Origin of the sequence: Chlamydia sp. 12-01 (genome assembly GCF_042234205.1) — a bacterium.
In the GTDB taxonomy this organism is placed as follows: Bacteria; Chlamydiota; Chlamydiia; order Chlamydiales; family Chlamydiaceae; genus Chlamydia.
Genome location: NZ_CP114174.1, coordinates 173,015 through 230,258, shown reverse-complemented (window position 1 = coordinate 230,258; position 57,244 = coordinate 173,015). Strand labels below are relative to the sequence as shown.

Below are 57,244 nucleotides of genomic sequence, written 5' to 3'. Positions count from 1 at the left end.
TCTGATTTGGCTGCTTGCAGTGGTCAAAGATCTGTGACATTGGCTGATTTATTACAAGAAGGCGGGTTTGAATCTGTTAACCCTAATCATGTAATTTTTACTGTAACACAGCCTATGCAGATTGAAATTGCTTTAAGAGTGGCTTTTGGAAGAGGGTATTCTACATCTGAGAGAATTGTTCTCGAGGACAAAGGTGTGAATGAGATCATTTTAGATGCTGCTTTCTCACCTGTAGTTTTAGTTAATTACTTTGTAGAAGATACTCGTGTTGGTCAAGATACAGATTTCGATCGCTTGATTTTACATGTAGAAACAGATGGTAGAGTATCTCCTAAAGAAGCTTTAGCTTTCTCTACACAAATTTTAACTAAGCACTTCTCTATTTTTGAAAGAATGGATGAGAAGAAGATAGTCTTTGAAGAAGCTATTTCCATTGAGAAAGAGAACAAAGACGATATTCTTCATAAGTTAGTTCTAGGTATTAATGAGATCGAGTTGTCTGTAAGATCTACAAATTGTTTGTCTAATGCAAATATTGAAACCATCGGTGAGTTGGTGATTATGCCAGAACCTCGCCTGCTACAGTTCAGAAACTTTGGGAAGAAATCTCTTTGTGAGATTAAAAATAAGTTAAAAGAAATGAAGCTTGAATTGGGAATGGATCTCAGTCAGTTCGGCGTTGGCTTAGACAACGTAAAAGAAAAAATGAAGAGCTATGCCGAAAAGATTCGGTCTAAAAACGTCAAGGGATAATTAAGTATATGCAACACGCTAGAAAGAAATTTAGAGTTGGTCGTACTTCTGCGCATAATCGTTGTATGTTAGCTAACATGTTAAAATCTCTAATCCACCAAGAAAGAATAGAGACTACTTTGCCTAAAGCAAAAGAGTTACGTCGCTGTGCGGATAAGATGATTACATTGGCTAAGAAAAATACATTGGCTGCAAGACGTTTAGCTGTTGCTAGGCTAATGGTTAGATACAATAAGTTGACAAGCAAAGAAGCCCGTCAAGCTAAAGCTGGAGATTTATCAGCCTATAATGTAGATCGTACGGTAATAAATAAACTATTCGATGAATTAGGTGCTCGTTTTGTCTCTAGAAATGGCGGATACACGCGTATTTTGAAACTACAAAATAGAGTTGGTGATAATGCACGAAAGTGTATTATAGAATTTTTAGCCAATTAGGCTATTTTTTTTTGCGAATACTGACTACCAGGGAATAGCGATGAAAGTTGTAATTAACGGTTTTGGACGGATTGGAAGATTAGTTTTAAGACAAATTTTAAAAAGAAATTCTCCTATCGAAGTCGTGGCTGTTAATGATCTTGTCCCTGGGGAGGCTTTGACGTATCTATTTAAATACGATTCTACTCACGGGCGTTTCCCTGCAGAAGTATCTTATGATAATGGTGATCTCGTTGTTGATAATCGTAGGATTCAATTATTAGATCAACGTGATGTTCAAAAACTTCCGTGGAAAGATCTGGGTGTAGATATTGTTATTGAAAGTACAGGTTTATTTACCAAGAAAGAAGACGCTGCTAAGCATCTTGATTCTGGTGCTAAACGTGTACTTATTACTGCTCCTGCAAAAGGAGATGTCCCAACATTTGTAATGGGAGTAAATGAGAATAAATTTGATCCTGAGAAGGATACTATTATTTCCAATGCTTCTTGTACTACAAATTGCCTCGCTCCCCTAGCTAAGGTTTTATTAGATAATTTTGGTATTGAAGAAGGGTTAATGACCACGGTTCATGCTGCTACAGCAACTCAGAGTGTTGTAGACGGTCCATCTAAGAAAGATTGGAGAGGTGGTAGAGGAGCTTTTCAAAATATTGTCCCCGCTTCTACTGGAGCTGCTAAAGCTGTTGCTCTATGTTTGCCAGAGCTGAAGAATAAGTTAACTGGAATGGCTTTTAGAGTTCCTGTTGCTGATGTTTCTGTAGTTGATCTCACTGTAAGATTGAAAAAATCAACAACATATGAAGAAATATGTAAAGTTATTAAAAATGCTTCAGAAACTAATTTGCGTGGAATCTTAGGTTATACGGATCAAGAAGTAGTTTCTTCTGATTTTATAGGATGTGAATATTCTTCGATATTTGATGCCGGTGCAGGGATAGCGTTGACTGATCGCTTTTTCAAGCTAGTTGCTTGGTATGATAATGAGATAGGATATGCAACCCGCATAGTTGATTTATTAGAGTATGTAGCAAAGAACTCTAAATAGAAGGTTAAATTCGTGTATTTTACAAGAGATCCAGTTATAGAAACTGTAATTACGTCGAGAGAAGGATACAAGTTATCAGTTCGTAATACTAAGCACCTTTCTCAAGATCCTTTTGTTGTTGAAGCAGTTGAAGTGATTTCTTTGGGGAATACTTGTTTTTTCCGTAACTGTGATCATAGTAAGCCATTTATTGTCCCCGCAGGCGATTATGAAGTGATGGAAATCCGAGATACTAAGATCAATCTTAAAGCTGTAGGTTTAGATCGTGGTATTAAAATTGCCGGAGGCCGAGAAGCTTTAATTAAGTTGCCTAAAGCCGCTCCTGTAACTGTTGTTGAGGAAAGCTCTTCCGAAGCTATTGTAGTTGAAACTTCATCAGAAACTCCTACTGCATCCACACCTCATTCTACGACTAGGAAAGAGAAGAAGGAGCGAAAGGGAGATAAGTGGAAAGAGAAGAAAAAGCAAGGGCGTAAAAAAACTAATAAAGAAGTATCAGAAGTAGCAGGGTCTTCTCAAGAGATTATTGATACTGTTACTGAAGAGCTTTGGGAAGAATCACAGGAAGATAACTTAGGTGAGCAGAAGAAGTTTTCTCTATTACCTCCTCCTGCAAAATTAATTTCTGAGATTATCTCGCAAGCTGTTTCTGATCCTACAGTGACTTCAGCTGATTTAGATGAATCTTTACAGGCATTAGTTACTGAAAGTTCTGAAGTGATAAGTGCTTTATTATCTGGCGATCAAACAATTATTTTCCCTGATGAAGAAATGGAAGTCTCTTCAGCTTGCGAACAGCCTTTACCTTCTTCTTTCCCAATAGAAGACGAGTAATAATTCATTAAAGATTTTTACCTGTCTTCTCTTTGAAAACCATTGATCTAGAAAGTGTCATCTGGTAAGATTCTGAGTTATATTTTTGGTATTTCTCTTAAAGTAGATATCTCCAAAAACTATAATTCGAATCGCTTCAGTTATTAGATTTATAATTGACAGGATTCTTCATTATTGCTCAGATGGTGGAATGGTAGACACTAGGGACTTAAAATCCCTTGGGCGCAAGCCCGTGCAAGTTCGAGTCTTGTTCTGAGCAGTTTTCTTCCCTTTTTTGTTTAGATCTTAACCCAATGATCCGTGTTCATTATTGAACGTGATGAGAGTTGTTTATTTTTTTATTTTCACTTAATTTTTTATGAAATTCTAAAATTCTATATCCACACTAGTAAACATCAACTTAGATTTCCTAGGTTTTTCGAATGTCTTTTTCTTAGTTGTGAATTTGAGACAAGAACTCCTTCCTGTGCTATAAACCAGAAAAATCTAATTAATATCTTAGAGGTATCCTTTGCGGCGGCTCTTATCGGCAATTAAGCTGCATCTAACTTCTATATGGTCTAGCAACTCCAATTGTTCTTCTTCAAATCATTACGATATATACTCGAGATCTATGCTTCTGTTGCTTTGTCGATGGAAAGATGCAGATATTATGGAATGGCAATATGCATGTAATGCCTTAGCAGATGTTTGTAGTAAAATGAGTGGTCAACTTGTTTCCAATAAATCTGAAGTATTACAAGTAGATCTTTCTCATGAACAAGATGTTCATTTAGAATGGAAACATCGATTTTTAGCTTTAGAGAGAGAGTTTTCATCTCGTGATGAGATTAGAAATTCTGAAATCGAAAAACTAAAAAATGAAAATAGTTGGCTACAACATCGTCTTTCTGAGAAGTTACAGCAAACACGTCATCAAAATGACGTTATCGATGAATTGAAACGAGATTTGATAGAAAGTGTTCAGCAAACAGAAATTAGTGAAGGAAGACGGCTCTGTTATGAACATAAAATCAAGATCCTCGAGGAACAGTTAGATAAACTAACGCTGTCTCGTATCCCTGAAACTGATATGTTTGAACAGGGATCAAAGGAAAGTCTGTTAAAACAGCAGGAGATAGTTAGTTTAAATGAAGCTATGATGATTTTGCATCAAAAAAAGGCAGATCAGGATAAGAAATATCAAGAAGAAATCTCAAGATTAAGCCTAGAATTACAGCATTACAGGCAGTCTGAATACACAAATATAGAATCACAAAAAATTCTACAGATTCAAGATGAGCTAGTTCAAAAGAAGAAAGAGGTTGCTCTATTACAAGATCTGGTTGAAGAGCAGTATTGTCAGATACAGACTCTTAATAAGAAATTTGGGTGTGAAGATGTTTTAAATGTATCTCATCTAAAACGGCTGTTAGGTAGGGATGTAGACTGTAGTAGCACTGAATGTATCCAGGAATCAAAATATAGTGGATTTATAGAGTAGATCTTACACTGAGATTTTCAATTGTAATTATATATGGCTAACATAGAATAAACGCTACATATTCCGTTCAGGGAACTTTTCTTAATCCTGCATAAGGACTTGATTATGACGCAATTGATTATGGGAATTGATCCTGGGACATTAGTTTCTGGATATGCAATTATCCTTGTTGAACAGCGTTATAAGATACGAGCTCATAGTTATGGAGCTATTCGTTTATCTTCCAAAGACTCATTAACACAGCGTTATAAACAGCTTTTTCAAACACTATCTGGAGTATTAGATGATGTTACTCCTGATGCTGTGGTTCTTGAAACTCAATATGTTCATAAGAATCCTCAAAGCACTATAAAATTAGGCATGGCGCGAGGTGTACTCGTACTTGCTGCTGCTTTAAGAGATATTCCTGTTTTTGAATATGCTCCAAATGTAGCTAAGAGAGCTGTTGTAGGGAAAGGAAATGCGAGTAAACAGCAGGTACAACTTATGGTTAGTAAGATTTTGAATGTTCCTGATGTCTTAAATTCTAATTGTGAGGATATTGCAGATGCATTTGCATTAGCAATATGCCATGCACATACTTCTGCTTATACTTGTTTAGGGGTTCGATAATGTACGATTATATTCGTGGAATTCTTACTTATATTAGTTCGGGAACTATTGTGATCGAATGTCAAGGATTAGGGTTTAGTATTTTTTCTCCTGATCGATGGTTGATTGAGTTGTCGAGTCAATTACATCGTGAAGTTATTGTTTATACATATACGGTTGTTCGTGAAACTGAACATGTCCTTTACGGATTTAATTCTCGAGGAGAGCGTGAATGTTTCCGTATGTTAATTTCATTTTCTGGAGTAGGTCCTAAGACAGGCCTAGCAATATTGAATACATTTTCCCTTAACAAACTCTGTTCTATAGCACGTGCTGAGGATGTAAAAGCCATAGCTTCTGTTCCTGGTATAGGGAAAAAAACAGCAGAAAAACTTATGGTAGATCTCAAACAAAAGCTTCCAGATTTACTCCCCCTAGATTCTCAAGCAATTGCTTCTTGGGAACCTGCAAAACCCTCATGTATGGATGAAGGAATACAGGCATTAGCCGCATTAGGCTATCCTAAATCTTCGGCAGAAAGGATGATTGCTGAAGCTATGAGTGAACTTCCTGATGACGCATCATTAGCAGAGATTTTGCCTATTGCTTTAAAAAAGAACTTACAAGGATTGAACAAGAGCTAGACTTTCCTAAAGATAGTGGTATAATTTCTCTCACATTCACTTCATTTTGTTTAAGGAGATTGTATATACATGGAACAAACGCTATCAATTATCAAACCTGATTCTGTTGGCAAGGCTCATATTGGTGAGATCGTTACGATCTTTGAAAAATCAGGATTTCGTATAGCTGCTATGAAAATGTTACATTTATCAGTGAAAGAAGCTGAAGGCTTTTACGCTGTTCATAAATCTCGTCCATTTTTCCAAGAGCTCGTAGATTTCATGATTTCAGGCCCAGTTGTTGTTATGGTTCTCGAAGGTGATAATGCTGTAGTTCGCAATCGAGAAATTATGGGAGCTACAAATCCTCAAGAAGCTGCTCAGGGTACTATCCGTGCTCAGTTCGGTGAATCTATAGGAATTAATGCGGTACATGGATCTGATAGTTTAGAAAATGCGGCTATAGAAATTAGCTATTTCTTCAGCAAAATCGAAATAGTTAATGCTGCCGAGTGATTAAAAAGTATTGCTACAATAACGTAGTAGATTTTCGGTGGGGCTTTTCCAGAATACCTTTCAGTTCATCTTCTGAAAGAGTCTCCCAAAGAAAAATATTCCCCGCAGATGCTTTTAATCTATCAAAAAAGCTTTCTTTGGTGGGGAACCATGGGCGAATAGTTGTTAGGAAATCTTGATGTGAACGTTGTTTCCTGTATGATGGTTGTTTTTGGGGTATTGGTAGATAACGTGTAAGCTTATCTATATCCATATCCCATAGAAATGTTGAGTGGTGTACCCAACGAGATTTTTGGATATATTGAGCATTTCCTGCGATTTTCTTCTTTTCTAAAGTATAATCATTTTCATTAACAGAAAATGTCTTTGGAAAGATAGGTGCGTAGATATCATAAGACCACCGCATCAAATCCTGAGAACTGGCCATGGGTTCGGAAGAATTCATAATCCATGTTACGAATAAACTATTTCTATCGATAAATACTGTTCCGCCACCACTATAACGTTTAATTATAGGAACATTGTCGGATCGCAATTCAGAAATGCGAAGATCTTCGTTTGGGCGTCTTGAAATACCGAGAACCACCGCTTCCGGTGCGTTAGAATTAATGATACAAACATTCTCCTTACAGTTGCGAAGAAGAGCTTCTTCTATTTGCAACTGCTCAAAGATAGTTATCCCAGATAGATTTAAGAAAATACACTTATCGGTGAGCATGTTTTTTTACAGCAACCATCAATACTTGAATATCAGCGCAGGCAATACCTGATATCCTTGAAGCAGACCCTATAGTTCTTGGGGTAAATTTAGCTAGTTTTTCTCTAGCCTCTAAACTTAATGAGGAAATATTTTGATAATCTATGTCCTCAGGAATAATCATGTTCTCTGATTTTGATAGACTATGAATCAAAGATTTCTGACGATCTATATACCCTGCATACTTAATTTCCATTTCTAATGAAGCATTAAGTGTTGAACCAAGGTCACGTACATCATCAGGGAATGTTTCCTTCAGAGTGTCATAAGATACTTCTGGACGACATAAAGCTTTCGCTAAGGAAACTACAGAGTTTCCATACTTTTTGAATGTCTTACTTAGACGGAGTTTTTCTTTTTCTATAACTTGCTTTTGATTTTCAAAGATTTCATAGCGTTCTTGACTTAGGAGTCCCAAATCACGACCATAGTGAGACAAGCGTAAGCAGGCGTTATCCTGTCTTAGGAGTAGACGATGTTCTGCTCGTCCTGTAAACATACGGTAAGGCTCATCTAATACCTGAGTCGTAAGATCATCTAACATTACACCAATATAAGATTCTTGTCGTGATGGGATAAATGCGGGTCTTCTAAGTACTTTATTTACTGCATTGATACCTGCGATAAGACCTTGAGCAGCGGCTTCTTCATATCCTGTCGTTCCATTGATCTGGCCGCATAGAAATAAACCTTCTGTAATCTTACTTTCTAAAGTAGGATAGATAACATTTCCATGAACGTAATCATATTCAATAGCGTAAGCAGGCCGGGTAATAATTGCATTTTCTAATCCGTGAACTGAACGAATCATATCATATTGCACATCAAAAGGCATGGATGTGGATAGACCGTTGACATAGACTTCCTGAGTATAAATTCCTTCAGGTTCTATGAAAATATGGTGACGTTCTTTATCTGCGAATTTAACAATTTTATCTTCAATAGATGGACAATATCGAGGTCCTATACCTTCAATACGCCCTCCATACAGAGCTGAACGGCTAATATTTGCTGCAATGACATCTTTAGTTTTCTGAGTGGTATGGGTAATATAACACGATACCTGAGGTAAAGGAGGAACGAATAGTTCATTTCTATGAACAAATCCTACACCAGGATCCCCAGGTTGTTCTTCTGTTACGGAAAAATCTATAGAAGAAGCAAGTAGACGAGGAGGCGTGCCCGTTTTTAGTCTACTAATTGGGAAACCACGCTCTTTCAAAGCTGCTGACAACCCTGTTGCTGCAGGGTCTCCAAGACGTCCACCAGGGAAATTAAGGTCGCCGATATGAATTAAGCCACGCATAAATGTCCCAGAAGACAAAATGACTGTTTTTCCTAAATAGGTGATACCCTCTTTCGTTGTAACACCCTGGATAACATTTTCATTGTCTAGTAAAGACTCAACCGTACCCTGCATAATATGTAAGCCGGGAGTACTCTCTAATAAGCGTTTCATATGAATATGATACATTTGCTTATCAACTTGAGCTCTTGGAGCACGGACAGCAGGACCTTTGGTCTGATTTAAGATACGAAATTGTATCCCAGACTGATCAGTAACCTCTGCCATGATACCGCCTAGGGCGTCGATTTCGCGAACAATATGCCCTTTACCAATACCACCAACGGCAGGATTACAACTTAACTTAGCAATAGTATCTAAGTTTGAAGTTAAGATTAGTACGGAGGCCCCCATTTTTGCAGAGCAAAATGCAGCCTCGCAACCCGCGTGCCCAGCACCAACTACAATAACATCGTAATTAATTGGGTGAGTCCACATAAACTAGCAATTATTTATTTTTATGACGGTCTCTTCGGCGTCTTTTATTACGCTTATGCTTAGCGATTTTAAGTCTTCGTTTTTTCTTAACAGATGACATAGTCTTTTTTGTTGTTAGCGTATGAATATGTGTGTGATTCGATCTTTTCTCAATGAAAGAGATCGCCAAATGGAATAGCTAAATCTAAATTAGAACCATTCCTTGGATACCTAAAATTAATTAGGCACACCGTGCTTCTCTGTTTCGCTTTATTCCGCAGTCTCAACACACTAAGTAAACTTAGGATTGCGGTATTCGTTTTTCTCACAGGAAACAACAAGAGAAATGTTACTACAAAGATATTTTGTGGTCCACTAACGATTTTAGTCGAGGCTATCTAGAGAAATAGAATAGATTTTTTTGATAACATCCAATTCGGATTTTTTATAAAAAATTTCGTTTATCCATTGAATTCAAAGGCTGCATAATTTCTAAACCGCGCAAGCTCTTTTTCAAAAACTAGAGGAACAGAACCTATAGACCCGTGACGGTTTTTAGCAACTATAAGTTCCGCTGTTCCGGGCTTGTCATTTGGGTCATAATATTCTCTACGTAATAGAAACATAACTAAGTCAGAGTCCTGTTCTATACTTCCACTTTCTCTGAGATCACTCATCATAGGTCTGTGGTTAGCTCTATCTTCTACTTTCCTAGATAATTGTGATAAACAGAGAATAGGAATATTTAATTCTCTGGCTAAAGTTTTCAGCATTCTTGAAATTTCTGAAATTTCTGTTTGGCGACTTTCTGCAGAGCGTAGAGTTCCTGAGCCAGAAAGAAGTTGTAAGTAATCAATAATCAGAAATTGAATATCATAACTTTCTTTCATTCTTCGAGCACGAGCCCTAAGATCGGTGACTTTCAATCCGGGTTGATCATCTATAAGTAGAGTATGCTGTTGCATTTCATTCACAACAGAAACAATGCGTTGGAAGTCTTGACCGGATAAATCTCCTACATTAATTTTCCTAGATTCTACTTCAGATCGAGAACATATGATTCTGTGAATTAGCTGATCTACAGTCATTTCTAAAGAAAAAATTCCTATAGGAAGTTGACTTTGAAAACACATATTTTCTGCGATATTTAAAGCAAGAGCTGTTTTCCCCATAGCAGGTCGAGCTGCAAGAATCATTAAATTGGATTGGGAAAAACCATTGATCATTTTATCTAGATCAATGAAATGCGTGGGAATACCCGAAATAGGTAAGGCATCACCACTTTGTGCGTGTTGTTGGAAGAATTCTTGTTTTTCTTGTAATTGTATTAGAAAGGGTTTCTCTTGAGCAGAAGCAAAACCCTGAAGTTTGTCGGCAACAAGAACATATTGCGTGAGAGATGTTGTTTGACTAATTTTAAATAAAGCGTTTTGAGCTTCATCTAGAGCAACAGCAACATCTTTAGGTTCTTCAGTAGCTTTTTTCTCTATTTCCTTAGCTGTTTGGATCATTTTTCTTAAAATCGATTTAGAAAGAATGATCTGAATATATTCTTCAATATACGCTGCAGTTCCTGCAAAATCTGCTAAGGTGATTAAATAGCTGGGACCCCCGATTACCGTAAGGTGATTTCTTCTCTTAAGTTCTTCCCCCGCAAGATGCACGTCTATTGGTTTGTCATGTTTAAAAGCGTCTTGGAGAACTCGGAAAATGATTTTATGTTCAAGGTAGTAAAAATCATCTTCGTTGAGTTGGTTAGCTGCTAAATTAAGATAATTGACTCCTGTTAGCATACAGCCTAGGACAATCATTTCCGATTCTTTAGAATTGGGAGGACTAGGTAGTGTAGGAGTAGAAGTTTTTTCTATTTGAGTCGACATAGTTTTTATGATGCGATCTAAGTGCAGGCGTCATTAGAGATCAGGTTAGGATATCGAAAATATATGCTCAAGTCATAAAGGTTGGGGAAGTCAATAAAGTTTCTATAATAAATATTCAGAAAAAATTTGGAGAATTAGAGATAGAAATTACTAGATCACTAATATTGACTTACAATAGAATCGGTTTCTTCCTTTGAAGGATAGGATGCAAGTTTGTCTCACTCTCTTTTAAGCGACTTAAAAGATCGAATGATCTGAAGAATAGGGTCCTAAAAGTTAACTTGCTTTCATTGAAGATAGGAATTACTCTACTTTATTGAATAAGAAGGTGGTGAAAGTTTTTCTGGGGTGACCTAGATACACCTTTACTAAGGAAAGATGACTGAGTGGTCGAAAGTACGTCCCTGCTAAGGACGCGTACCTCTAAAGGGTACCGAGGGTTCGAATCCCTCTCTTTCCGAATTTTTCTAATAGAGACCATAATAAAGTTAATTAGTTGCTCTTTTTCTTTAAAATTTTTCTAAAATATCAAATAGGTATCAATATAAGATAATCTAAGAAACGGTTGTTGGAGAGGAGAACTCTCTTCTTGCCTGTAGAGTTGGCATATCCTATAATAAGCTCTTTTAGATTATATTAAGATTCCTTAAAAAGATCACGTTAGCCAAAACCATGAGACAATTTTGTAACTTACTTTCTCTATCACGTATATGGCTAGCCCTATTCTTTTACCAAGAAAAGATTCATCTACGCTTACTAGTTATTTTAGGTGCAATGGCTAGCGATGTTTTAGACGGTTATCTCGCTCGTCGTTATAAGGCTACTAGCCGTTTCGGTTCTATGTTGGACCCCCTTACTGATAAATTCTTTGTTTTTGTTTGCGTTGCTATCCTTTACTGGGAAAGGTCCTTGTCTCCCGAACACCTCCTCCTTATTTTTGCTAGAGATATTTTTTTAGTGCTATTTGCGATCTATCTCTCTGTTGTTAGGGGGTGGAAGGGCTATGATTACCGAGCTCTTTTCTTTGGAAAGATTTTTACAGTGGTTCAATTTATTATTTTACTCGGGGTCACTGCAGGTGTGCGAATCCCTGTAATTGGGCTGATGCCATTAATTATTCTCGGATTTCTTTACTTCCTAGAGAGAGTAATAGATTACAAAAAGCAGTGTCTCGACTGAAAGGTTTAGTAAGTTTTTTATTTAAAAAAAGAGTGGGAGGATCTCGTAGGAACAACTTGTATTTTAGGCAGTGTTTCGCTACAATGGTCCTTTACATTTGTCATAGTCTTTTAAAATATGCCTTGCCGTTTGCTCAGCAACAAGTATTATAAGAACTGTACGGGTTCAAAGTCTTTTAGGCATGATTTATTATCTGTTTACAAATCTTTATGCTCTATAATTTTGGGAAGGAGTTTATGCAGTCATCAGAGATGAAACCCTTTTCAAGACTGCGGGCGTACTTTTGCCCCATATATCGATCAGAATTCCCCAAATTTATTCCTCTTTTCTGGCTAGCTTTTTTCGTGGGATTTAACTATAGCCTCCTAAAAAGTATGAAAGATACTTTAGTGGTGGTAGGATCTGACGCGGGTGCGGAAGTTATACCGTTCTTGAAAGTCTGGGGGATAGTTCCTGGAGCCGTTATTGTTACAATGATCTACGGTTGGTTAAGTAATCGGTGTCCTAGAGACACCGTTTTTTATTCCTTCATAGGTACTTTTCTAGGTTTCTTTTTCTTATTTGCCGTGGTAATTTACCCGATGGGGGATGCTCTACATTTGCATTCTTTTGCAGATAGATTACAGGAGCTATTGCCACAGGGCTTACGTGGATTCATTGTGATGATTCGCTATTGGAGCTACAGTCTATATTACGTGATGTCAGAACTATGGAGTTCGGTAGTTCTTTCAACGCTGTTTTGGGGATTGGCTAACGAAGTCACTAGCGTGAAGGAAGCCGGGAGATTCTATGCCTTAATTAATACCGGGCTGAATCTTTCCTCCATATTTGCTGGTGAAATTTCCTATTGGATGGGTAAACACTCACTTTTTGTTTATCCTTTCGTTAAGGATAAGTGGCATGAGGTTATGATGAACCTCACCATTTTAATCGTTTTAGCCGGATTGTGTACGATCTGGCTCTATAAAAAAGTTCACTTCCTTACACAACACACATATAATTTCTCTACAGCCTTCTCTCTATCGGAGGAACCGCCTCAAGTTGAGGAGAGCGTGGCTAGTATAAAAGCTAAGAAAAAGACAAAAACTAAGGCGAAAAGCCTCTTCCTGTATCTCATTCGCTCCCGTTACTTGCTAGGTCTTGCTGTTATAGTTTTATCCTATAACCTTGTTATTCACTTGTTTGAAGTAGTGTGGAAAGATCAAGTTAGCCAAATTTATAGCTCCCACGTTGAGTTCAATAGCTACATGAGTAGAATTACTACATTGATAGGGATCGTATCTGTCTGCGCCGCTCTTTTCCTTACTGGACAAAGTATTCGAAAGTGGGGTTGGACAGTAGGGGCATTGACTACTCCGATTGTTATGCTGGTAACTGGTTTACTATTCTTTGGCGCTGTATTTGCTGTGAAGAGAGACATCATGATTTTTGGTGGGTTTTTCAACATGGCTCCTTTAGCCATAGCAGCTTGGATAGGCGGGATGCAAAACGTATTTTCTCGTGCTGCTAAGTTTACATTCTTTGATCAGACTAAGGAAATGGCATTTATTCCTTTACCTAATGATCAGAAAAACTTTGGTAAGGCCGCTATTGATGGTGTTGTATCTCGGATAGGGAAATCAGGAGGCTCATTGATTTATCAAGGGTTGTTGATTATCTTTTCATCCGTCGCTGCGAGTCTCAATGTGATTGCCGTAGTACTTCTTTTGATTATGGTGGTTTGGATTGCTGTTGTTGCTTTCATAGGAAGAGAGTACAACATAAGAGAAGCTGCTGCTGTTGCTGCAAGTTCAGATTCAGACTTAATTGCATCTGAAGTGGCTGTTAGTGCGACTACGGGAGAAAATTCTAATAAAGAAGAAGTAGCTACGCTATAACTTAAAGGGCTTTTAAGCCCTTTTATTCATATTTTTTTTGATCTTTAAGCTTTTCCTCACATACCTTATTTATTTGTTCTATAAATTTTTGATGTTACGGGTATTTATGAAAACGTTTTGGCATTTTTTGTCTAAAGGCTTCCTATCGATTCTAGGTTTATCTCTAGGGGTAGTTCTTGCCTTCTTTGTTACTTTGATGTTAGTTGTTTCTACCTCTGGAATGAATGATTCTCAATTTGTCAATATGCCCGATGCTAAGGGTGAGGTGAGGGATCTGGGTAAAGAGGCGCCAATTATTGCTGTATTAGAAATGAAGGATGTTATTTCCTCTAACAAGCATACAGCAAAAATTATTCAAGATGCCATTACAACACTAGATTCTACACCTTATAAAGATAGAGTGAAGGGCATAATCATTGATATGGATTGTCCTGGAGGAGAAGTATTTGAGATCGCCCGTATATATTCAACGATTCAATTCTGGAAACAACGTACAAATTGTCCTGTTTATGTTTTTGTGAATGGTCTTTGTGCTTCTGGCGGATATTATGTTGCATGTGCTGCAGATAAAATTTATTCCACACCTTCTTCTTTGATAGGTTCCGTAGGAGTGCTCTCTGGACCATATTTTAATGTAAAAGAAGGTTTATCTCGCTATGGTGTGCAAAGTGACTTGCTTACAGCTGGAAAAGACAAGGCTCCTATGAACCCTTATACGGAATGGACAACTAAAGATCGTGAAATCCGACAAGAAATCATCGATTATCTTTATGGTCAATTTGTTGATATTGTTGCAATGAATCGTCCATTATTGACTAAAGATAAGTTAGTTAGTGTTTTAGGTGCGCGTTTATACTCACCTGAAAAAGCTTTAGAAGAAGGTTATATTGATGTTGTAAATGTAACTAAACAGCAAGTGCTTCAAGATTTAGTCGCTGATTGCAAAATTGAAAATAACTACCGTGTGATCGGTTTAGGAAGTGATGGTTGGTTGAAAAAAGTTATGTCATCAATAACTAATAGCCCATTAATTACAGGAAAGATTCAACATGAGTTACTCCCTAATCTAGATAATTCTACAAGTACATTTTATTACTTGGAGTCGTGATTCTGATTAATTAGTAAGCGGAGAGAATCAGTGAAAAAGATCTTTATCTTAGATGCCTCAGGATTTATTTTCAGAGCATATTTTGCTCTCCCAGATATGAAAAATTCTTCTGGAGAAGGAACGCAAGCGGTTTTCGGATTTATTCGTTCTATTAATAAATTAATCAAAGAATTCTCTCCTAATCATATGGTAGCCGTATTTGACGGTCCAAATAATAAACAAAGTCGTAGAGAAATTTATGCTGATTATAAAAGTAATCGAGAGAAGAAAGAAGAAGATCTCTACCAACAAATTCCTGTAGTTAAAGAATACTGTAGTTTACTTGGATTATCTTACCTAGCAGTCGAGGGTGTCGAAGCTGATGATGTAATAGCTAGTGTCACAAAGAAAGCAATTTCAGAAGGATATGAAGTTTGCATATGTACTGCGGATAAGGATCTACTTCAACTAATCGGCCCCAACATCGTAGCTATGAATCCCTGGAAAGATCAACCGGAAATCGATGAAAATCGTGTTATAGATATCTACGGGATTCCATCAAATAGAATACCTGATTACTTAGCTTTAGTTGGAGATACTTCTGATAACATTCCTGGAGTGTCTGGTTGTGGGCCTAAGAAAGCAACATCCCTTTTGCAGAAATATCATTCTGTAGAGGGTATTTTGGAACATCTTGATGAGTTGACAGGATCTATTCATAAGATGATCTCAGAGCAAAGAGAAATTTTATTATTAAGTAAAGATCTTGCGGTATTAAATCATGACATACCTCTTCCTATAACAATAAATGCTTTAGAGTTTCCTTTGCACGAAGTGTGTCAGGAAGACATGAATACCTTCTATATGCGGCAGGGCTTTAAAACCTTGGTGCAGCAGGTCAAGGAAGAATCTAATGTAGATGTAGAAATAGTCAATAATAGTAAGCAGCTAACTCACATACTACCTATTTTACACGGAAAGAGTGTCGCTTTTTCTGTTGGATATAAGGGAAGCTTTCTTCCCTCCCTAACGTTAATGGGAGTGGCATTAGCTTGCGACAATGATGTCTATTATGTTGATATAGAGAACGCTTTAGACGATGTTCTCACCCCACTAAAAGATTTCTTCAGAAGAGAAGATACTAAATTTTATGGTTACAATATAAAGAGAGATAATCACGCATTAAAAAATGCAGGTATTCACGTCAATAATATAGCTCTTGATTTAGCCTTAGCAGAACATTTGATTAACGGAGGAGCGAAAATATCTTATCAAACGCTTCTTGTTAATCAAGGATTGATCAGTTCTGCGGGTAGATATGGAAAGGAATGGGGACAGCTAAGCCTGCCCATACTAAAGTCTCCGGCGAATCCCGCTCAATATTTTGGAGAATTTGTTTCTCATTTGCCCAGGATAAAACAATCTCTACTAGAGGAATTGAAAATAAAAAAAGTAGAAGATCTTTTTTTTAATATGGAAATGCCTTTGGAGAAGGTTCTTTTTGCTATCGAAAGAAATGGGATGCCTTTAGATGTTACAGACCTTCAAGAGCTTGAGAGAATTTTATCAGGAGAGTTAGCGATTCTTACTGATGATATCTATACACTAGCCGGAGCCCCCTTCAATATTAAATCTCCTAAGCAATTGTCAGACATTTTATATAATAAACTTGGCTTGACACCTATAGATAAGACTCGATCTACTAAGGCAGAAGTTTTGGAAGCTTTGTCAGGGGAACATGAAATTATTGAGAAAATTTTAGCATTCAGAGCTGTTGAAAAGCTACTTTCTACCTATGTGAAAGCTCTTCCTAGACAAGTAGATCCTCATACTTCTAGAATTCATCCTACATTTAATCAAATGGGTACGGTAACGGGAAGATTGGCTTGTCAGGATCCAAACTTACAAAATATTCCTATACGTTCTGAAAGAGGAAGATTATTAAGGAAAGCCTTCTGTAATACGCATGAGAATAATTATTTTTTATCTGCAGATTATTCTCAAATTGAGTTAAGATTTCTGGCACATTTGAGTCAAGATGAGTCGTTGAGACTGGCCTTTGAGTCGAGAGAAGACGTGCATACATTTACAGCCTCTCAGGTATTTCATGTGCCATTAGAAGAAGTCACTAAACAACAGCGCATGCAAGCAAAGACTGTGAATTTCGGTATTATCTATGGGCAACAAGCCTATGGATTGTCAAAGATTTTAAAAATCAGTGTTTCCGAAGCTCAAAAGTTAATAGATGCATATTTTGATCGTTATCCTAAAGTAGCCCGTTTTATCCATGAAACGGTGAGTCAAGCTTGTGAAAATTTACGAGTGAAAACGTTACTAGGAAGAGAAAGGATAATAGATAATTGGACAGAGTTTTCTAACTCTCGCGCTGCTTCGGGCCGTCTTGCTGTTAATACTCGCATACAAGGTAGTGCTGCTGAATTGATAAAATTAGCAATGTTACAACTCTCTGATGCGTTGGAGAAACATAAATTAAGAAGTCGTATGTTATTACAGATACATGATGAATTGATTTTTGAAGTTCCTGAAGAAGAAAGAGAAGAAATGCAAACTTTAGTGCGTGATATAATGGAATCTGCAATGATTTTATCTGTCCCATTAGTTGTGAATATCTTAATTGGAAAAAATTGGGCAGAATGTTAGAATTACTAAAAGTTTCTATTACAGGGGATCTCTCTTCAGGAAAGACTGAAGCGTGTAGAGTTTTTCAAGATTTGGGTGCCTATGTAATTAGTGCTGATAAAGTTTCGCATAGTTTCCTTGTTCCTCATTCGCATATAGGTCGTCGCGTTATAGATCTTCTGGGATCAGAAGTTGTTATTGACAATGCATTCGATAGAAAAGTCATAGCAGAGAAAGTTTTTGATAATTTAGTTCTTCTACAAGCTTTAGAAGCTATTTTACATCCTGAAGTTTGTCGAATTATTGAAGAGAAGTATTGTCAAGTCGCTCAAGAGCGAAAGTACCCTCTGTTCATTGCTGAGGTGCCTTTGTTGTACGAAATACATTATGCGAGATGGTTTGATCGTGTAATTCTTATTACAGCAGATAAGAATATTCGTAGGGAAAGGTTTACCAAAAAAACTAATTGTTCTGATTTAAATTTTTATCAGAGATGTGCTCGGTTTTCTTCTCATGAAGAGAAAATGATGCACGCCGATATTATTATAGAAAATAACGGCACTAAAGAAGAATTACGTCATAAAGTCGAAGAATATTTTTACGCTTTAAAGGGAGCATTATGAAAGAAGAACGTTCTTCAGAAGTCTTGCCAAAGGTGAAAGAGAATAAAAAACATACGTGTCCTGTGTTGCAAGAGAAGTCTTTTGCGGGGGAATGTGCGGTAGTTGCGGATACAGTTGATGAAAATCAACCGGTAACTATTACAAAAATTGCCAAGTTGCAAAGGATGGGGATTGAAGAGCTAAATGTATTAGCTCGTCAATATGGAGTGAAGAACATCGGGTCTCTTACTAAATCTCAAGTAGTATTTGAGATTGTTAAAGCGAAGTCTGAGCGTTCAGATGAGCTTTTGATTGGGGAAGGAGTTTTAGAGGTTCTCCCCGACGGGTTTGGTTTTTTAAGATCTCCTACTTATAACTATCTTCCTTCTGCTGAAGATATTTACGTTTCCCCAGCTCAGATCCGCAGATTTGACCTAAAGAAGGGAGACACAATTATAGGTACAATACGTTCTCCAAAAGAGAAGGAAAAGTATTTTGCCTTGCTAAAGGTAGATAAAATTAATGGATCTACCCCAGACAAAGCTAAGGAACGAGTTTTGTTTGAAAACCTCACTCCTCTATATCCTAATGAAAGAATTGTTATGGAAATGGGGAAAGAGCATCTTGCTGAAAGAGTTCTAGATCTCACAGCTCCCATTGGGAAGGGTCAAAGAGGACTTATTGTAGCTCCTCCACGTTCCGGGAAGACTGTTATCTTACAAAGCATAGCACATGCTATAGCTGTCAATAATCCAGATATTGTTTTAATTGTTTTGCTTATCGACGAGCGTCCTGAAGAAGTTACTGATATGATTCGTCAGGTACGTGGTGAGGTTGTTGCCTCTACATTTGATGAGCAGCCTGAGAGACATATTCAAGTTGCGGAAATGGTTATAGAAAAGGCTCGACGTCTAGTTGAACACGGAAAGGATGTTGTTATCCTTCTCGATTCTATTACACGTTTAGCTCGAGCTTACAACACTGTACAACCGCATTCTGGAAAGATTTTGACAGGTGGTGTAGACGCTAGTGCTTTACATAAACCAAAGAGATTTTTTGGAGCCGCTAGAAATATTGAAGGCGGAGGATCATTAACTATTCTAGCTACTGCTTTGATCGATACCGGATCTCGAATGGATGAAGTGATTTTCGAAGAATTTAAGGGTACAGGAAATATGGAACTTGTACTTGATCGACGTCTTTCTGATCGAAGAACCTACCCTGCGATTGACCTCATTAAGAGTGGTACTAGAAAAGAAGAACTACTTTATCATCCTAGTGAGTTAGAAAAAGTCTATCTCTTCCGTCAAGCAATTGCTGATCTTACTGCTATTGATGCTATGCATCTGTTGTTAGGTAGATTAAAGAAGACGAATAGCAACGCAGAATTTCTACTTTCCTTAAAAGAATAAATTACAAGATCACCTTGTTTCTGTTTTATTAAAATACCAGAAATAGTCAGTGAGAAGCCTACGGTCTTATTTATAAGACTGTAGACCTTGTTTTTCATGTGTACATTTTCTAATCACATCTTACGATTTGGAAGATCTCGGAATGATTGATCTTTTTATCAATTAAAAGGTTTTATAAACTTTTTGTCATGTTGACGGAAGAGTTAGCTCTACTGACGTATTGGCAGAAAGGTAGAAACCTTAGGATGTTCTGTTTAGTTTCAGCTTTATTTATTTACCGATGAGAATTTCTGGGAAGATAATCAAAGAAATCTCTTTTTCGGTGAGATATTTTCCTTGAATTACCTTTTCTAAGATTTTCTGAGCCTGATGGTAATACGTATTGAGTTTTGCAACCTGTAAAGAAACCTCAGCAGGACTGTAGATCCCTAAGTATTCTTTTCTTTGAAAGATTGCCACAGTTAAGGGAGGCTGGTTAATTACCTGTAGACCCTTAGTTAGGGGAATACCAAAAAATAAACGAATAAGCATATCCTTATGCTTATAATGAGAGTTTTTGTATTTTGTCAAAAAACGATGAGGATACCAGATAATGATGAGCTTTGAAGAAGAGCAGCTTCGTGATCATGCTGTGGGTAACCTATACCGCATAGGAGCAATAAGATTCGGTGATTTTAATTTATCAGATGGTCAAAAAACTCCTATTTATGTCGATATGCGTCTGGTTATCTCTTGTCCCGATGTCTTACAAACTATTGCTTCGTTGATTTGGCGTTTACGCCCTTCTTTTAATAGTAGCCTATTGTGTGGTGTTCCCTATACTGCCCTTGCTTTAGCTACATGTATATCACTAAAATATAACATTTCTATGGTGTTAAGAAGGAAAGAATTAAAATGCCCAAGTCAAGAAGATAGAATTAAGGTTGAAGGTTTGTTTTCTCCAGGACAGACATGCTTAGTAATTAATGATGTTATTGCTTCTGGGCGCTCAATTTTAGATACCGCTAAAGCTTTAGAGGATGAAGGTTTAAATATCCGAGAATCTTTGGTTTTTCTAGATAGACAAGTTGGTGGTGGAGATACCTTAAAAGACGCGGGAATAAAATTAAGATCCGTATTTACCCTAGAAGAACTCGTCAGAGCCCTACTTTCCAAATGTCAATTAAAAGAGGAAGACGCCGCTGTTGCCACAGCGCTTATAGAAACTTTTTAATAATTATTCATTTTTATTCTATTTAATAACAAAAGCTTGGTTTTTATTATTAAATTAATCTAATTATATTCTAGTTAGTTTGTGTAGCCTTTTTATTTGATTCTAATTTAAAATTGGGATTACAGAAGGCAGGGCAAATGATAGAAAACGATTTTCAGGGCTATCCCCCAAGTTATCAGGCTTCTCATTTTTATCGAGATAAGGTTGGTGTTGTTGTTTTGTGCGGCGGTGAAGGGAAGAGATTATCTCCTCTAACTTATTGGCGCTGTAAACCAACTGTATCGTTCGGAGGGAGGTACAAGCTTATTGATGTGCCAATCTCACATGCAATAGCTTCAGGATTTTCTAAGATTTTTGTGATAGGTCAATATCTTACCTACACACTACAGCAGCATCTTGTGAAGACATATTTCTATCATGGAGTACTTCAAGATCAGATACATCTTCTTGCTCCAGAGGGTAGAGATGGAAGTCAGATATGGTATCAAGGAACTGCTGATGCTATTCGTCAGAATCTCTTGTATTTAGAAGATACAGGGATAGAATATTTCCTAATTCTATCCGGAGATCAATTATACAATATGGATTTTCGTAAGGTTGTGGACTACGCTCTATCCGTGCAATCTGACATGGTAATAGTCGCACAACCTATTCAAGAAAAAGATGCCTCAAGAATGGGAGTTTTACAGATAGATAAAGATGCAAATCTCTTAGACTTTTACGAAAAACCTCAGGAAGAAGAGATTTTAAATCGGTTTCGGTTATCTTCCGAGGATTGTCGTAAGCATAGGCTGAATCCTCAATATGGAAATTTTTTAGGGAATATGGGGATCTACCTTTTCCGAAGGGACAGCCTATTTCAACTACTTCTAGAAGAACAGGGTGATGATTTTGGTAAGCATCTTATTCAAGCTCAAATGAAACGTGGATCGGTAAAGACATTCCTTTACGATGGCTATTGGACAGATATCGGAACGATTGAATCTTATTACGAAGCAAATATTGCTCTAACACAAAAACCTCAACCTCAAGTTCGGGGATTGAATTGTTATGACGATGGGGGAATGATTTATAGTAAGAATCATCATCTTCCCGGGACTATAGTTACAGATTCTATGATTTCCAGCTCATTACTTTGTGAAGGCTCTGTTATTGATTCTAGTAATGTATCCCACAGCGTTGTGGGAATTCGTGGTGTGATAGGAAAAAACTCTATTATCGATCATTCTATTGTTATGGGAAATGACCGTTATGGAAGTCCCCATCAAAATACTTTAGGTATTGGAGATAATTGTGAGATTTATAAAACAATAATCGATGAGAACTGTAGAATTGGTAATGGAGTAAAACTCACGAATATCCAAGGATATAGGGATTATGATTCTCCCGATGGGAAGCTAGTAGTTAGGGATGGGATTATTATTATTCCTCGAGGAACCAGAATTCCTGATAACTATACTTTCTGATAGGCGATTTTTATAATTAATAAAAATAGCCTGGAATGTTTTTATCCATCGAGATTTTAGCCGCATATCCAGTAAACTATTCCTATAGTGACAACGCACGGATCATCTTCCTTATGCAGATATACGCAATAGCGGATCTACACCTGGCTATCGGAGTTCCTGAAAAGACAATGGAAGTCTTCGGTGAACCCTGGATCTCCTATCATGAGAAAATCCGTGAAAGGTGGGAAGAGACAGTAACTTCTGAGGATATAGTATTACTTCCCGGAGATATTTCTTGGGCTATGCATATCGAAGAAGCAAAAGAAGATTTTGCTTTCATAGGTTCTCTCCCCGGAACTAAGTATATGATTCGTGGGAATCATGATTACTGGAGTTCCGCATCAGCAACTAAAATATCACGAATTCTTCCTGAAAATTTGCATTATCTATCGCAAGGTTTTTCTCTATTCCATCCTAGGAAAGCTATTGTGGGAGTAAGACTTTGGGATAGTCCTACAATACGTATAGCTCCCGAATCTTTCCAATCTCCTCTTCCAGAAAAAGAACGGCATTATAGTGAACGGGATGAGAAAATTTTCTCGAGAGAACTGGGGAGATTGCAAAGAGCTTTAGAAGCTGTTCCCAAGGATGTTGATCAGATTATTGTTATAACCCACTACCCACCTATCAGTAGCAATGGTACTCCAGGACCTGTATCACAAATGCTGGAAGCCGATGGAAGAGTATCGCATTGCTTATTTGGTCATATGCATAAAGTCCGCTCTCCTTTAGAAGGATTCGGAATCATTCGCAACATAGACTATAGGTTAGTTGCTGCTGATTATATAGATTTTATTCCCCAGGTTATAAAATGAAAATTCTTGCAGGTAAATACAAAGGGAAATCTTTAAAAACTTTTTCTAACCCCTCAGTACGTCCTACCTGTGGAGTCGTCAAAGAAGCAGTATTTAATATCTGCGCAGCTTATATCGAAGACGCTGTATTTTTAGATCTCTTTTCTGGAGTTGGATCTATAGGTTTTGAAGCTTTAAGTCGTGGAGCTTCTTCAGTGACTTTTGTAGATTCTTCCGCACAATCTGTACGTTTAATTCGGGCAAATAGCCAATTACTGAATCCTGAGCTACCGATTACAATCATAAAACAAGAAGCAAGATCTGCAATTCAGAGACTGACTAAAAAGGACATGTCCTTTGATCTCATTTACATAGACCCACCGTATAATCTTGAAAATCGTTATCTTGCAGCAATATTACACGATATTGTTTTAGGAGAGCTTTTAGATAAGCAAGGGTTACTATTCTTAGAAAACGCTTCTGTGGATCCCATTCTCATTGAAGGTTTAGTGCTAAAACATAGAAGAAAGCTAGGGGGAACATTTCTATCAGAATATGTCTTCGAAGACAGTTCTCATTAGTGCCGTAAAAAAATCCATAAAATTCTTAACATTAAACAGCTGGTATGTTTTCTGTTTTGATAAGTATCTTTATTAGCCCTTTGGCTATTCTTTCAAAAAGTTTTTATTCAAAGTTTATCTTGGAGAGCATACTGGATAAAATTTCTTTTGTAGAATATGATGCGAAAAATAAGTCTGGAATCCGAGGCGTGAGTTAGCGTGAAAATCAAGAATTCCTCAAAGCTATATTTCCTAGCTCTTTTGTGTTTCTTACCTTTGATTTTTCTAGGATGTTCTAGAGAAAAGAAGGAATTACTGGTAGGAAGAGATACTACTTGGTTTCCAAAACAATTTGGAATTTACACAGCGAATATTAACGCTTTTCTTAATGATCTTGTATCTGAGATTAACTACCGTGAGAATCTCAATATCAATATTGTGAATCAAGATTGGATTCACCTGTTTGAAAATCTTGATGATCAAAAGACAGCAGGAGCCTTCACATCGATTTTACCAACAGCAGAAATGCTAGATCATTATCAATTTTCTGATCCTATATTACTTACAGGACCTGTGCTTGTTGTTTCTGAGGGATCTCCTTATAAGTCTATACAAGATCTTCGAGGGAAGCTCATAGGAGTATATAAGTTCGATTCTTCAGTACTTGTAGGTCAAGATATTCCCGATGCTGTTTTAAGTCCTTATCAACATGTGCCTATAGCTTTAGAAGCTTTATCTTCTGGTTGTTATGATGCCTTATTGGCTCCTGTTATAGAAGTCACAGCTCTGATAGATACAGCATATAAAGGACGTTTAAAAATCATTTCCCAACCTTTAAATCAAGATGGTTTAAGGCTAGTAGTTCTTCGTGGTGAGAAGAATAACTTATTAGAAGGTTTTAATATGGGACTGGTAAAAAGTATGCGCTCTGGTAAATATCAGGCTATCAAACAGCAATACCGTCTTCCTTAGTTTGTTACGATTTTATTAAACTCTTTTTCTCTACATGCGGTGTGCTTTGAATAATAGTTGCCAGTGATTCTACCCATTGAAGAGATTGGTAAATAGCAGGTACACGCAAAGCTTGATACTTCCTATCTATAAGTATAGATATGTACTCTTTTTCTATTTCATAAAGAGTCTCTATGTGATCTGAGGTGAACCCAAAAGGCACGATGAGCACATATTTTTTATCTGTCTTTAATGTTATGCACATATCTTTTGTTGACGGTGTTAACCATTTCCCAGGACCAAATTTAGACTGATAACAAAGATGTGTTTCCATATTTGGTAATCTTTCAGAAATAGCTCTGAAGGATTTTTCACACTGCACGTTGTATGGATCGCCTTTGTTCACATATCTCATAGGGAGCCCATGAGCAGAAAATAATAGACAGCAGTCAGTTGTAGAGATATCGTGGGATTGTAAAAATTTCAGAATGTGATCAATCATACATGAAATGAATTCTGGGTGATTTCCAAAATGAGATACCCAAGAAATATTTAGTGACGGAAGTTGGTTGTGGATAAATCTTACAATACTTCCTGTAACGGCATAAGTAAAATGTGGAAATAGGGGAACACCAACAATTGGACGATCTCCAAAAGCTTTTAACTGTTGAATTGTGTGCTGGTGTGTATCAGGTAAATAGCGATGAAAAGTAATTACAGGAGCATCTAAATGCGACGATAAAGTTTCTGCAAGTGATTCTGTATCTTGATATATGGGGGAGAACCCTCCGATACAATTGTATTGGGGGAGAACCCTAGGCGTGCGTTTTTTAGCGATAAATGAAAATAAACGTTTGTGAATGAAAGAGGGAAGAAATCCCCCAGTAACATCACGATCTGTAAGTAATGAAGTTAGGAAAACTTCAATGTCATTGGAATGACGAGGACCGCCAAAATTTGCTAATAGATAAGCAGAAACCATAGTAACAAGCTTTATTATTTAATAATAGGAGCTATTGCATTAAAACGATTAGTTGCATAATTTCCCATAAAATTAAGATGAGTTTGTAAGATACATGAAGTTAAATAATGCTCTCCCAACTCTAGAAGCTTTATGTAAAAAAACACACCAAAAATTACGTCAATATCTTATCCGGCATAATCTATTATTGTTCGGATGTTTATTATTAATGGCTGTAGAACTAGGTGTATTTCTTTATTTCTTCCTATTTTCAGGGAAAACTATCGTCCCCGCTTTTTGCTTGGCGTGTTTCTTTTTAACCTTATTTGTTTGTCTCGTTGCACGTTTATACATATTATCAGGGAAACCAGACTTCTTTGAAGATCTAGCAACGAGTTACTTAAGGCATGCTCAAGCTCTATTTAAAGGGAAACAAAACGTTGTTGAAGAACAAACGCATTTAGCTTCCTCTGCGACAAAGCTCGCTATAGATCTACAGAATCAAGAATACTCTCTCTTATCCAGTATACTAGGTTTTCTTCCTCAACATGATTTTATGAGGAAATTTAGCTGTTTTTGCTTCTGGAAAGATTATTTTCTGTTTAGAGAATGTTTATTACAAAAATCTATAGATGCTTACATCAAGGTCGTACAATCCATTCCTGTAGATCTCGGAGCTCATGTATCCCTTGCCGACGCGTATGTCGCTCTTTCTGGACTCTATGCTGATCCAAGAAAGTATCCCGAATTTGATGCCAATTACTGGGTCCCTCCAGGAAGGTACGGAGAAGAAGTTCAAGAAAAATTTTTCACAACAGCTCAGCGTGCAATAGAGGAATTCAAAATTTTAAATGAATATGCTCCAGGTAATGCTTGGGTACATGCGCAGTTAGCTTATAGTTATCACGATTTACAGATGCCTTTAGAAGAAATTCAAGAATACGAAATGATTCTCAAATTAAAACCTGCTGATGTAGAAACTATGACTAAGCTAGGTATTCTCTATTTTCAACAGGGGATGAATGCTAAAGGTTTGCGTATATATGAAGAATTGAAAAAAAGAGATTACAAAAAATCAAGAAAACTAATTAAATTCTATGGAATAGAATACAATAGTTATTAATTTTTTCTTCTTATTCTTTATAATAGTTCCCCTAGTCTATAGAGTATCTTATTTATGAAAAGTATTGATATCAGTAATGATACGATAATGCGAAATAGTCTTTGTGACAGGATGAGTATTTCGTGGCGGGCACGTTTTTCCGTTCGTACCCGTTACGAAATAGCCAGTGCTGTGGCTATTTTTGGTCTCGTCCTAGCGTTATGTGGATCTGGAGCAGTTTATGTCGTTTTTACATCGTGTGCAATTTCTGAGATGTTCATTCAAGGATGTATTTCTTTAGGATTAATGCCCATTCCTGTGGCGATACTTTCTCTACTTCTGGGTATTTTGATTCTTCTCTATGGGCTTTATCTATTGCCACAGCAAAAAGAAGAGAAAACGATATTCGTTTCTTAATAGCATCCATTATATATAATTTGTCTTAAGAATATAGTGAGCATGTGATTAGCTTAACTTAAATTAAAGAGAGTAAAATGAAAAAACTTATAATAGCATTTTTATTATTAACTTCTTGTGCAACACAGCGTGTATTTAGCCTAGAAGCATCTTTTGATAGAATTTCTTGTTCAGCAGAAGGTGAGGAGGAAGAAGAAGGCGGATGTGAAGGAGGTTCTTGCTCTGGAGGAGAATGCTGGGAAGATTAGATAATTTATACACTGTTGTTCTCATGTTTTTAGTTGTTCTAGACATGAGAACAAAGTGTTTTTATTTGGAATATAAAAAGAGAATCAAATGAAAAAAATAATCTTAGCGTTGCTTTTATCTTCCTCATGTGTTTGTGAAACGTTTGTTTTTGCTGACGATAGTGATGATGTGAAAGTGATTGATAATAGTAGTTTGGAATGCGAATCTGAAACATATGAAACTTTAGATCAGGAAGTCATATTTTTAGACGGACATCCATACTACAAACACAAACCTATGCCGTATAGTGGGTAAAAACATTTTCTTTTCCAATTTCAGAAATGAGTCAGAAATGGCTTCTGAAGGGTATTCTTATTGAATAAATAAAGTCAGAAATATGAAAAATCTAACAGTTTAATTCACAAGATAATGCGGGGTTTATTTATTCCTGAAATAGAGAGAAACATATAATTAACATCTGGATCATCATAGTTTTTTAATTGCGCATTATTCTTATTTTTTCATACAGTTTATAGAAACCTTTATGCCAGTGTTGATTTTTCCCATGCTTTTAGTTTTTCTAGACATGGTGAAGGAGTGTTTTTATCTGGTGTATACAACAAGGAGAATACAAATGAAAAAATTAATCTTAGCGCTTCTTTTAGCTTCTTCATGTGCTTATGGAACAACTGTGTTTGCTGACGATAGTGATGATGTGAAGGTAAGTGAAAACGGCGATTCAGAAAATGAATCTGGAAGCGAAGGCGGAAACGAAAATTCTGGAACTCAAGAATAAGAGTTTTTCTCTTGTGTTGAGGAAACAGGGGAAGCCCCCTGTTTCTTGTTGTTAAGATAGTCCCTGACTACTCTGTAAAAAATATCTCCCACTTACCCATATTCAATTCAATATAGTTTAAAAATCACTGAGTATTGACCCATTCAATGTTCATAAAACTATCTATGTAGATTCTCTACAGATTTTTACCCCTCTATCGGTGTCTCAGCCTATTCTAGTAGTGTTATAGTCGTACTATCTATCCTGTGTATATATAAAAAATGAGATGTATTTATATGAGTAATCTTTTTTTTATTTTGAAATTCTTAAAAGAGGAATAAAGGCTCGTGGTATATTACAGAGATGGTTTCCTTCTGGATTAAAATTATTGCATTAATAAAGAGGATTATTTAAAACGTTTTCAAAAGGATTTTTCATTTTGTTTAAGATCAGATAAAGTAATGTTTTTAGGTTCTTTATTTGATTCACAGTTAATATACGTAATGTTTAATTCAAAAGACCTAAATTAGATCGCATTTTAACGTTTAGGAATGAAGAAACAGAGAAAATCAACAATTGGTAAAATATTTTACCCTCAATTTTCAGGACACACCGTTTTTACTTTGTTCTGATAGATAGATGTGTAGATTTGAAAAAAAAATTATCAGGTTTCTGCGATTAGGTAGTGTCTAAGGCAACGGAGTGAATGTCTAAAAATAGAAAATCTTTCTATAAATAAACTTAGGGTGCTTTTTTGCGCTATTTTAAAAAGTAAATAATTTTTTATCGTTTGATAGAACTCTGTTATCTCAAAATTTTTAGCTGCTTTTGTCAAGTTTTGCTATAATAATCAAGTGATAGAGTCTTGAAAAGCTTAAAGGCTGAAAGACATGTTTTTCAGGAACTGTCAGAGTGTAGTAGTCTTTGGCAGAGGATCTGTTTTATATGAATAAACGGTGTATAATAGACAAAATTTTAAAGTGTGTGGTTGTTGCCTCTTTAGTTTTGTTATACTGGTCATCTGATTTACTTGAGAAAGATATCAAGTTGATCAAAATGAATGTTCGAGATGTACAAGAAGACATCCAAGAACTACTGAGCCTCGTGAAGCAAAACAACGCCGCACGATCTTTGAATACAACATATCCTTCATCCCTATCTGTAACTACCTGTTGCAATTCTGTAGAAGTTGGAGATCCTCATTATCCTAATTTACTTTCTCCGGATCCTTATATGGAAAAGACCTTAGAGAATCTTGTAGGTGGTGATTTTGTTCCTAAAGGCATTTTACGTACGGCTCATGTAGGGAAACCTGACAATTTGAGTCCTTTCAATGGCTACGACTATATCGTGAAGTTATATGATTTATGTGTTCCTGGGTTAGCAAATGCCCATGTGGGGAAATATGAAGAATTTTCTCCTGGATTGGCTTTGAAAATAGAAGAACATAATGTTTCAGATGGCTCTGGAGATCGCGAATTTCATATTTATTTGCGCCCTAATGTGTTCTGGGTGCCTATAGACCCAACACGTTTTCCTAAACATGTGCAACTGGCTGATGATTTTATGCAGCCTCACCCTGTAACAGCACACGATTTCAAATTTTACTATGATGCAGTGATGAATCCCTACATTGCAGAAATGCGTGCTGTGGCTTTGCGTTCATATTTTGAAGATATTGTCTCAATCACTGTAGAAGATGATTTAAAATTTGTAGTTCGTTGGAAAGCGCACACCCTTGTAAATGAAGAAGGGAAAGAAGAAAGAAAAGTTCTATATTCTGCTTTCTCTAATACTCTATGTTTACAACCTTTACCGCGCTTTGTGTATCAGTATTTTGCAAATGGTGAAAAGATCATCAAAGATGATTCTGATCCCGATATTTACCGTAAAGATTCCGTTTGGGCTCAGAATTTCTCCACACACTGGTCAATGAACTATCTTGTTAGCTGCGGAGCCTTTTACTTTTCCGGTATGGATGACGAAAAGCTCATTTTTACGAGAAATCCCAACCATTATAATCTTAGGGAAGCCCTGGTTGAGAAACGTTATGTCTATATTAAGGATAATTCAGATTCTTTATTCCAAGATTTCAAAGCAGGAAAACTCGATTTAGCCTATCTACCTCCGAATCATGTGGATAATCTAGTAAGTTTTATGAAAACCCCAGCCTATAAGAATCAAGCTTCTAAAGGTGAAGCCATTCGTGAAATGATCTATCCAGATCGTTCTTATGCTTATATCGGCTGGAATTGTTACTCATTATTTTTTGAAAATCGTCAAGTGCGACGTGCTATGAACATGCTCATAGATCGTGATAGGATTATAGAAGAATGCCTAGATGGTCGTGCCCATGTGATCAGCGGTCCCTTCTCACCTTTTTCTCCTTCCTATAATCAAAAAGTAGAGGGATGGCATTATTCTCCAGAAGAAGCTGCTCGTATATTAGAAGAAGAGGGTTGGATAGACACTGATGGTGATGGTATTCGAGAAAAAGTCATAGACGGAGCTGTCATTCCTTTTCGTTTCCGTTTATGTTATTATGTCAAAAGTATCACAGGCCGTACTATTGCAGAATACGTAGCTACTGTCTGTAAAGAGATAGGCATTGAGTGTAGCTTATTAGGATTAGATACCGCCGACCTTTCTCAAGCATTTGAAGAAAAGAATTTCGACGCTCTGCTTACCGGCTGGTGTCTAGGATCTCCTCCAGAGGATCCTCGAGCTCTTTGGCATTCCGAGGGTGCAATGGAAAAAGGATCCGCTAATGTCGTTGGTTTCCATAATCCTGAAGCCGATAAAATCATAGATCAACTTAGCTATGAATACGATGCGGGTAAACGTGTAGATTTATACCATCGTTTCCACGAAGTTATTCATGAAGAATCTCCCTATGCCTTCCTATTTTCTCGCACCTTTTCTTTACTCTATAAAGATTACGTGAAAAACGTCTTTGTCCCTAAACAGAGAACAGATTTGATACCTGATGCTCAAGACGAAATGGTTAATCTTCATATGGTTTGGCTAGACAGGAAGGAGGAAGAGTGTTCAAGTATATCTTAAAACGTTTGATATTGATTCCTCTGACGCTTTTTGCAATTGTTTCGATTAATTTCATCATATTGAATGCTGCTCCAGGAGATGTTGTTGAGGATCAATCCGTCGATGCTCATGGAGACGCAGGAAGATCAGATAAAATTCGCACGTACAAAGGCCCAGACCGCTATTTACAGTTCCGAGAATATTACGGTTTGACTCTGCCTATTTTCTTTAATACCCGTCCTAGCATGTCACATGCTAAAGTGAAAACAGGGATTCAGGAAATAATCGATAACTTTCAGAATAAAAAATCTAACAAGCAATCATTTTCTAAGCTAAAGATTTACTGGGGTGATCGTGCAAAATTTATTTTGCCAGCACTATTATTTGAAGCTAGTGATAGTACGAAAGATCCTTCTTATCGTCATGTTGCTGCAGACCTATTTATTCGTGGTGCTATTCGTCAGGGAATTGTAGGCTCGGGATTATCTTCTGAACAATATGCATATAATGAGAAAGTTTCTAAAAACAATGTCTTACTTGTAAAATTACTCTCTGAAGACAATATAGGAATTAAGGTTGAAGCTTTAAAAGAGTGGTTTCGTAAAGAGGGAGGAATGGAAGCCTTCCCTTATAAATGTTTCTCATGGAAGACATTTTTCTTAGAAACTCGCTTTGCCCGTTATATGTCGCGTGTTTTGCATTTGGATTTTGGAACTTTACGTAATGATCCTCATAAAACAGTAGTTTCCGAAGTTATTAAGCGACTGCGTTCATCATTAACTCTGTCGGTTCTTCCTATGATCTTGGTATTTATCTTATGCCAGGTGTTTGGAATGATTATGGCCTTAAATAGGAACCGATGGTTAGATCATACGTTGAATTTTATCTTCCTGTTTCTATTCTCTGTTCCTGTATTTGTCGCTGTTCCGTGGATTATTGATAATTTCGTTATTAATAAAACGATACCATTTACCTCTATCCCCATGCCGTATAGTGGGTTGAGATCTTCTCCAGAAATTTTTAACCAATTAAGTTCTTTTGGTAAGCTTTTAGATACTGTAACACACAGCTTCTTACCTTTTTGTGCTGTAAGCTATGGAGCGTTTGCTTCTCAATCACGATTAAGCAGATCCATATTTTTAGAAATCCTAGGGGAGGATTATATTTGTGCAGCACGAGCTCGTGGAGTATCTCGTTACGATATTCTTGTAAAGCATGTAGGGAAGAATGCGGCTTCCTCACTGATCACTTCTTTAGCGTCATCTTTGGGAGCGATATTGGGGGGTGCTCTAGTTGTAGAAACTTTGTTTGATATCGATGGCTTTGGAAGATTTTTCTATCAAGCTATTTTAAATCGTGATCACAATGTAGTGTTATTTTCTGTTCTCGTTGGATCTGCTTTATCTTTATTGGGCTATTTAATTGGAGATATTTGCTACGTGCTATTAGATCCTAGAGTACAGTTAGGAAAGAAGAGGGTTTAGAACTATGCAATCCCAGACCTCTTTCTACCGTAGATTTTTTCAGGCATATCATAAGAATTTCCTTGCTTCACTTTCATGGAAATTTGTCATAATTTTGTCTCTTATAGGTGTTTATGCACCTCTGTTCGCTAGTAGTAAGCCTATTTTAGTGAAATGGGAGGACTCATTATTTTTCCCCCTATTTAGGTATTTATGGTTTCCAGGTTTTTATACTAAGCCGATAGATCTTTTCTTTAATGTGTTCATGGTAACCCTGCCCTTTTTCTTTATGGGATGTAAATTCTCAAGGGGAAGTATTCGTAAGGGTATTATTGGAATCTTAGCTATTATCCAGATATCGGGCTTTATCTTTGTATATCGTGGAAATATTCAAGATCCTGCAGTAGATGAAAATCTTAAGAAATTACGTGCAGAGAAAATCCTTTCGCAAATTACCAATAGTAGATCAGAAACTGTAGTGTTACTCCCTAAAGATACGCGTACTTGGGAATTAGAAAAGATGTATATGAGTAAGTACGAGCAATTAGGAATTCTGATAAAGTCAAAATACCGTAAGTTGCAACATGAGAAATTACAGAGGTATTGTGTAGCTTATGAGGGGTATAGAGGATCACAAATCCCTACACTACATCACTCGCAGATGAAAAATGAACAAGTTTGTTTGGAGCGTCTACAGAGAAGATTACAAAAGTTGAGTACCTCTTACGAATCTTCTTTACAAACTTGGTATAGAGCGATCGATGAATACCGTCCTTTCCTTATGGCGCTTACTCGGGTTGAACATAATCTGAACCTAGCTTTATATAATAAAGATCATCATGAGAGTTTGCGCTCAGCATATTCTTCGATAGAAGAAGAAGCAGAACCGTTTCGAAAACACCTAGTAAGTACGCGTCAAGTCCTTGAGGAGTATAGTAAGATCCATAGCGCAATTAACTTTATTCAGGATAAGCGTACGTGGATTACTACAGAGTCCGAGAAATTACATATTCTTATCAGCCCATTATTCACTACATTTCATTGGGAAGATGATGCAGGTGGTTCTCGTGAGATGAATAAATATGTACGTTGGTGGCAGCTCACACGCATCAATCGTAAAGATCTCCTAGCCTCTTTAATTTTCGGTATTCGTATAGCCTTAGTTGTCGGAGGAATTTCCGTTGCTATTGCATTATTTATTGGTACGATTATCGGCCTGTTTTCTGGATATTTTGGAGGAACTACAGACATGGTTCTTTCTAGATTCACCGAAATTTGGGAAACCATGCCCATGTTATTCATTTTGATGCTTGTTGTCTCAATAACGCAGCAAAAATCCTTAATCCTTGATACAATATTACTCGGTTGTTTTGGTTGGACAGGATTTAGCAGATACATCAGGATAGAAACTCTAAAACAGCGCAATATGTCCTACGTGTTAGCTGCGACGAATATGTGCTATAGCCATTATCATATTATGGTACACCAGATACTTCCCAATGCAATCGTACCTATTATTTCCCTATTACCATTTTCTATGATGGCAATGATTAGTTGTGAAGCGGGATTAACATTTTTAGGTCTTGGTGAGGAAAGTTCTGCATCTTGGGGAAATCTTATGAAAGAAGGTGTTACCGCCTTCCCCTCAGAAAGCGCTATTCTTTGGCCTCCAGCTATCATGCTTACAGCACTACTCATTGCTATAGCATTAATAGGGGATGGTATTCGCGATGCTTTGGATCCTAAGTTACAAGATTAACTTAATAATTCTTCGAAGTTAAGAAGGATGTTTTGGATTTGTTCCCCTGCGCAGTAATGGCGTTCGCCATTACTTCCAATGACCCTATGACAAGGGAAAAATAGAAGAAAAGGGTTATTTTTACACGCTGATCCTACAGTGCGTGGATGTGTATCCGTTTCTCTAGCAATCTCCCCATATGTGCGTGTTTGTCCAAAAGGGATTTTTGCAACACAATCGAGTATTATTTTTTGTTGTTCAGATAAAACGGATGTATCGATGTAAGAAGAGCGTGGGATATTTAGTTTTTGTGAATATTTGGCGCACAATAAAACAATTTCTTCCATAGCCTTGTGTGATCCCGGACCAAGAAATAAACAGCAAAAAACAGGAGCTAAAGAGAGTTGCGTTTTTACAACAGCGTTGTTTTGGAAATGAACGATGACCTGTAGAGGAGGATATTTAGCTATCTGCAAGCCTTGGGAGCAGGCTTGCGATAGAGAGAATTTAGAATCGTCAGAAACTAAGTAAAGATTCTCGGACATGGAAACAAACTATATTATCCCGCATTGTTAAGTCTCTCAAACTTTGTTTTTGAGACTAGGCGTCCACGATGATACCACTCACATTTATAGACACCGGCAGCGTAGATTTTTCTCATACCATGAGGGAAATTATTTCTCCAAGACACTTCTTCTGCGATAACTTCGTCTTCGTTATAGCGTAATTCACATCCTTCCTTGGATCCTTTTACAAAAGGAATCTCAGCAGCCTTACAACCGTTTTTAAATACTGTTGTAGTTCCATCTTGGTATCCGTGTCGCCATTCTTCAATAGTACTAGGAATCCCTCCAGGGAGATAGGTTAAACGTAATCCATGAGGTTGGCCATTAATATAATGAGTGATAGTTTCAGGATCTCTAGTTGCATAGAAGGTGGTTCGTTTCACCATAACGCCATCATTGAAGGCTTCTTCAGAAAGAAGGACATTATTTGGAGAGAAGTTAGACCGTATACCTTCTCCGTTGCGAATTGTAGATGTATATTTCCCATTAAATGAAGAATAGCTCCCCTCAAGTACGCGACCTTGGTAGGTAGTCTCAGTAAAATAAGGCTCAGTAATAGTATCGTTATTTTTATTATCCGGCCAACGGGTAACAATAAGAGATCCATCTTCTTGGAATACTTCTTCTTGAGAAGGGAGACCATTAGAAAAGAATGTCTTATAGGAAACGAGTCTTCCCTGATCATAAGTTTTTATTACAGCAAGAGTTGTAGAATGAGGGAATGTTAGCGTGATTTCTCCATGAAGCAGACCCTGAACATAAATTTCATAAAGAGTGGATCCGTCCTTTAAAACTTTGGTAATTGTTCCATCACAACCCCGTTTTACCCAATCTCTTCCTGATACGATAATTCCATAGTTATTACGGAAGGTTTCCTTCATAACCGAGGAATCTTGTTTCAGAGCTGACCCATAGGCAAAGCATGAGAAAGAGAGTGCGCAAACGCAAAAAAGCAGATGTTTCATGAATCGATCGTTCCTTTTGTATCGTTTATTTGTGCATTAAGCATAGCAAGTAAACGCTCATGTTCTTCTTCTATTTCTTGGTTAGATAATGTTCTTTCCTTGTCTTGGAATACAAGGCGTAGGGAAACATTTTTATTCTGAGTAGTAGGGTTCTTATTTTGATATATACTGATAATGGAAACACTTTCAAGCCATTTAGAATGGAAACTTAAAAGTTTCTTCCGTAAAGAATCTGCTGGTACAGATTCATGAACTGTAAGTGTTATATCCCTGAATGAAGAAGGATAAATAGGATAAGGTTTATATAGGTATAGGGATTTCTTTTGTGTATGTAAAAGAGAATCTAAAGAGAGTTCAGCAAAAAATACAGAATGTTTGATCTGAGCTTTCTTACATAACTGTGGATGTAGTGTTCCGAATCGTCCTAGCACATGTTTATGAAGATAAATCTGTGCTTGTTGGTAAGGATGGAAATTCGCACATTCACTGGGTTGAATCGTATAGGCCTGCGAAGGAACGTGTAGGTGGTGAAATAGTTTTTCAAGCCATCCTTTTATCGAATAAAATGATAAAGGGCGTTCATGAGATATCCAAGATAACTCTTCTGCCTGTCCTGATAAAATGATTCCTAAACTTTGTGTTTCTTGATATTTCGAATCCCTCTTTGTATAAACCGTTCCTAGCTCAAAAGCGTGTACATAAGATGCTTGCCTATTGAGATTCGTTGCTGTACTTTTTAATAATCCAGGGAGTAAGGAATCTCGCAATACAGTAGCTTGCTTAGAGCCTTGCAAAGAGATATAGTCAATTTCTTCTCTATTTAACGCTGCTGTTTCTATATCTAAAAGATCACAAGTGAAAAACTGTTGTAGTCCTGAGTTTGCTAAGAAATCCACAATCTCTCGTTTAAGAGAATACATGGGACTATAAATAACAGGGGTTCTCTTATTTTCTATTTTCCATGGCTGTGTTCTACAGACTTCTTCAACAAGATCGATTTCTTCACGAATGTCATGGCGATACGAAGGGACATTCACTGATAAAATAGCGTTTTCTTTAGAAGTAATGTTAAACCCTAAGGAAGTCAGTTCCTCGCTTATTTGAGAAGCATTCAGAGGTGTTCCAAGGATCTTCCCTACGAGTTCTGTACGTAAAGATAAAGTAGGAGCTTGAGGTGCAGAACCTAAAACATGGATGGGGGATACCTTAGCATTAGGGAAAAGCTTTAGTATATAATGAATAGTTGCGTAAAGCGATGGCAAAACATTATTTGGATCAATACCTCTTGTAAAACGGTATGCAGCTTCAGAATGTAGGGGAATGTGTGTTTGTGAAGCACGTATAGCTTTCGGAAGGAAATACGCAGCTTCTAAGATAATCTCTGTTGTTGACTCATTGAATGAGGAATCTAAACTCCCCATAACACCTGCCAAGCCTACCGTGTGGTCTTTATCACAGATAATAGCTGTTCCCTGAGGGACATGTACTTCTTCGTTATTTAGAAGTTTTAAGGACTCATCTTTTGGTGCTTTTTGTACATGCAAAGAATTGATATCTACGGCTCTAGCATCATAAACATGAAGGGGCTGTCCTAACGACAACATGATGTAATTAGTGATGTCTATAATAGAATTAATAGATTTTTGTTTGAGTTCTCCGAGAGCATTTTGCAGTTCTTGAGGAGAAGTTTCAGCAGATACTCCAGAGATTTTTACACAGTAAAAGATGGGGCAAAGATTTTGATCTTGTGATGAACTTTCTTTTGTAGTTGTTTCTAGGGGAGTAAATACAAATTCTGGGGGTAGAACAAGATCTACGTTTGTTATGTGGGTAATTTCTCTAGCAAGACCTAAAAGTGAGGCGCAGTGACCTAGATTAGGAGTTAAGGAACATTCGATAAATGTATCGGCAAGAAGTGCGCATGCGCTCTCTCCTAAAGGTGTATTTTGAGGGAATTCGAAGAGTCCTCTTTCGGTTGTTTGTAGATGAGCAAATCCTAATTCATCTGCGCCACAACACATGCCTTGAGATTCTACACCACGGAGTTTAGATTTTTTTATTGTATAGGCGTTGCCTTTGTGATCGTGAAGTTTTGCTCCCGGAAGAGCTAAAGGAACTATGATATCGGGGCGGCAGTTGGGAGCTCCACAAACTATTTGGTGTTCTTGTTGTCCATCAAAAAGGGTGGCAACTACGAGTTTATCTGCATTAGGGTGGGGAACTGTCTTTAACACTTTTGCCGTGATGATGGAGGAAAATGAGCATGTAAGAAGTGTTTCTATTTCAGTTTCTATTCCTATACGATCACAAGCTTCTATAATTTGTTTTATAGGTAAAGGAGAAGAAAAAAATCTTTGTAATGAGGATAAAGAAACTCGCATGGATATTAAAGATGAGACGTTTTTATGACAGATTTTACGAGGAGGAGTGTATAGTGGCAAGTATTTTAATATTCAGAGAGAAACTCAGCTTTAGGAGTAATCTTTAATGGCCTTGCAAAAAACTACCCGATGGCTGTGGCAAGCATTAGTTTTAAGTGCGGTGTTAAATATTGTTTTCTTACTTTTATTTTACTTAACTATCTTTCGAAAGGATATTTATAAACTACGTTTATTTTCTGGTCCTTTAGTGGCTAAGAGTTGTCGAGTAAAGTATATTCCCGAAGATTTCTTAGAGAATTTAGCAGAAGCTTCTCTTGAAGAATTGTATCGTTTATTGGATGAAGATCATTTACTTTATGGACGTCCACTAAAGTTATGGGCATTAAGTGTGGCTATTCATACTTATGATGTAGATGTAGGCAGTGCGCTTTCTCATCCTCTGACATTCACGCAATTGCGTAGCAAGGGGAAAACCTGGTTATTACCGAACATTAACGAGAGAGAGTATAGTTTAATACGTCGTTATTTATCTCGAGAACGTTATCCTTTTACTTCTCGGGGTTTGTTTGTTTCTATCTCTAAAAATTTAGAGCAGGGTGTTGTTGACGAAGATTGTCTATATCATTTTTGTCACACTCCAGAATTTCTTTATTTACGTACTTTACTTTGTGGTGCTGATGAGCAAGTGGCTTCTATTGCTTCTTTAGCAAGAATGATAATACGTAATGAAGAGCAGATATTTTTTTCCCTATGTAATGAGCATAACCGTGCTACAGCAATTTCTGATCAACAACGACAGAAAATTTTATCCACCTATATGAGTTTAGGAGAGCCTTTAGCAGCTTTGTTATTACTCGTTCATGATGAAGATTGGGTACTTCATGAGTTTACAGACGAAGCTTTAAAGACCTTTATCAATCTTCTTCCTAAAGACTCTCTCTATAGTCAGAATTTTATTTCTCGTATCACGTCAACACCACGTTCTTTCATTGCTAATGACGTAAGTATGGAAGTGCCCGTTATGGATTCTCAAGAGCCCGTTTACGAAGATTATATTGTGAAAGACGGGGATTCTTTATGGCTGATAGCACGTCGTTTTGGAGTGACTATCGAAGAGATTATGCGTGTGAATCACATGAGTCATCATCGTCTGTTCCCGGGGAAACATCTAAAGCTTCCTCCAAAGTCGTCATAGGAACAAGATCAATTCCTCCTGGATGCCAGGGTCCACATTTTCCTATTCTTTTGATTGTTAATCCAAGGCCTTTAATACATCCGTGATGTTTTAAAGCCTGAAGAGCATATTGTGAGCATGTAGGAAAAAATCTACATGGGTTCCCTAACAAAGGGGAAATTGTCCATCTATAGATATGGATAAGACCACAACATAGATGCATGGGTAGGTTTTTAGTAAGTAGTTTAAATGACATTGAATACGTCTTTAAGTAGAGCGACGGAAACTTCTAGCATGATCAACCAGATGATGGTCCATTCTAACGAGGAAGAGTGCTGATGATTAAGTTGATCATTTAAGATTTCCAATACATCTCCAAGAATTGTTAGTCTATGGTTGAGAACATTAATTCGAGCGTTAATATCTAAGCAGTTGAGAACGTCAATATAAATGGGTTGTGTTTGTGGATGGTCCCAGAAAAAGTCTGGTTCATCGAGAATATCAGAATGAAGATTTACAGAGGCTTTATCTAAGAATAGTTTACCAATTTTTTTTGCAATAGCCTTCCTTGGCATAGAAATTTTCCCTTTAGTGGCTAGATCTTGAGGAAGGCGTTTAGAATCTTCAATAGTTTTATAGATAGTGGCTTCAAATATAGTGAGCTTTACCGACTGGGCAAGGCCAAAAGATATAGCTAATTTTGTATTGAGTTGTGAATCTGCTAGGATTAACCTATCCCTACGTATTTGAAGTTTTTCTCCGTAATGGAAGTTGTAACAATCGATTTCTGGTTGGGGGAGAATTTCTGGAGAAGCTGTAACAATAGATTGAAGGACTTTGATTTCTTCGAACTCTTCCCATCCCCAAAACACAGCAACCCCAAAGGGGAAAAACACGGCAATCTTGTCACATTCATCAGGATTTTCTGAAGATACTAAAACATATTCCCTAGATAAGACTGTGGGGAAACGAGCTTTTAGTAAGTGAAAGAGCACGTGCAAGTTATAAGATGAAGCTGTGCAATGGGCAGTACAACGCATGATTCCTAAAAATTATTGTTAGAGCTTTTTCTAATGTACTCCATTTTTACTCAGTCGGAAACATTTTTTTTCTTGAGGTAAAGGGGATTTCCTAGCTAAGCTATTTTTTTTGCGGAAGTGGCGGAATTGGTATACGCGCTATCTTGAGGTGGTAGTGGAGCTTTCCTTAGGGGTTCGAGTCCCCTCTTTCGCAATGGAAGTTGCTCGAGGTCCTCTTCTTCTTGATTTCTTTATCTTGAATTTTCATAGTGGGCATAGTTTCAAGTTTGGGGTGTAAACCTTGCGGTTTCTTTCGGTTTTTTTCTTTATATTTTCATCCCTATTTTCGATAAGTCTCCCAGTATTTTCTGAGCACTATATCTCCGAGGATGAAAAATTTTATATAGATCGATTTAATTTTTCTGGAGAGTTTCCTGATATGGAAACTATGGAAATTCATGCGCAGAGAAAAAAGCGTGTGCATTTTGATGCTTCTGGAGAATTTCCAAAATTAGAATCTATTGTTTACAACGGATCATTCGGATTTTTACGAGCTAAATTGACGGGGAATTATCCTGAGCTCACTTCTTTAGTGTTTGCTTGTTCATCATGTAAGATGGATTTAGATTTCCGAGGGAAGTGGAGACAAAATACTACTATTTCTGTGAGTAATGAATCGGAACCCCTTACATTAACTTTTCCGAAGGATGTGGGTGTGATTGTACATACGAAAGTATCTACTAAGGGGAAGGTAATTTTAGAGGGAGATTTTGAAAAACGAGGTCGTGGAATTTGGAATAAAACGTATCACAATTCTTTAGTGGGTATAGCACCCATCACCTTAGTCTTTGAAGTGCGTAGTGGCTCCGGAGGAACGATTACTCTCCGGTAATTTCTTATTCTTATCTTCATGGATTGTACTTTCAAACATTCTAATAATCTTTTCTGAAAATTCTAAGTGAAAATCTGATAGATGTAAGAGATCTTGGAATCTTTTTGCCTGGACAAGTGCGTAGAGAACTTGTTCTTCTTCGTTTTCTATCATCACGGCATTTTCTTGGCCGTGTTCTAGACAAAATTTCAAACCTTTATAACGATAGAAGTTCGGAGAAATAATTGTCTTTTTACAACACGCACATGTTGAGGATAGGTCTAGGATCCCTTCATATTGTAAAAGTTTAAGTAAGAAAGTTGCTGAAAACATTTCAGGATTTTTACTTTCCGGTAAGCGATGTAGGAAGTTTAAAAATAAAGAAAAAAGCTCTTGAGATGGCTTTTCTTGCCATTGTGATTCTAGAATGCCCTTCGCCATTTTCCCTGCTGCTTGCAGTAAGGGAAGGGAAGATTTTATTTCTGAAAATGTATTTTTCACTTCCGCACAGATCAGTTTGCGCATTTTTGGCGGAGAGTAATCGAGACTATAGATCCCCAAGGACAAGGGAATAAGTGCTTCTCTGAAGTCGCAATAAATAGACTGACCTTGCTTTGCAAAGAATGTGAGCAGTCCCAGAGGAGAAAATATCGTAGTGACATAATGATTTTTCCCAAGAGGAAGGTTTTGCAATGCAATAGCTGGAGTGAGGGTGTGCATGTCTTTAGTTTATAGATTGTGCTGAGTTTAATGTGAGATAATAAGAAAGTAGCTGAGAGTAGCTGGGTAATCCAGGATAAAAATCTAAAGTGTTTGTTTTAGGATTTAAGAATCCTGTTTGTTGTTTTTTGTAACATACAACAGAGAGACACGGAGATCCTATAATATAATTGTAGCTTAATAGCTGGTTCATTGTTTGTTGATTAATCACTCGAGCTTTACATTCAATAAGCAAAAGAGGTTTAGGTTGTCCCAGGTTGTAGGTTTTCCCTTCAAAATTCGTATAAGTTACTGGTGTGATGATAAGAAGATCAGGACGGCGTCGAGGAAGACGTAGATCTTTACGAGCAAGAAGGGGGAATAAGGTTTTAAGTCCTTTTTCTACGATAATCAAAGCCGGAGGATAAAGTAGTTCTTCGATCAAAAAGGCTATAAGTTCTTGGCGAACCTTTTCTTCGGGTGTTGATGCCAAGATCTTATGCCGTATTGGATCGAAGATTCTTAAAGAATCTGCATTTGTAGATGTCTGCTCATTAAAAGATATGGAATCCTGGTGCGATGATAGGTTCGATGAGGACATAATTGTTGTCATTTTGTTTATGGATTAGCTGAATCTTATGCTCTTTTTCATTTAGGAAGACTAGTACTTTATCTCGGGAAGCTTCGAATTTTTTAACAGCTTCATCTTCGGAAAGAACAGGAAGATTAATTTTTTTCTTGGAAAGAATTTTTTTTGCAGATCCGGGGATATACCCATACCGCTTTAAAGAATCCCAGGCATCCATAGTTTCTATAGGCAACATATCATCATAAAGATGCGTAGACTCCTGGAGTTCAACCACATGCTCTTCTTCTTTAGATAGTCCTACACCATGTTTCTTCTTATCCTGGCGTATTTTTTGATATTTATTTGTTAGAGTGCGAATTTTTTTAAAGGCGGAAATAACTGCGCTATAAGCATTGCTGTGTTGAGTTTTTACTTGAAATGTCTCTTTCCCCATGGTGGCGGTTAGATGTACTTCGGTTCCTTGCTTTTCTTTATGTGATGTCAGTACTACATGAATAGAGTCTACTGCAGGTAATTGACCACTTTTTTCAATGATCAACTGACGTAGGGGTTGGGAAATATGGAAGGATTTACCTGTGATTTCTAGGTTGGCAACCTCGTGTCCCAGGGTTTTCTTTTGCTTTGTCGATCGACGTTGAGGACTGTGCATGCCGTCTCCTTATGGTAGAAAGATTTATACAACATATGGAGATGAAAAATCAGAAAAATAAAAAGAGATTCTCCTACTCATTATTATAAGAGGGAAGCTCTTTATTCTAGAAAGTTTTTAACGCACCGAAGAGGGCTCGAACCTCTAACCACCTGGTCCGAAGCCAGGTACTCTATCCGATTGAGCTATCGGTGCCTAAGGTAACCTTTTTCAAGGGATTTGAGACCTTTGAGAATGGAAAGCTTAACAGAAGTTCCCCTGAAATTCAAGAAAAACTCCCCTCTTGTCGAGTTAGGAATTTTTAGCATAGGGCGAGCATGGTGTCGGTAAGGTAAGTAGGGCTTTCTAGGATAACCACCCTTTCCAATACATTAGAGAGTTCTCGTATATTCCCAGGCCAGGAATAGTCAAGAAGGGCAGATTTAGCACTTTCCGATAGAGTTTTTATGGGTTTATTGTTTAACCTACAAAATTTTTCTAAAAAGTACTGAGATAGAGGAAGAATATCTTCTTTTCTCTCTCTTAATGGAGGAAGGTAGAGGGGGATAACGTTAAGGCGATAAAATAAGTCCTGTCTAAAGATCTTTTGCTCTACAGCTTCTTTCAGATTGCGATTTGATGTGGCTAGGATACGCACGTCTACCGATAGAGTTTTTGTTCCTCCAAGATGTTCGAATTCTTTCTCCTGAATCGCTCTAAGCAGCTTCGCTTGCAGGTTGATGGGGACTTCTGTAATTTCATCTAACAAAAGAGTTCCCGTATGAGCAAGTTCGAAACGCCCAGCTTTTTTTGCTGTAGCTCCCGTAAACGCCCCCTTTTCATGACCAAAAAACTCGGATTCTAACAGGGTTTCGGGGATGGCGGCGCAATTAACCTTTATGTAGGGTTGGCAGGCTCTAGGAGAATTCCTGTGGATAAAAAAGGAAAGAACTTCCTTTCCGCATCCCGATTCTCCGTGAATAAAGATATTTGCGGAGCTGTCAGCAGCTTTTCTTGCTTTGGACAACAAATCCTTCATCGAAGGGCTTTCAGCAATCAGAGGGTGTGATTCTGAGGAAATTTGCGATTTTAGCAAAAGATTCTCATTCACAAGATCTTGCAGCTCTTCAGCTTTTGCTATGAAAGCGAACAAGGCTTCTGAGGAGAATGGTTTGGTTAGATAGTTGAATGCCCCATGGTGCATTGCCTTCACGGCATTTTCTATAGTCCCATACGCTGTGATGACTAAGACTGGGGTTTGTGGGGAGTATTCTTTAGCTATTTCAATGATATCAATTCCATTGCCATCAGGCATGTTCATATCCGAAATGATTAGATCGTATTTCTTGGTTCTTATCTTTTGACAGCCCTGCTTAACGTTATCTGCTGTAGATGGGGAGAATCCTCGAGATAAAAGAAGCTCAGAAAGAAAATCCCTGAGCAAGGGCTCATCGTCTACTATCAATATTCTTTCTATAGTCATCAGACATTTATTGGTTTTTAAGTTAAGATTTCTTATTACTAAATAGAATTAATCTATGTAAAGAAGGATTTAATTATTCTTGTTTCTCTTGATTTATTAGAAATAAAGTTTTTTTGATTGATCTTTAGCTATTTAAGATAGTAAAATCTTTCGACTTAATTTTATTTGGAGTGCTTGTAGCATGACTTCTTCTTCAGCACCGAATTCTTTGGTTCCTTCACTGAACCCAGAAACTTCTCAAGCTCGTTTATCTTTATTTTCAGATTTAACCCCTTTAGAGAGAGGTGAAGTCTCATCTCCTTGGAAGGAAAAATGTCAGTTAGTTATTTGTATTGGGTTATTTTGTTTATCCCTATTGACTATCTGTGCCGGAGCTTTAGTGCTAGGTTTGCTTTCAGGTACTCCCGCGCTTATTGGTGTAGTGTTTGTTGCTATTGGTAGCGTTTTACTAGTTACCAGTTTGTTATTACATTTTTCAACACGGCCGAATAAGAAAACAGATATACAGAGGGTGGGAATTCAAGATTTACAGACACAACTTCAAAGTCTGCTTGCGACTACGGATGCACGTGGTTTAGCTATAAACGGTTTTGATCTTAATGGCGATCCAAGACTAATAATTCAAGAAAGAGAGAATCTTTTAGCGAAATTTGATCGGAATCTGCGTAAAAAGGAAGTTCATTTATACCGTCTTTTATCTTCCGAGACAGAAAATAGACATGGCGTACTATCTGATCTATCAGAATTTCGTGAGATGCAAGAACGTATCAGCGAAGAACTGGAACTTCTATATCGTTCCTACAATCAGCATATGACAGGAGTGATTGGGGCGAGTTATGACGGACAGTTGATAGCGCTATATCAAGAGAGAAGTTTGCTGATTCAAGATCTTGCTGGCATTAGTATCGAGAAAGCAAATCAAACTACAATTATTACAAATTTACAGACTGCTTTAAATACTTTTACCCAACGTATCAGGTTATTGGAGAATCAAATTGCCAACGATGTTGATAGTGGTCAACAACATGAAGGATTGATAGTAGGTCTTCATCCCCTATTGCAGGAGCAAAATGTTTTATTATCAAGGCTCTCCCATGCCTATGATACGTTAATTGCTCTATCTATAAGGGATGAAAATCTAACAAAACGACGTATTGATTTGGATAAAGAAATTGAAGGACTGGTTGAAGACGGAGCTGAACGAACAACGTTTAACCGTGAATACAGAGACAGGTACCTACGTTCTTCAGGAACTATAAGTCAATTAACAAATAACCTACGTGAGAAAGAAGCGACTATTTTAGCGCTTACTCAGGACATAGAAGCATTAAATGAAAAGGTAGATAAATTACGCAATCGTCGTCCCAGAGGTGAGTATACTCAAGAAGAAATAGACCAATGTCGCCACACTATAGCTGTTAATGAACTAGCTATTAGGCAACTTCAAGAGCAACTTACAAGATATAAGAGTCTTGTTGAGGAAGCGACTATTGTTAATGGTCGTATCTCTCAGGGAGCTCAAGAAAGTGAAAAACGAGCTCTGCAAGTTGCGGCTTTAGAACAAAGAGAAAAAGTCTTAAATACTAAGATCCAAGCATTGCAAGGAGATATCGATACACGCGAAGCAGAACAGAAACGTTTACGCAAGGCAAATGAGGAGTTGCGAGAGCTGGTATTAACTGTAGAAAGTAATCCAGGCTCTGATGCGCAAATAGAGGCTCTTCAAAAAGAAATCCGAAGGATAACTACGGATTTAGAAGCTATTATTAAAGAACGAGCTGAGATTTCTGACGCACTTTCTGTTGCACGTACACAATTAACAGAGTCGCAGCTACGTTACACAACACTTAAATCAGAGGTGTTAGCTAAGGATGAGGAGATTGCGGGTCTTAAAATAGAAATTAGTAGGCTGCGCGATAATATCCGTGATTACGATCGCGATATTGATAATTTACAAAGCTCTTTACAAGGTGAGACAGATTTAAGAAATTCTATAGATATTTTGAGAAATGAGATCAATAGATTAGAGCAGGAAAAACTCAATCTTAATGCACGTATGACAGATGCGATTGATCAAAACCGTACACACATAGATCTGTTACAACAGAGTGAGCAAGAAAAAGAGAGACTCGTTCAAGAGATTCAAGATCTACGTACACGTCATGCTCAAGAAAAGTCTATTTTAGAAGCGCAAGTAGCTCGACTACAAGAGGATATGCAAGATCGTCATTTGCAGCATACAGAAGAGACCGCACGATTAAGATCAGGGCATGCCCAGCTAGAGAGACTTCTTAGAGATGCCAATAGAATGGCAGAGCATAGTGAGGATGGGGCCATGTGTATGCTGGCCACACAGTTAATTGCTTTATCTTCTAACATTAAGCAAAGGAAAAAAACTGAGTTACAACATTTAGATTTTTCCGAGATGCTTGCCTTTGCTGCTCCGAGATTCTTTGGATACATAGGAACAGGTATCTCCTGTAGACGATTGCGTCCTGGAGTGTATTTAGAAGCAGAACTTTCTACAGATGCTACTGATGCTCAAAAACGTGTTATTATTGAACAACGCTGCTTACGTGAATGGTTCTTTGCATTGTTAGGTTCCTTCACCATAGAGCAAATAGAGCTTATTTCACAAAGAGCTAATACATTAGCTACAGAAGTTCAGGGAGTACCACATTTGGATGAGCTATTCGATCAATTAGCTAGTGAATTTCCTGAGATTCGCATTGCTTCAGGAGCACTTTCTGATTGGTTATTCAGTTGCTATAACTACGTAACAGGGCTTACGATCTTCAACGATTATACACGTTGGTCTGGCTTCTTATTCTCGATGTTGCAAAATATGCATAGAGGAAGCGGAGGTTTGTTAGAGAATTTCTCCGAGGAAGAAAATAACTTCTTAAAGGTAGTGTCGAACTTTTCTGGTAAGATTCCTTTAGTTATAGGGAGTATTGGCCACAGTGAAGGAACAACACCGGGAGCCGCAAACCCTCTAGGAGATTGCAACTTTGAGAATTATGGAAATACTAGTTGGAATCGATTAGTGGAAATTGTTCAGGAGCTTTTAGCTGCAAGAAGTGGTTTTAATGGCCCATTTATCTTAAATGTCAACGATATTCGTGAGAGCATAATAAGAACAGCAACTGACAACATTCATACCAACACGTTCACCCAAGGGTATCAAGCCTCCGCATGGACTCCTCCAAGTGATCTTTAGATCCCTGTATTAGGGCTGAGGAATCTTTAGAATAAAAGTGACATTTGCGTTAGCATTTTCTACGTGAATGTCACCACCATGCAAACGCATGATCTTTAAAGCTTCTGCCAGTCCTAAACCATTTCCTTGAGCTTTCGTTGTGAAAAACGGAATAAATAGCTTATCGAAAATCTCTTGAGAGATTTGACCAGGATTGGTTACCGAAATATCTCCAGATGAGCGCAAAGTCAATGTCATTGGAGATTCTGTTGCTTCTGCAGCATTTTTTACAAGATTCCATACTACACTATTCATTCTATCAGGATCTATAGAACGTACTATAGAGATTGATGTCTCACGTTCGAATTTACAGAAGGGGAATGTGATCGATAGTAGGGGAATAAGTGATGAGAAAAACTCTTGAAGATCTATAGCTTTTAGATTTAGTGGCTGGGATTTTGTATACTCTAACATTGAGGAGACTAGAGTATTTAAAGAACGTGTTCCCTCAATGATTGAGGAGAGCATGCGCTGATGACGTGGAGAGGAGAGTTCTTCTTTTAATAAGGAGGCAAATCCTGCAATACCACTTAGAGGATTGCGGATCTCGTGAGCTAGGGTTGCTGTCATTTTCCCCAGTTCAGCGATATTTTTATATCTTTCAATAGCGTTTTCTAACTGTTTATATTCTGAGCGATCTCGAATTAGTAGAAAGAGATAACCGTTTAATGAGTTTCTTCTTACGAAGATCTCAGCATCGCGATCTTGATCGTTTTTCGATAATGTTAGTCGTAGTGTTTTTGGAGAGGGTAGAGATTGCAAAGCTTCGTTTATGGAAAATCCAAAGAAGGTTTCTGGGAAAAAATCTGTAAAGGGTTTATGCAGAATTTCTAATTCTTCAGGAATACCTAAGATTTCACGAGCTTGTGAATTGCAAATTAAAAATCGACCTATTTCTGAGAGTAGGATAATTCCATCGGGAATTGCTGTAAGGATAGTATCCGCTTCTTTATATGATTGCGTGATGCGGGATTTGATCTCTATTAGCTCTTGAGTTGAAGAACATGATTTACAATCGTTGTTGTTCATAAATTCCTAACTCTTTTTTTCTTTGCAGATAGTTGAGTTTGTCCGTATCAAGAATTTTTGTAATGATTTCTCGAATATCCGAGAGTTCTTCTTGGATATCTTGAGGTAGTACCGAAGTAAAACAGTACCGGAATTCTTTAATCTGGTTATCCACTTTATCTATACAAGATAGAAGTGTTTTTTTCTGCTGTAATACTTTTTCAAGTTCTATGGGAGTTAGCGAGGGCTCTGTTTCAGTAAGATCAAGAATGGCTAAGAAAAAGCCTTTCTTTTTTTTAAGGAGAAGTAAGAGAGCTTGTTCTTTCATAGGAAGCAAGGGGTTCGGCATGTAGCTTTTCTTAAAAAAAACTACTAACGAATTTATTAGCAACCTGAAAAAAACGTAGAAAGAAAACTTATGCCGGCGATTGGACTCGAACCAACACCTTATTGCTAAGAGTAGATTTTGAGTCTACCGCGTCTACCATTCCGCCACGCCGGCATAAAGTGCGTCTACACTGTACGTGTTCTTTTCTAATAAGCGCAAGGGAAATCTCTTAAGATAGGGAAGATGAAGAAGCTACTATAGGCTGGGCTCTCTCTAAATCATAGAGCATTTCTATAACTAGGTAAACTCCATCGTCTTTTCGTATCAGGGTAATGAGAAATTCTTCATTTTTCAGAGTTGTTTCTGTAGTTATGAAATCTACAGAACATGGATAGGCACATTTTTTTCTATACAAAGGGCGTAAGAGGGAACAAAGAGTATCTAAAGAAAATTCTTTCTCGGTAAATAGGAGAGCAGCATCTCCATTAAGATGTTTAGTAGATAGTACTTTTCCAGAGGCTTTCAGAAAACGGAAATGCTTATGACAACAAAATCCTTCGATTATGGAGAAGCGATAATGTGTATTTAATAGACGTGTAATGTCGATGATTCTTGGATGTATGGGGAAATTTTGACATAGGCTGTGGTTCAATCCGTCGCAATCATAAAGAGTTCCTTTCTCAGTTTCTATAGAAATTAAGGATCCGTGACAGTGAAATGAGTATGCGGTGATTACCGGTTGTTGGGGAGTAGACCAGGAGTATTTAGGTAGAAGATTTTCTTTTCTTTCGGGATAAATAACGACAGAATGTCCTTGTTGTGAGGTGATTCTTCCTGCACGTATATGTCTGCGCGGTGCTTCTGTAGTACCTGTACAACTACAGAGCAGAGGGAATAAAAATAATCCAAAACTTATCTTAATAAGAATCCTGTGCACAGGTTAGAATCTCACCCAGTGTTTTTAGTTATTTTATAGAAATATAGCACAACTTCTAAAGCTTATTTCACGATGTGTGAGATTTACTATATTTAGTTGGTAAAAAAAATATAATAGGGCGGTTGTTAGGATAGCCATGAATATCAATGATTATCAGGTTTTCTTTTTTGATTTAGATGGTTTGGTTATTGATACTGAACCTTTATATTACAGAGCGTTTTTAGAGGTATGTAGAGAACATAGATTGGATGTTACTATGGATTTCTCTACATATTATTTATTTTCGATGTTAGGAAGAGAAGTTTTTAAACAAAAATTCTTAGAGATTTTCCCTAATACAGAGTCTTTTTTCCCGCAATGTTTCCATGATCGTGAACGTGTTTACAGAGAATTAATACAGACTGAAGTTCCTTCTTTACTTCCTGGTGTTGAAGATTTTCTAGGATTGTTACTAGCTGAGAATAAGACTATAGGTGTGGTTACAAATTCCTCAGAAGTGCTTACCCAACGTTTCCGAGAGGTTCTTCCTATTCTTAACCAGTTTCAATTTTGGGTAACTCGTGAAGATTATGAACGCCCTAAACCTTATCCTGATAGTTACCAATATGCTTATCAAGCGTTTGTTCAAGCAGGAGAGAAGGTTGTAGGTTTTGAAGATAGTATTAAAGGTTTACGTGCACTTGCAGGGATTCCAGCAACACTAGTTGCTGTGAATGCAATTTTGCCTCTATCTCAAGATAGTCACGAAGATTTTTGTGGGAAAGACTTTCACTATTTCTCTTCTTTTAATGAATTGATTTCACATTCTGGAGTGCAAAACCAATTATAAGGTTGGGGGTAGCATACGTGATGCAAAGATAATGCATAGCTAGGGGCTGTCGGAGGTCCCTGTCTACGATTTTTCTTTTCTAAGATCTCTTGAATGTAGTCAGGAGGATATTTCCCTTTGCTAATATCTAAAAGAGATCCAACAATATTTCTTACCATTTTATATAAAAATCCATTGCCTTTGCAGGTAATGATTACTGTCTCATTCTTATCTATAGTTTCTAGTTTGAATAATGTTCTTACTGTAGAACTATAGTCTCGTCCATGATTTGCAAAAGAGGCAAAGTCATGAGTACCTAATAGATATTTAGCTCCTTCTTGCATAAGTTCTATGTTTAAAAGATGCCGTGGATAGTAGGAAAAATAACGTTCCCAAGGAAGGGGTTTTTGAGATCTTGTAAGCGTATAATGGTATTCTTTGGCGATAGTAGCAAAGCGAGAATGAAAATTGTCATCGGTAAGAACAACATCACGGATAACAATATCTCCAGGCAAAACAGCATTGAGCATTTTTTTTATACCCCGAGCTTGTGAAAATAGTGGATGGTCGGGTTGTGAAAAATGCACTACTTGACCAAAAGCATGAACTCCTGAATCAGTACGTCCTGAAGAAGTTATAATGATCCGTTTTCCTACAACTTTCTTCAGAGAATTTTCTATGACTTCTTGAATAGAAAGATCATTAGGCTGCCTTTGCCAACCGGCATAGGCAGTTCCCTGATAAGCTAGGAGTAAAACGACTCGTGTCATAGTAAGGCATGAGCGATAGTTAGATCTTCAGGATAGGTAATTTTTATCTGCGGATGTTTATTAGATACTAAAGATACGGGAATATCTAAAAGTTCAGCAGCTTGTGTATCATCAACCAAAGTGATTCCTTCTCTATTAGCAAACTCGAGACCAGATAAAAGTATCTCTGTTTTTATACATTGAGGAGTGTGAACAATAGAAAGAGCATCACGATCCAAAGTCTTTACAGGATTGCGTTGTTTGATTGTGTAGGGAACATTAGAGACTAATGTTGCAGCTCCTGTTTGTTGGGCTGTAGTAATAAGATCGGTAACTTCATCGGGATAGATAAAAGGTCGTACGCCATCATGAACCAGAACCCAGGGGTTGATAACGTGTTGTAGTCCTGAAAAAACAGAATCTTGACGACGTACTCCAGATTGAGCGAATTTTACAGAATATCCTTCAAAAATATGATGATAGCTTGCATCACAAACAACAATGATTTCAGTAATCTCTGGGATATGAAGAGCTGTTTTTAATGCGTGTAGAATAAGAGGTTGGCCTTGAAAGGGTAAATATTGTTTAGGTTGATTTGCTCCAAAGCGTTCTCCTTTACCTCCACTAAGTAAAATTAAGGAACATTTAGGGTCCATATACACACCGTACACAACAAATTTCTGGTGGAGAGCAAAAGCGTAATCTTTTAAATCCTCCAAGCCCACGATTTACATATAATTGTCTTTTTTCCTCTCCGAAGAGGAAATGACCTCGTGCTAGATCTGGATTTTCTAATCCAGAGATTTTATTCATAATCCTGTTAGCAAACTTTGGCCAGGGAATAGAAATTTGTGGTCCATGTGTATGGCCAGAAAATATAATGTCCCCAGGATAAGCTTCTAGTTGATGCACGGTATCGGGATTATGAGAGAGGATAATACCAGGCAGGGCAGGATTATAATTTATAAACGCTTTTTCGGGATCAAATTGTTTAGCAAAAAGATCTCCCAAACCAACAATATTTATCATATCAGCAATGAGGTGACTTTCATTATGCAATAAGCGAATAGGCGTATTCTTTAATATTTGTAAGAGTTCCTTATTAGGTTCTTGTTTTTCAAGACCCTCAGCATATGCATAACCTTGAGAGCCAAATAACCCTTGAGTTATCGAAACGAAAGCTCTCTTTAATGGCTGGCTACTTCTCATAGAAATGACATCTATTTTTCCCTGACTATTGCGAGAAATATAAGATTGGTAATCGTGATTTCCAAGAATGGCAAATGTCCCTAAAGGTGCATATAAAGTATTTAAGAAAGCTTCTAATCTTGAACGCTCTTCTATTTGTGCTCGGCAAAGGAAATCTCCAGAAAATAAGAGAATATCTGGAGAGAATTTTGAAAGTTTAGAAGAAACTTTTTTAAGAAATTTTTTAGGAACAAATTTATGAAAATGTAGGTCGGAGATCTGAGCAATGCGCAACCCATGAAGGTGAGCATACTTTTTAGGTAGCTTCCATGTTAACAAAGATGTTCGCAACCAGTTCGGCTCTATAAAATTTGCCCATGAGAAGGCTACAAGAGGAACCGCAGCGGCTAGAGATAAAGAAGCTAAGACCACAATAATACTATAAACATATTTTCTCCTCGTCCTACAGGACGAGGATCCTGAAAAAGAGCCAACTCGTAATTTTATTTGACAATATGAGTAGAAAGAACTTTTGTCATTTGAAACATATCGATTGGGTTCTTAGAACCAAAGACTTTAGCTAGGGCTTCATCGGGGAGGATATTTCTTTTATTCTTAGGGTCTTGTAGGTTATTTTTTTTAATGTAGTCCCATACTTTTTTTACAATTTCAGTACGGGGCATTGGTCCCTTGCCAACGATAGCTGCTAAATCGGGGGTAATATTGACAGGGTTCATAAAAGCAGAGTTTTTGTTTTTTTGACTCATCGGTTACTCCTAGTAAAGGTGGTACGAAGAGACACAAGCTCTTCATCGCAACTTTTTTATCTTTCAAGAAGGTTTCTCGTCAAAACAAAAAAATAGAATTCGTTCCTCAATGACTCTTTATCAGGGCCTTAGGTGGCAATCTAGAGAGGTGCTGGGAGAGATAAAGAATAAGAGGCAATAACAAGAGTCTTTCTAGAAAAATTTGTAAAAATAGGACGCATTGACTTTATTGTTTTTGCTTTTCTAGAATCCTAATATTAAGTCTTTTTAAGAGTAACATATGCACGAAAGTTTAGATAAACGGTTAGAATGCCTAGTAGCTGGCTTAGCTTTAGCCGGGAGGTCTCTTTGACCTTGAGGGTAAGAGACAAGAATTAGCTAAATTGGAAGACCAAACCTTAAAAGAGGACTTTTGGCAAGATGTCGCTAATGCGGGAAAAATTTCTGAACGTGTTGCATCGTTAAAGAGACAAATTTCCGATTACGAAGAATTCAAAAGTAAAATCGATAATCTGACTTTTTTCTTAAATGATAATGAAGCTTCTTCAGATCCTGAACTTCGTGAAGATTTAGAAAAAGAATTTTCTATCTGTGAAAATATCCTTTCAGAATGGGAGACACAACGTTTACTTTCTGGTGAGGTGGATAAAAATCCCTGTTTTTTAACGATAAATGCTGGTGCTGGTGGTACCGAATCTTGTGATTGGGTAGAAATGCTTTTTAGGATGTATTCTCGTTGGGCATCCCAACATCAATGGAAAGTCGAAGTTATAGATCGTCAAGAAGGGGATGTTGCCGGGATTAAGCATATTACCGTAAAGTTCTCTGGTGATTATGCTTATGGTTATGCTAAGGCAGAGCGTGGGGTGCATAGACTTGTTCGTATTTCTCCCTTCGATAGTAATGCGAAACGTCATACGAGTTTCGCTTCCGTAGATGTATACCCTGAAATTGATGACGAGATAGAAATTGATATTCGCCCGAATGATTTGCGTATTGATACGTACCGATCTTCGGGAGCTGGAGGACAGCATGTCAATGTTACTGATTCTGCTGTGAGAATTACCCATATTCCTACGGGGATTATTGTCTCCTGTCAAAGTGAACGTAGTCAAATTCAGAATCGTGAAAGCTGTATGAAAATGTTGCGAGCAAGAATGTATCAGCAGATTCTTCAAGAACGATTGGAAAAACAACTTCTTGATAGGAAAAATAAAAAAGAAATTGCTTGGGGTTCGCAAATTCGTAATTATGTTTTTCAGCCTTATACTTTGGTCAAGGATGTGCGTACAGGACATGAGACTGGTAATGTTCAGGCTATGATGGACGGAGAATTGCTAGATGATTTCGTCAAAGCGTATTTATCAGAGTATGGAGAAGTTTCATGACAGAGAACAAAGACACAGGAGTGCCTGGATTAGAAATACGTTATACACTTCCTAGTGACGGCGTATATATGCAGCAATGGTTAAACGATCCTAAAATTCTTCGAGGATTCCCTTTAAAAACTGAAGCAGAAATTCGCGATAGTGTGAATTTTTGGGTAGGATTTTATCGGTATCATAGTAGTTTAACAGCTATATATAAAGGTGAAGTTGCTGGAGTGGCTACCCTTATTTTAAACCCTTATATCAAGGTGTCCCACCATTCATTAATCTCTATTATTGTTGGTGAGCCTTACCGAAATAAAGGTATTGGAACAGTATTGTTAAATAACCTCTGTCATTTAGCTAAAAGTCGTTTTCATTTGGAGATCCTCTATTTAGAGGTTTATGAGGAAAATCCTGCTATAGAATTATATAAGCGTTTTGGTTTTATTGAAGTGGGAAGACAACGGCGTTTCTATAAAGATGAGATCGGATATCTTGCGAAAATTACTATGGAAAAAGATCTTTAGATAGTTGTGCTAGAATCGATTTGCAAATCGTAATGTTGTATGTCATTTCAGAAAATTCGTAAGATCCTTAAGAAATTTTCTAGATCATTTCTTGTTTCTAAATCTTCTATGCATTTGCCGGGGATATACAGTTCGACTCGCGTGAGATCTTCTATTCCTATCGATTGTACCCCTGGAAAAGTGTATGATTTAGAAAAGATATATCAAGATCTCAATTTGAGATTATTTGAAGGTTCTTTGAATTTGAAAATCGGATGGTTCGGTCGTGAACGCTCGGGAAATGCTCGAAGGGTTGTTTTAGGATCTTATCATGAAGAAGAACAGGTAATACGTATACACCGTTCTTTAGATCGTGAATCTGTTCCGTTATTTTTTATGGAATATATTATTTATCATGAAATGGTTCATAGCGTAGTTCCTCGTGAATATTCTCCATCGGGAAGGACAGTTTTTCATGGGAAGAAATTCAAAGAATATGAGAGGCGCTTTCCATTGTATGAGAGTGCTATAGCTTGGGAAAAGGCAAACATTTACGTATTGTTGCAAGGATATAAAACAAGATTAGGTAAGAAACATGGCAGGACACAGTAAGTGGGCGAATACAAAATATCGTAAAGAAAGAGCAGATCATAAAAGGGGAAAGATCTTTTCTCGGACGATTAAAGAATTAATGGCTGCTGTGAAGATGGGAGGTCCTGATCCCAAAACAAATGCACGTTTACGCGTAGTCATACAAAAAGCCAAAGATCAAAATATTCCCAATGAAAATATCGAAAGAAACCTGAAAAAAGCGTCCTCTGCAGATCAGAAAAATTTCGAAGATGTTACCTATGAGCTTTATGGTCATGGGGGAGTCGGGATTATTGTTGAGGCCATGACGGATAATAAAAATCGTACTGCTTCTGATATGCGCATTGCTGTGAATAAGCGTGGGGGATCTCTTGTAGAACCTGGTAGTGTTCTCTATAACTTTGCTCGTAAGGGAGCCTGCTATGTTCCTAAGAGTTCTATAGATGAGGCTACTCTATTATCTCATGTGATTGATGTGGGAGCTGAAGATCTTGATAATGATGATGAAGAGCATTTCATTGTACTTTGCGATCCCATAGAACTAGCTTCCGTGAAGGAAAAATTAGTTGCATTAGGTGTGACATGTTCCGAGGAAAAGCTTATCTATCTCCCTTTGCGTCTCGTAGATTGTGATGAAAAAGATGGAGAGGCCAATCTTGCTCTAATCGAATGGTTAGAACAAATTGATGATGCCGATGAGGTTTATCATAATATGGCCTAAGGCTTTCCTAATTATAGGAAAGCCTTAAGAGTTTTACTTAGGAGCGCCTTTGAGGTGGAGGTGGAGGAGCTCCAGTAACTTTAGATAATGTTTTTGATAGCTGTGTTGTTGCCATTCTTGCAGCATTCAATAACTGTTGACCTTGTGTAGCTCCTGTATCTGCACCATCGATTGCTTCTTGTAATCTCGAACCTTTTTCAAACAGTAAGAGTTTATTAGCGACACTGTTTAATGTTGCTGTAACATTTGCAGCTGCTTGAGGGATTCCCGAAGTAGCCCCTCCCGTTGTTGGGACGGCTGTTTGCTTAGTTCCTGCTACAGGTGAGGAGGTTGCTGTCCCTTGCACTGGAGCCGGTGAGGTTACCGTAGTACTTGTCGTAGAAGGTGTCGCAGATTGTAATAGA

Annotated in this window: 58 protein-coding genes and 5 tRNA genes (2 of these 63 cut by a window edge); 38 read left to right on the top strand and 25 right to left on the bottom strand. The window is 37.4% G+C overall.

Features of this window, described 5'->3' with window-relative positions; all coding sequences use genetic code 11:
* The 9 genes from O1W69_RS00935 to ndk form a co-directional block, all read left to right on the top strand.
* Nucleotides 1-753, top strand: the 3' portion of a protein-coding gene (locus O1W69_RS00935; protein ID WP_375793671.1) for a DNA-directed RNA polymerase subunit alpha. It extends 378 nt beyond the left edge of the window; 753 of the gene's 1,131 nt are visible here — the last part of the coding sequence; its start codon lies beyond the left edge, outside the window; it ends in the stop codon at nt 751-753.
* Between the two features lie 8 nt (nt 754-761).
* Complete coding sequence (gene rplQ / locus O1W69_RS00930; protein ID WP_332380728.1) at nt 762-1,190, top strand: 50S ribosomal protein L17; 429 nt, start codon at nt 762-764, stop codon at nt 1,188-1,190.
* A 40-nt stretch (nt 1,191-1,230) separates the two neighbouring features.
* Nucleotides 1,231-2,238 (top strand): type I glyceraldehyde-3-phosphate dehydrogenase, encoded by a 1,008-nt coding sequence (gap, locus tag O1W69_RS00925; protein WP_375793670.1) that lies wholly within the window; start codon nt 1,231-1,233, stop codon nt 2,236-2,238.
* Nucleotides 2,239-2,250: 12 nt separating this feature from the next.
* A complete protein-coding gene (gene grgA, locus O1W69_RS00920) occupies nt 2,251-3,072 on the top strand; it encodes a GrgA family transcription factor (protein ID WP_375793669.1) in 822 nt (273 codons plus the stop codon).
* A gap of 176 nt (nt 3,073-3,248) precedes the next feature.
* A tRNA-Leu gene (locus O1W69_RS00915) sits at nt 3,249-3,331 on the top strand.
* A gap of 393 nt (nt 3,332-3,724) precedes the next feature.
* The gene (locus O1W69_RS00910; protein WP_375793976.1) at nt 3,725-4,555 is read left to right on the top strand and encodes a hypothetical protein; all 831 of its coding nucleotides are present in this window, start codon (nt 3,725-3,727) and stop codon (nt 4,553-4,555) included.
* Between the two features lie 105 nt (nt 4,556-4,660).
* On the top strand, nt 4,661-5,167 hold the full coding sequence (gene ruvC, locus O1W69_RS00905; protein ID WP_375793668.1) for a crossover junction endodeoxyribonuclease RuvC: 507 nt from the start codon (nt 4,661-4,663) through the stop codon (nt 5,165-5,167).
* Nucleotides 5,167-5,790 (top strand): Holliday junction branch migration protein RuvA, encoded by a 624-nt coding sequence (gene ruvA / locus O1W69_RS00900; RefSeq protein WP_375793667.1) that lies wholly within the window; start codon nt 5,167-5,169, stop codon nt 5,788-5,790. Before ruvC ends, ruvA begins: the two co-directional genes overlap by 1 nt.
* 69 nt (nt 5,791-5,859) lie before the next feature.
* The gene (gene ndk / locus O1W69_RS00895) at nt 5,860-6,285 is read left to right on the top strand and encodes a nucleoside-diphosphate kinase (protein ID WP_375793666.1); all 426 of its coding nucleotides are present in this window, start codon (nt 5,860-5,862) and stop codon (nt 6,283-6,285) included.
* Between the two features lie 13 nt (nt 6,286-6,298).
* Here the strand turns inward: ndk and O1W69_RS00890 are convergent, their stop codons facing one another.
* The 4 genes from O1W69_RS00890 to dnaB all read right to left on the bottom strand — a co-directional run bounded on the left by O1W69_RS00890 (nt 6,299) and on the right by dnaB (nt 10,684).
* Nucleotides 6,299-7,003: a lipoate--protein ligase family protein gene (locus tag O1W69_RS00890; protein ID WP_375793665.1), complete on the bottom strand. Its 705-nt coding sequence runs from the start codon at nt 7,001-7,003 to the stop codon at nt 6,299-6,301.
* The gene (gene mnmG, locus O1W69_RS00885) at nt 6,990-8,825 is read right to left on the bottom strand and encodes a tRNA uridine-5-carboxymethylaminomethyl(34) synthesis enzyme MnmG (RefSeq protein WP_375793664.1); all 1,836 of its coding nucleotides are present in this window, start codon (nt 8,823-8,825) and stop codon (nt 6,990-6,992) included. The genes O1W69_RS00890 and mnmG overlap by 14 nt, the downstream gene beginning before the upstream one ends.
* Before the next feature lie 10 nt (nt 8,826-8,835).
* On the bottom strand, nt 8,836-8,925 hold the full coding sequence (locus O1W69_RS00880) for an AURKAIP1/COX24 domain-containing protein (protein WP_072667724.1): 90 nt from the start codon (nt 8,923-8,925) through the stop codon (nt 8,836-8,838).
* A gap of 340 nt (nt 8,926-9,265) precedes the next feature.
* The gene (gene dnaB / locus O1W69_RS00875; protein WP_375793663.1) at nt 9,266-10,684 is read right to left on the bottom strand and encodes a replicative DNA helicase; all 1,419 of its coding nucleotides are present in this window, start codon (nt 10,682-10,684) and stop codon (nt 9,266-9,268) included.
* A gap of 372 nt (nt 10,685-11,056) precedes the next feature.
* Here dnaB and O1W69_RS00870 point away from each other — a divergent pair.
* The 7 genes from O1W69_RS00870 to rho all read left to right on the top strand — a co-directional run bounded on the left by O1W69_RS00870 (nt 11,057) and on the right by rho (nt 19,481).
* Nucleotides 11,057-11,144 (top strand) — tRNA-Ser (locus O1W69_RS00870).
* Nucleotides 11,145-11,356: 212 nt separating this feature from the next.
* On the top strand, nt 11,357-11,863 hold the full coding sequence (locus tag O1W69_RS00865) for a CDP-alcohol phosphatidyltransferase family protein (RefSeq protein ID WP_375793662.1): 507 nt from the start codon (nt 11,357-11,359) through the stop codon (nt 11,861-11,863).
* Between the two features lie 236 nt (nt 11,864-12,099).
* Nucleotides 12,100-13,740 (top strand): NTP/H+ exchange transporter Npt2, encoded by a 1,641-nt coding sequence (gene npt2, locus O1W69_RS00860; RefSeq protein ID WP_375793661.1) that lies wholly within the window; start codon nt 12,100-12,102, stop codon nt 13,738-13,740.
* 106 nt (nt 13,741-13,846) lie between these two features.
* Complete coding sequence (locus tag O1W69_RS00855) at nt 13,847-14,848, top strand: S49 family peptidase (protein WP_375793660.1); 1,002 nt, start codon at nt 13,847-13,849, stop codon at nt 14,846-14,848.
* A 30-nt stretch (nt 14,849-14,878) separates the two neighbouring features.
* Nucleotides 14,879-17,488 (top strand): DNA polymerase I, encoded by a 2,610-nt coding sequence (polA, locus tag O1W69_RS00850; protein WP_375793659.1) that lies wholly within the window; start codon nt 14,879-14,881, stop codon nt 17,486-17,488.
* Entirely contained in the window at nt 17,482-18,090 is a 609-nt protein-coding gene (gene coaE, locus O1W69_RS00845) for a dephospho-CoA kinase (protein ID WP_375793658.1), read from the top strand. The genes polA and coaE overlap by 7 nt, the downstream gene beginning before the upstream one ends.
* Nucleotides 18,091-18,254: 164 nt before the next feature.
* On the top strand, nt 18,255-19,481 hold the full coding sequence (gene rho, locus O1W69_RS00840) for a transcription termination factor Rho (protein WP_020345855.1): 1,227 nt from the start codon (nt 18,255-18,257) through the stop codon (nt 19,479-19,481).
* 270 nt (nt 19,482-19,751) lie between these two features.
* Here rho and O1W69_RS00835 read toward each other — a convergent pair whose 3' ends face one another.
* Nucleotides 19,752-20,012, bottom strand: a complete 261-nt coding sequence (locus O1W69_RS00835) for a hypothetical protein (RefSeq protein ID WP_375793657.1) — start codon at nt 20,010-20,012, stop codon at nt 19,752-19,754.
* A gap of 61 nt (nt 20,013-20,073) precedes the next feature.
* On the opposite strand from O1W69_RS00835, the gene O1W69_RS00830 reads away from it, so the two are divergent.
* The 5 genes from O1W69_RS00830 to O1W69_RS00810 all read left to right on the top strand — a co-directional run bounded on the left by O1W69_RS00830 (nt 20,074) and on the right by O1W69_RS00810 (nt 24,528).
* Nucleotides 20,074-20,694 (top strand): orotate phosphoribosyltransferase, encoded by a 621-nt coding sequence (locus O1W69_RS00830; RefSeq protein WP_375793656.1) that lies wholly within the window; start codon nt 20,074-20,076, stop codon nt 20,692-20,694.
* A gap of 137 nt (nt 20,695-20,831) precedes the next feature.
* Nucleotides 20,832-22,160 carry a glucose-1-phosphate adenylyltransferase gene (gene glgC, locus O1W69_RS00825; protein ID WP_375793655.1) on the top strand — a complete coding sequence of 443 codons (1,329 nt, stop codon included), beginning with the start codon at nt 20,832-20,834 and terminating at the stop codon, nt 22,158-22,160.
* 113 nt (nt 22,161-22,273) lie between these two features.
* Nucleotides 22,274-23,017 (top strand): metallophosphoesterase, encoded by a 744-nt coding sequence (locus tag O1W69_RS00820; protein WP_375793975.1) that lies wholly within the window; start codon nt 22,274-22,276, stop codon nt 23,015-23,017.
* On the top strand, nt 23,014-23,577 hold the full coding sequence (rsmD, locus tag O1W69_RS00815; RefSeq protein ID WP_375793654.1) for a 16S rRNA (guanine(966)-N(2))-methyltransferase RsmD: 564 nt from the start codon (nt 23,014-23,016) through the stop codon (nt 23,575-23,577). Before O1W69_RS00820 ends, rsmD begins: the two co-directional genes overlap by 4 nt.
* Nucleotides 23,578-23,775: 198 nt before the next feature.
* Nucleotides 23,776-24,528, top strand: coding sequence for a transporter substrate-binding domain-containing protein (locus tag O1W69_RS00810; protein WP_375793653.1), 753 nt, complete (start codon nt 23,776-23,778; stop codon nt 24,526-24,528).
* Nucleotides 24,529-24,532: 4 nt separating this feature from the next.
* On the opposite strand, the gene hemH is transcribed toward O1W69_RS00810, so the two are convergent.
* Nucleotides 24,533-25,489: a ferrochelatase gene (hemH, locus tag O1W69_RS00805; protein WP_375793652.1), complete on the bottom strand. Its 957-nt coding sequence runs from the start codon at nt 25,487-25,489 to the stop codon at nt 24,533-24,535.
* 94 nt (nt 25,490-25,583) lie between these two features.
* Between hemH and O1W69_RS00800 the strand changes: the two genes are divergently transcribed.
* The 8 genes from O1W69_RS00800 (at nt 25,584) to O1W69_RS00765 (ending at nt 34,254) form a co-directional block, all read left to right on the top strand.
* Nucleotides 25,584-26,591, top strand: coding sequence for a tetratricopeptide repeat protein (locus O1W69_RS00800; RefSeq protein ID WP_375793651.1), 1,008 nt, complete (start codon nt 25,584-25,586; stop codon nt 26,589-26,591).
* Nucleotides 26,592-26,645: 54 nt separating this feature from the next.
* A complete protein-coding gene (locus O1W69_RS00795; protein ID WP_375793650.1) occupies nt 26,646-26,987 on the top strand; it encodes a hypothetical protein in 342 nt (113 codons plus the stop codon).
* 77 nt (nt 26,988-27,064) lie between these two features.
* Entirely contained in the window at nt 27,065-27,235 is a 171-nt protein-coding gene (locus O1W69_RS00790; protein WP_375793649.1) for a hypothetical protein, read from the top strand.
* 88 nt (nt 27,236-27,323) lie between these two features.
* On the top strand, nt 27,324-27,530 hold the full coding sequence (locus tag O1W69_RS00785; protein WP_375793648.1) for a hypothetical protein: 207 nt from the start codon (nt 27,324-27,326) through the stop codon (nt 27,528-27,530).
* 319 nt (nt 27,531-27,849) lie between these two features.
* Complete coding sequence (locus O1W69_RS00780; RefSeq protein WP_375793647.1) at nt 27,850-28,011, top strand: hypothetical protein; 162 nt, start codon at nt 27,850-27,852, stop codon at nt 28,009-28,011.
* Nucleotides 28,012-28,935: 924 nt separating this feature from the next.
* Nucleotides 28,936-31,053 (top strand): ABC transporter substrate-binding protein, encoded by a 2,118-nt coding sequence (locus tag O1W69_RS00775; protein ID WP_375793646.1) that lies wholly within the window; start codon nt 28,936-28,938, stop codon nt 31,051-31,053.
* Entirely contained in the window at nt 31,035-32,516 is a 1,482-nt protein-coding gene (locus O1W69_RS00770) for an ABC transporter permease (RefSeq protein ID WP_375793645.1), read from the top strand. Before O1W69_RS00775 ends, O1W69_RS00770 begins: the two co-directional genes overlap by 19 nt.
* 4 nt (nt 32,517-32,520) lie before the next feature.
* Nucleotides 32,521-34,254: an ABC transporter permease gene (locus tag O1W69_RS00765; RefSeq protein ID WP_375793644.1), complete on the top strand. Its 1,734-nt coding sequence runs from the start codon at nt 32,521-32,523 to the stop codon at nt 34,252-34,254.
* Here the strand turns inward: O1W69_RS00765 and O1W69_RS00760 are convergent.
* From O1W69_RS00760 to pheT, 3 genes are read right to left on the bottom strand one after another with little or no spacing between them, the layout of a single operon-like run.
* A complete protein-coding gene (locus O1W69_RS00760) occupies nt 34,251-34,778 on the bottom strand; it encodes an MGMT family protein (protein WP_375793643.1) in 528 nt (175 codons plus the stop codon). The genes O1W69_RS00765 and O1W69_RS00760 overlap by 4 nt on opposite strands.
* Before the next feature lie 14 nt (nt 34,779-34,792).
* Nucleotides 34,793-35,764: a toxin-antitoxin system YwqK family antitoxin gene (locus O1W69_RS00755; protein ID WP_375793642.1), complete on the bottom strand. Its 972-nt coding sequence runs from the start codon at nt 35,762-35,764 to the stop codon at nt 34,793-34,795.
* Nucleotides 35,761-38,145 (bottom strand): phenylalanine--tRNA ligase subunit beta, encoded by a 2,385-nt coding sequence (gene pheT / locus O1W69_RS00750; protein ID WP_375793974.1) that lies wholly within the window; start codon nt 38,143-38,145, stop codon nt 35,761-35,763. The genes O1W69_RS00755 and pheT overlap by 4 nt, the downstream gene beginning before the upstream one ends.
* Nucleotides 38,146-38,251: 106 nt before the next feature.
* On the opposite strand from pheT, the gene O1W69_RS00745 reads away from it, so the two are divergent.
* Entirely contained in the window at nt 38,252-39,340 is a 1,089-nt protein-coding gene (locus O1W69_RS00745) for a LysM peptidoglycan-binding domain-containing protein (RefSeq protein ID WP_375793641.1), read from the top strand.
* On the opposite strand, the gene yidD is transcribed toward O1W69_RS00745, so the two are convergent.
* Both yidD and O1W69_RS00735 read right to left on the bottom strand, forming a co-directional pair.
* A complete protein-coding gene (gene yidD / locus O1W69_RS00740; protein ID WP_375793640.1) occupies nt 39,264-39,575 on the bottom strand; it encodes a membrane protein insertion efficiency factor YidD in 312 nt (103 codons plus the stop codon). The genes O1W69_RS00745 and yidD overlap by 77 nt on opposite strands.
* A complete protein-coding gene (locus tag O1W69_RS00735; RefSeq protein ID WP_375793639.1) occupies nt 39,565-40,359 on the bottom strand; it encodes an RMD1 family protein in 795 nt (264 codons plus the stop codon). Before O1W69_RS00735 ends, yidD begins: the two co-directional genes overlap by 11 nt.
* A 111-nt stretch (nt 40,360-40,470) precedes the next feature.
* Here O1W69_RS00735 and O1W69_RS00730 point away from each other — a divergent pair.
* Nucleotides 40,471-40,552: transfer RNA gene (locus O1W69_RS00730), tRNA-Leu, on the top strand.
* Between the two features lie 87 nt (nt 40,553-40,639).
* Nucleotides 40,640-41,230 carry a hypothetical protein gene (locus tag O1W69_RS00725; protein WP_375793638.1) on the top strand — a complete coding sequence of 197 codons (591 nt, stop codon included), beginning with the start codon at nt 40,640-40,642 and terminating at the stop codon, nt 41,228-41,230.
* Here O1W69_RS00725 and recO read toward each other — a convergent pair.
* The 5 genes from recO to O1W69_RS00700 all read right to left on the bottom strand — a co-directional run bounded on the left by recO (nt 41,180) and on the right by O1W69_RS00700 (nt 44,608).
* The gene (gene recO, locus O1W69_RS00720) at nt 41,180-41,929 is read right to left on the bottom strand and encodes a DNA repair protein RecO (RefSeq protein ID WP_375793637.1); all 750 of its coding nucleotides are present in this window, start codon (nt 41,927-41,929) and stop codon (nt 41,180-41,182) included. The genes O1W69_RS00725 and recO overlap by 51 nt on opposite strands.
* Nucleotides 41,930-41,933: 4 nt before the next feature.
* A complete protein-coding gene (locus O1W69_RS00715) occupies nt 41,934-42,509 on the bottom strand; it encodes a type I restriction enzyme HsdR N-terminal domain-containing protein (RefSeq protein WP_375793636.1) in 576 nt (191 codons plus the stop codon).
* The gene (locus O1W69_RS00710; protein WP_375793635.1) at nt 42,463-43,146 is read right to left on the bottom strand and encodes a sigma 54 modulation/S30EA ribosomal C-terminal domain-containing protein; all 684 of its coding nucleotides are present in this window, start codon (nt 43,144-43,146) and stop codon (nt 42,463-42,465) included. Before O1W69_RS00710 ends, O1W69_RS00715 begins: the two co-directional genes overlap by 47 nt.
* A gap of 121 nt (nt 43,147-43,267) precedes the next feature.
* Nucleotides 43,268-43,341 (bottom strand) — tRNA-Arg (locus tag O1W69_RS00705).
* Between the two features lie 106 nt (nt 43,342-43,447).
* On the bottom strand, nt 43,448-44,608 hold the full coding sequence (locus tag O1W69_RS00700; RefSeq protein WP_375793634.1) for a sigma-54-dependent transcriptional regulator: 1,161 nt from the start codon (nt 44,606-44,608) through the stop codon (nt 43,448-43,450).
* A 181-nt stretch (nt 44,609-44,789) separates the two neighbouring features.
* On the opposite strand from O1W69_RS00700, the gene O1W69_RS00695 reads away from it, so the two are divergent.
* Nucleotides 44,790-47,828, top strand: a complete 3,039-nt coding sequence (locus O1W69_RS00695; protein ID WP_375793633.1) for a hypothetical protein — start codon at nt 44,790-44,792, stop codon at nt 47,826-47,828.
* 9 nt (nt 47,829-47,837) lie between these two features.
* Here O1W69_RS00695 and O1W69_RS00690 read toward each other — a convergent pair whose 3' ends face one another.
* From O1W69_RS00690 to O1W69_RS00675, 4 genes are all read right to left on the bottom strand, one after another.
* On the bottom strand, nt 47,838-48,896 hold the full coding sequence (locus O1W69_RS00690) for a nitrogen regulation protein NR(II) (protein WP_375793632.1): 1,059 nt from the start codon (nt 48,894-48,896) through the stop codon (nt 47,838-47,840).
* Nucleotides 48,877-49,203 (bottom strand): hypothetical protein, encoded by a 327-nt coding sequence (locus tag O1W69_RS00685; RefSeq protein ID WP_375793973.1) that lies wholly within the window; start codon nt 49,201-49,203, stop codon nt 48,877-48,879. The genes O1W69_RS00690 and O1W69_RS00685 overlap by 20 nt, the downstream gene beginning before the upstream one ends.
* A gap of 91 nt (nt 49,204-49,294) precedes the next feature.
* Nucleotides 49,295-49,377: transfer RNA gene (locus O1W69_RS00680), tRNA-Leu, on the bottom strand.
* A 55-nt stretch (nt 49,378-49,432) separates the two neighbouring features.
* Entirely contained in the window at nt 49,433-50,140 is a 708-nt protein-coding gene (locus O1W69_RS00675) for a hypothetical protein (RefSeq protein ID WP_375793631.1), read from the bottom strand.
* 136 nt (nt 50,141-50,276) lie between these two features.
* Between O1W69_RS00675 and O1W69_RS00670 the strand changes: the two genes are divergently transcribed.
* Entirely contained in the window at nt 50,277-50,969 is a 693-nt protein-coding gene (locus tag O1W69_RS00670; protein WP_375793630.1) for an HAD family hydrolase, read from the top strand.
* Here the strand turns inward: O1W69_RS00670 and truA are convergent.
* From truA to O1W69_RS00650, 4 genes are all read right to left on the bottom strand, one after another.
* A complete protein-coding gene (gene truA, locus O1W69_RS00665; protein ID WP_375793629.1) occupies nt 50,912-51,718 on the bottom strand; it encodes a tRNA pseudouridine(38-40) synthase TruA in 807 nt (268 codons plus the stop codon). The two genes, O1W69_RS00670 and truA, sit on opposite strands and share 58 nt — an antisense overlap.
* Nucleotides 51,715-52,353 carry a 2-C-methyl-D-erythritol 4-phosphate cytidylyltransferase gene (ispD, locus tag O1W69_RS00660; RefSeq protein ID WP_375793628.1) on the bottom strand — a complete coding sequence of 213 codons (639 nt, stop codon included), beginning with the start codon at nt 52,351-52,353 and terminating at the stop codon, nt 51,715-51,717. The genes truA and ispD overlap by 4 nt, the downstream gene beginning before the upstream one ends.
* Nucleotides 52,343-53,317, bottom strand: a complete 975-nt coding sequence (lpxG, locus tag O1W69_RS00655) for a UDP-2,3-diacylglucosamine diphosphatase LpxG (RefSeq protein ID WP_375793627.1) — start codon at nt 53,315-53,317, stop codon at nt 52,343-52,345. Before lpxG ends, ispD begins: the two co-directional genes overlap by 11 nt.
* Nucleotides 53,318-53,388: 71 nt before the next feature.
* On the bottom strand, nt 53,389-53,652 hold the full coding sequence (locus O1W69_RS00650; protein ID WP_375793626.1) for an SWIB/MDM2 domain-containing protein: 264 nt from the start codon (nt 53,650-53,652) through the stop codon (nt 53,389-53,391).
* Nucleotides 53,653-53,932: 280 nt separating this feature from the next.
* Here O1W69_RS00650 and prfB point away from each other — a divergent pair.
* From prfB to O1W69_RS00630, 4 genes are all read left to right on the top strand, one after another.
* Nucleotides 53,933-55,040, top strand: a protein-coding gene (gene prfB, locus O1W69_RS00645) for a peptide chain release factor 2 (protein WP_375793625.1) whose coding sequence is annotated in 2 segments (ribosomal slippage) — nt 53,933-54,001 and nt 54,003-55,040 — 1,107 coding nt in all. Because the reading frame shifts where the segments join, the coding sequence is not laid out codon by codon here.
* On the top strand, nt 55,037-55,549 hold the full coding sequence (locus O1W69_RS00640; RefSeq protein ID WP_375793624.1) for a GNAT family N-acetyltransferase: 513 nt from the start codon (nt 55,037-55,039) through the stop codon (nt 55,547-55,549). Before prfB ends, O1W69_RS00640 begins: the two co-directional genes overlap by 4 nt.
* A 39-nt stretch (nt 55,550-55,588) precedes the next feature.
* Entirely contained in the window at nt 55,589-56,140 is a 552-nt protein-coding gene (locus O1W69_RS00635; protein ID WP_375793623.1) for a hypothetical protein, read from the top strand.
* Nucleotides 56,124-56,840, top strand: coding sequence for a YebC/PmpR family DNA-binding transcriptional regulator (locus O1W69_RS00630; RefSeq protein ID WP_375793622.1), 717 nt, complete (start codon nt 56,124-56,126; stop codon nt 56,838-56,840). The genes O1W69_RS00635 and O1W69_RS00630 overlap by 17 nt, the downstream gene beginning before the upstream one ends.
* 37 nt (nt 56,841-56,877) lie before the next feature.
* Here O1W69_RS00630 and tarP read toward each other — a convergent pair whose 3' ends face one another.
* On the bottom strand, nt 56,878-57,244 hold the 3' portion of the coding sequence (gene tarP / locus O1W69_RS00625; protein ID WP_375793621.1) for a type III secretion system actin-recruiting effector Tarp. 2,495 nt of this gene lie beyond the right edge of the window; 367 of the gene's 2,862 nt are visible here — the last part of the coding sequence; the start codon falls outside the window, past its right edge; it ends in the stop codon at nt 56,878-56,880.

Bases quoted from the DNA above. Each gene is read 5' to 3' on its own strand.
- O1W69_RS00775 (WP_375793646.1), top strand. From the start codon at position 28,936: ATGAATAAACGGTGTATAATAGACAAAATTTTAAAGTGTGTGGTTGTT.
- truA (WP_375793629.1), bottom strand. From the start codon at position 51,718: ATGACACGAGTCGTTTTACTCCTAGCTTATCAGGGAACTGCCTATGCC.
- O1W69_RS00835 (WP_375793657.1), bottom strand. From the start codon at position 20,012: ATGCTTATTCGTTTATTTTTTGGTATTCCCCTAACTAAGGGTCTACAG.
- O1W69_RS00715 (WP_375793636.1), bottom strand. From the start codon at position 42,509: ATGTCCTCATCGAACCTATCATCGCACCAGGATTCCATATCTTTTAAT.
- O1W69_RS00820 (WP_375793975.1), top strand. From the start codon at position 22,274: ATGCAGATATACGCAATAGCGGATCTACACCTGGCTATCGGAGTTCCT.
- O1W69_RS00650 (WP_375793626.1), bottom strand. From the start codon at position 53,652: ATGAGTCAAAAAAACAAAAACTCTGCTTTTATGAACCCTGTCAATATT.
- O1W69_RS00670 (WP_375793630.1), top strand. From the start codon at position 50,277: ATGAATATCAATGATTATCAGGTTTTCTTTTTTGATTTAGATGGTTTG.
- O1W69_RS00830 (WP_375793656.1), top strand. From the start codon at position 20,074: ATGATGAGCTTTGAAGAAGAGCAGCTTCGTGATCATGCTGTGGGTAAC.
- yidD (WP_375793640.1), bottom strand. From the start codon at position 39,575: ATGTCATTTAAACTACTTACTAAAAACCTACCCATGCATCTATGTTGT.
- gap (WP_375793670.1), top strand. From the start codon at position 1,231: ATGAAAGTTGTAATTAACGGTTTTGGACGGATTGGAAGATTAGTTTTA.
- O1W69_RS00780 (WP_375793647.1), top strand. From the start codon at position 27,850: ATGAAAAAATTAATCTTAGCGCTTCTTTTAGCTTCTTCATGTGCTTAT.
- pheT (WP_375793974.1), bottom strand. From the start codon at position 38,145: ATGCGAGTTTCTTTATCCTCATTACAAAGATTTTTTTCTTCTCCTTTA.
- coaE (WP_375793658.1), top strand. From the start codon at position 17,482: ATGTTAGAATTACTAAAAGTTTCTATTACAGGGGATCTCTCTTCAGGA.
- O1W69_RS00790 (WP_375793649.1), top strand. From the start codon at position 27,065: ATGAAAAAACTTATAATAGCATTTTTATTATTAACTTCTTGTGCAACA.
- ispD (WP_375793628.1), bottom strand. From the start codon at position 52,353: ATGGACCCTAAATGTTCCTTAATTTTACTTAGTGGAGGTAAAGGAGAA.
- O1W69_RS00635 (WP_375793623.1), top strand. From the start codon at position 55,589: ATGTCATTTCAGAAAATTCGTAAGATCCTTAAGAAATTTTCTAGATCA.
- ruvC (WP_375793668.1), top strand. From the start codon at position 4,661: ATGACGCAATTGATTATGGGAATTGATCCTGGGACATTAGTTTCTGGA.
- O1W69_RS00880 (WP_072667724.1), bottom strand. From the start codon at position 8,925: ATGTCATCTGTTAAGAAAAAACGAAGACTTAAAATCGCTAAGCATAAG.
- O1W69_RS00745 (WP_375793641.1), top strand. From the start codon at position 38,252: ATGGCCTTGCAAAAAACTACCCGATGGCTGTGGCAAGCATTAGTTTTA.
- O1W69_RS00695 (WP_375793633.1), top strand. From the start codon at position 44,790: ATGACTTCTTCTTCAGCACCGAATTCTTTGGTTCCTTCACTGAACCCA.
- mnmG (WP_375793664.1), bottom strand. From the start codon at position 8,825: ATGTGGACTCACCCAATTAATTACGATGTTATTGTAGTTGGTGCTGGG.
- O1W69_RS00855 (WP_375793660.1), top strand. From the start codon at position 13,847: ATGAAAACGTTTTGGCATTTTTTGTCTAAAGGCTTCCTATCGATTCTA.
- O1W69_RS00640 (WP_375793624.1), top strand. From the start codon at position 55,037: ATGACAGAGAACAAAGACACAGGAGTGCCTGGATTAGAAATACGTTAT.
- O1W69_RS00735 (WP_375793639.1), bottom strand. From the start codon at position 40,359: ATGCGTTGTACTGCCCATTGCACAGCTTCATCTTATAACTTGCACGTG.
- O1W69_RS00630 (WP_375793622.1), top strand. From the start codon at position 56,124: ATGGCAGGACACAGTAAGTGGGCGAATACAAAATATCGTAAAGAAAGA.
- O1W69_RS00765 (WP_375793644.1), top strand. From the start codon at position 32,521: ATGCAATCCCAGACCTCTTTCTACCGTAGATTTTTTCAGGCATATCAT.
- rsmD (WP_375793654.1), top strand. From the start codon at position 23,014: ATGAAAATTCTTGCAGGTAAATACAAAGGGAAATCTTTAAAAACTTTT.
- O1W69_RS00685 (WP_375793973.1), bottom strand. From the start codon at position 49,203: ATGAAAGAACAAGCTCTCTTACTTCTCCTTAAAAAAAAGAAAGGCTTT.
- rplQ (WP_332380728.1), top strand. From the start codon at position 762: ATGCAACACGCTAGAAAGAAATTTAGAGTTGGTCGTACTTCTGCGCAT.
- O1W69_RS00865 (WP_375793662.1), top strand. From the start codon at position 11,357: ATGAGACAATTTTGTAACTTACTTTCTCTATCACGTATATGGCTAGCC.
- O1W69_RS00710 (WP_375793635.1), bottom strand. From the start codon at position 43,146: ATGCACAGTCCTCAACGTCGATCGACAAAGCAAAAGAAAACCCTGGGA.
- O1W69_RS00690 (WP_375793632.1), bottom strand. From the start codon at position 48,896: ATGAACAACAACGATTGTAAATCATGTTCTTCAACTCAAGAGCTAATA.
- O1W69_RS00755 (WP_375793642.1), bottom strand. From the start codon at position 35,764: ATGAAACATCTGCTTTTTTGCGTTTGCGCACTCTCTTTCTCATGCTTT.
- O1W69_RS00800 (WP_375793651.1), top strand. From the start codon at position 25,584: ATGAAGTTAAATAATGCTCTCCCAACTCTAGAAGCTTTATGTAAAAAA.
- recO (WP_375793637.1), bottom strand. From the start codon at position 41,929: ATGCACACCCTCACTCCAGCTATTGCATTGCAAAACCTTCCTCTTGGG.
- npt2 (WP_375793661.1), top strand. From the start codon at position 12,100: ATGCAGTCATCAGAGATGAAACCCTTTTCAAGACTGCGGGCGTACTTT.
- ruvA (WP_375793667.1), top strand. From the start codon at position 5,167: ATGTACGATTATATTCGTGGAATTCTTACTTATATTAGTTCGGGAACT.
- O1W69_RS00785 (WP_375793648.1), top strand. From the start codon at position 27,324: ATGAAAAAAATAATCTTAGCGTTGCTTTTATCTTCCTCATGTGTTTGT.
- O1W69_RS00760 (WP_375793643.1), bottom strand. From the start codon at position 34,778: ATGTCCGAGAATCTTTACTTAGTTTCTGACGATTCTAAATTCTCTCTA.
- glgC (WP_375793655.1), top strand. From the start codon at position 20,832: ATGATAGAAAACGATTTTCAGGGCTATCCCCCAAGTTATCAGGCTTCT.
- ndk (WP_375793666.1), top strand. From the start codon at position 5,860: ATGGAACAAACGCTATCAATTATCAAACCTGATTCTGTTGGCAAGGCT.
- dnaB (WP_375793663.1), bottom strand. From the start codon at position 10,684: ATGTCGACTCAAATAGAAAAAACTTCTACTCCTACACTACCTAGTCCT.
- rho (WP_020345855.1), top strand. From the start codon at position 18,255: ATGGGGATTGAAGAGCTAAATGTATTAGCTCGTCAATATGGAGTGAAG.
- O1W69_RS00890 (WP_375793665.1), bottom strand. From the start codon at position 7,003: ATGCTCACCGATAAGTGTATTTTCTTAAATCTATCTGGGATAACTATC.
- O1W69_RS00910 (WP_375793976.1), top strand. From the start codon at position 3,725: ATGGAATGGCAATATGCATGTAATGCCTTAGCAGATGTTTGTAGTAAA.
- hemH (WP_375793652.1), bottom strand. From the start codon at position 25,489: ATGGTTTCTGCTTATCTATTAGCAAATTTTGGCGGTCCTCGTCATTCC.
- O1W69_RS00700 (WP_375793634.1), bottom strand. From the start codon at position 44,608: ATGACTATAGAAAGAATATTGATAGTAGACGATGAGCCCTTGCTCAGG.
- O1W69_RS00795 (WP_375793650.1), top strand. From the start codon at position 26,646: ATGAAAAGTATTGATATCAGTAATGATACGATAATGCGAAATAGTCTT.